General features: G+C 33.3%; 49 protein-coding genes (2 of these 49 running past the window's edge). 14 read left to right on the top strand and 35 right to left on the bottom strand.

The window, feature by feature from the left end; genetic code table 11:
- From rnhA to SB689_RS07165, 10 genes are all read right to left on the bottom strand, one after another.
- Positions 1-40 carry the 5' end (the start) of a ribonuclease HI gene (gene rnhA, locus SB689_RS07210; RefSeq protein WP_410691461.1) on the bottom strand. The gene continues 437 nt to the left of window position 1, outside the view, so the window shows 40 of its 477 coding nt (coding positions 1-40); the start codon lies at positions 38-40; its stop codon lies beyond the left edge, outside the window.
- 198 nt (positions 41-238) lie between these two features.
- Complete coding sequence (gene dnaB / locus SB689_RS07205) at positions 239-1,819, bottom strand: replicative DNA helicase (RefSeq protein WP_410691460.1); 1,581 nt, start codon at positions 1,817-1,819, stop codon at positions 239-241.
- Positions 1,820-1,972: 153 nt separating this feature from the next.
- A complete protein-coding gene (locus SB689_RS07200; protein WP_410691459.1) occupies positions 1,973-4,033 on the bottom strand; it encodes a T9SS type B sorting domain-containing protein in 2,061 nt (686 codons plus the stop codon).
- Between the two features lie 116 nt (positions 4,034-4,149).
- Positions 4,150-6,252, bottom strand: coding sequence for a gliding motility-associated C-terminal domain-containing protein (locus SB689_RS07195; RefSeq protein WP_410691458.1), 2,103 nt, complete (start codon positions 6,250-6,252; stop codon positions 4,150-4,152).
- Positions 6,253-6,342: 90 nt separating this feature from the next.
- Entirely contained in the window at positions 6,343-7,578 is a 1,236-nt protein-coding gene (locus SB689_RS07190; RefSeq protein ID WP_410691457.1) for an MFS transporter, read from the bottom strand.
- Positions 7,579-7,671: 93 nt separating this feature from the next.
- Complete coding sequence (locus tag SB689_RS07185; protein WP_410691456.1) at positions 7,672-8,034, bottom strand: hypothetical protein; 363 nt, start codon at positions 8,032-8,034, stop codon at positions 7,672-7,674.
- Between the two features lie 69 nt (positions 8,035-8,103).
- The gene (locus SB689_RS07180) at positions 8,104-9,603 is read right to left on the bottom strand and encodes a GH3 auxin-responsive promoter family protein (RefSeq protein ID WP_410691455.1); all 1,500 of its coding nucleotides are present in this window, start codon (positions 9,601-9,603) and stop codon (positions 8,104-8,106) included.
- Positions 9,604-9,730: 127 nt separating this feature from the next.
- A complete protein-coding gene (locus SB689_RS07175; RefSeq protein ID WP_410691454.1) occupies positions 9,731-10,021 on the bottom strand; it encodes a hypothetical protein in 291 nt (96 codons plus the stop codon).
- Positions 10,022-10,383: 362 nt separating this feature from the next.
- The gene (locus tag SB689_RS07170; protein ID WP_410691453.1) at positions 10,384-10,776 is read right to left on the bottom strand and encodes a hypothetical protein; all 393 of its coding nucleotides are present in this window, start codon (positions 10,774-10,776) and stop codon (positions 10,384-10,386) included.
- 334 nt (positions 10,777-11,110) lie between these two features.
- Positions 11,111-11,506, bottom strand: coding sequence for a hypothetical protein (locus SB689_RS07165; RefSeq protein WP_410691452.1), 396 nt, complete (start codon positions 11,504-11,506; stop codon positions 11,111-11,113).
- Positions 11,507-11,760: 254 nt separating this feature from the next.
- Here SB689_RS07165 and mfd point away from each other — a divergent pair, with 254 nt between their 5' ends.
- From mfd to pth, 7 genes are all read left to right on the top strand, one after another.
- A complete protein-coding gene (mfd, locus tag SB689_RS07160) occupies positions 11,761-15,132 on the top strand; it encodes a transcription-repair coupling factor (RefSeq protein ID WP_410691451.1) in 3,372 nt (1,123 codons plus the stop codon).
- Positions 15,133-15,720: 588 nt separating this feature from the next.
- On the top strand, positions 15,721-16,545 hold the full coding sequence (locus SB689_RS07155; protein ID WP_410691450.1) for a hypothetical protein: 825 nt from the start codon (positions 15,721-15,723) through the stop codon (positions 16,543-16,545).
- Positions 16,546-16,548: 3 nt separating this feature from the next.
- Positions 16,549-17,367: a hypothetical protein gene (locus tag SB689_RS07150; protein ID WP_410691449.1), complete on the top strand. Its 819-nt coding sequence runs from the start codon at positions 16,549-16,551 to the stop codon at positions 17,365-17,367.
- A 3-nt stretch (positions 17,368-17,370) separates the two neighbouring features.
- Positions 17,371-18,129, top strand: coding sequence for a hypothetical protein (locus SB689_RS07145; protein ID WP_410691448.1), 759 nt, complete (start codon positions 17,371-17,373; stop codon positions 18,127-18,129).
- Between the two features lie 148 nt (positions 18,130-18,277).
- Positions 18,278-19,159 carry a hypothetical protein gene (locus tag SB689_RS07140; protein ID WP_410691447.1) on the top strand — a complete coding sequence of 294 codons (882 nt, stop codon included), beginning with the start codon at positions 18,278-18,280 and terminating at the stop codon, positions 19,157-19,159.
- Positions 19,160-19,261: 102 nt separating this feature from the next.
- Positions 19,262-20,200: a hypothetical protein gene (locus SB689_RS07135; RefSeq protein ID WP_410691446.1), complete on the top strand. Its 939-nt coding sequence runs from the start codon at positions 19,262-19,264 to the stop codon at positions 20,198-20,200.
- Positions 20,201-20,290: 90 nt separating this feature from the next.
- The gene (gene pth / locus SB689_RS07130; protein WP_410691445.1) at positions 20,291-20,854 is read left to right on the top strand and encodes an aminoacyl-tRNA hydrolase; all 564 of its coding nucleotides are present in this window, start codon (positions 20,291-20,293) and stop codon (positions 20,852-20,854) included.
- A gap of 254 nt (positions 20,855-21,108) precedes the next feature.
- On the opposite strand, the gene SB689_RS07125 is transcribed toward pth, so the two are convergent.
- The 10 genes from SB689_RS07125 to SB689_RS07080 form a co-directional block, all read right to left on the bottom strand.
- Positions 21,109-21,744 (bottom strand): carbonic anhydrase, encoded by a 636-nt coding sequence (locus tag SB689_RS07125; RefSeq protein ID WP_410691444.1) that lies wholly within the window; start codon positions 21,742-21,744, stop codon positions 21,109-21,111.
- 59 nt (positions 21,745-21,803) lie between these two features.
- Entirely contained in the window at positions 21,804-23,396 is a 1,593-nt protein-coding gene (locus SB689_RS07120) for a SulP family inorganic anion transporter (RefSeq protein WP_410691443.1), read from the bottom strand.
- A 141-nt stretch (positions 23,397-23,537) separates the two neighbouring features.
- Positions 23,538-23,837 carry a hypothetical protein gene (locus tag SB689_RS07115; protein WP_410691442.1) on the bottom strand — a complete coding sequence of 100 codons (300 nt, stop codon included), beginning with the start codon at positions 23,835-23,837 and terminating at the stop codon, positions 23,538-23,540.
- Positions 23,838-23,856: 19 nt separating this feature from the next.
- Positions 23,857-24,525 carry a carbonic anhydrase gene (locus SB689_RS07110; protein ID WP_410691441.1) on the bottom strand — a complete coding sequence of 223 codons (669 nt, stop codon included), beginning with the start codon at positions 24,523-24,525 and terminating at the stop codon, positions 23,857-23,859.
- A 352-nt stretch (positions 24,526-24,877) separates the two neighbouring features.
- Positions 24,878-29,476, bottom strand: a complete 4,599-nt coding sequence (locus SB689_RS07105; protein ID WP_410691440.1) for a T9SS type A sorting domain-containing protein — start codon at positions 29,474-29,476, stop codon at positions 24,878-24,880.
- Positions 29,477-29,930: 454 nt separating this feature from the next.
- Positions 29,931-30,485, bottom strand: a complete 555-nt coding sequence (locus SB689_RS07100) for a serine O-acetyltransferase (RefSeq protein WP_410691439.1) — start codon at positions 30,483-30,485, stop codon at positions 29,931-29,933.
- Positions 30,486-30,495: 10 nt separating this feature from the next.
- A complete protein-coding gene (locus tag SB689_RS07095) occupies positions 30,496-31,647 on the bottom strand; it encodes a glycosyltransferase (protein WP_410691438.1) in 1,152 nt (383 codons plus the stop codon).
- Positions 31,648-32,211 (bottom strand): DapH/DapD/GlmU-related protein, encoded by a 564-nt coding sequence (locus SB689_RS07090; RefSeq protein WP_410691437.1) that lies wholly within the window; start codon positions 32,209-32,211, stop codon positions 31,648-31,650.
- Positions 32,208-33,362, bottom strand: coding sequence for a glycosyltransferase (locus SB689_RS07085; RefSeq protein WP_410691436.1), 1,155 nt, complete (start codon positions 33,360-33,362; stop codon positions 32,208-32,210). Before SB689_RS07085 ends, SB689_RS07090 begins: the two co-directional genes overlap by 4 nt.
- Positions 33,362-34,204, bottom strand: a complete 843-nt coding sequence (locus tag SB689_RS07080) for a glycosyltransferase family 2 protein (RefSeq protein WP_410691435.1) — start codon at positions 34,202-34,204, stop codon at positions 33,362-33,364. The genes SB689_RS07085 and SB689_RS07080 overlap by 1 nt, the downstream gene beginning before the upstream one ends.
- 367 nt (positions 34,205-34,571) lie before the next feature.
- Between SB689_RS07080 and SB689_RS07075 the strand changes: the two genes are divergently transcribed.
- The 7 genes from SB689_RS07075 to SB689_RS07045 all read left to right on the top strand — a co-directional run bounded on the left by SB689_RS07075 (position 34,572) and on the right by SB689_RS07045 (position 41,784).
- Positions 34,572-36,005 carry an MBOAT family O-acyltransferase gene (locus SB689_RS07075; protein ID WP_410691434.1) on the top strand — a complete coding sequence of 478 codons (1,434 nt, stop codon included), beginning with the start codon at positions 34,572-34,574 and terminating at the stop codon, positions 36,003-36,005.
- Positions 36,006-36,971 (top strand): hypothetical protein, encoded by a 966-nt coding sequence (locus SB689_RS07070; RefSeq protein ID WP_410691433.1) that lies wholly within the window; start codon positions 36,006-36,008, stop codon positions 36,969-36,971.
- 94 nt (positions 36,972-37,065) lie between these two features.
- Positions 37,066-38,790, top strand: a complete 1,725-nt coding sequence (locus SB689_RS07065; protein WP_410691432.1) for an HAD-IIIC family phosphatase — start codon at positions 37,066-37,068, stop codon at positions 38,788-38,790.
- A gap of 25 nt (positions 38,791-38,815) precedes the next feature.
- Positions 38,816-39,055 carry an acyl carrier protein gene (locus SB689_RS07060; RefSeq protein WP_410691431.1) on the top strand — a complete coding sequence of 80 codons (240 nt, stop codon included), beginning with the start codon at positions 38,816-38,818 and terminating at the stop codon, positions 39,053-39,055.
- A complete protein-coding gene (locus SB689_RS07055) occupies positions 39,055-39,435 on the top strand; it encodes a VOC family protein (RefSeq protein ID WP_410691430.1) in 381 nt (126 codons plus the stop codon). The genes SB689_RS07060 and SB689_RS07055 overlap by 1 nt, the downstream gene beginning before the upstream one ends.
- A complete protein-coding gene (locus SB689_RS07050; RefSeq protein WP_410691429.1) occupies positions 39,435-40,853 on the top strand; it encodes an MBOAT family O-acyltransferase in 1,419 nt (472 codons plus the stop codon). Before SB689_RS07055 ends, SB689_RS07050 begins: the two co-directional genes overlap by 1 nt.
- A 1-nt stretch (position 40,854) precedes the next feature.
- Positions 40,855-41,784, top strand: a complete 930-nt coding sequence (locus SB689_RS07045) for a hypothetical protein (protein ID WP_410691428.1) — start codon at positions 40,855-40,857, stop codon at positions 41,782-41,784.
- 2 nt (positions 41,785-41,786) lie between these two features.
- Here the strand turns inward: SB689_RS07045 and SB689_RS07040 are convergent, their stop codons facing one another.
- From SB689_RS07040 to SB689_RS06970, 15 genes are all read right to left on the bottom strand, one after another.
- Positions 41,787-42,725, bottom strand: coding sequence for a glycosyltransferase family 2 protein (locus SB689_RS07040; protein WP_410691427.1), 939 nt, complete (start codon positions 42,723-42,725; stop codon positions 41,787-41,789).
- Positions 42,726-42,740: 15 nt separating this feature from the next.
- A complete protein-coding gene (locus tag SB689_RS07035) occupies positions 42,741-43,679 on the bottom strand; it encodes a glycosyltransferase family 2 protein (RefSeq protein ID WP_410691426.1) in 939 nt (312 codons plus the stop codon).
- A 10-nt stretch (positions 43,680-43,689) separates the two neighbouring features.
- On the bottom strand, positions 43,690-44,688 hold the full coding sequence (locus tag SB689_RS07030; RefSeq protein WP_410691425.1) for an acyltransferase family protein: 999 nt from the start codon (positions 44,686-44,688) through the stop codon (positions 43,690-43,692).
- Entirely contained in the window at positions 44,678-45,619 is a 942-nt protein-coding gene (locus tag SB689_RS07025) for a glycosyltransferase family 2 protein (RefSeq protein ID WP_410691424.1), read from the bottom strand. Before SB689_RS07025 ends, SB689_RS07030 begins: the two co-directional genes overlap by 11 nt.
- Positions 45,616-46,764 (bottom strand): glycosyltransferase family 4 protein, encoded by a 1,149-nt coding sequence (locus SB689_RS07020; protein ID WP_410691423.1) that lies wholly within the window; start codon positions 46,762-46,764, stop codon positions 45,616-45,618. Before SB689_RS07020 ends, SB689_RS07025 begins: the two co-directional genes overlap by 4 nt.
- A 1-nt stretch (position 46,765) precedes the next feature.
- A complete protein-coding gene (gene asnB / locus SB689_RS07015) occupies positions 46,766-48,568 on the bottom strand; it encodes an asparagine synthase (glutamine-hydrolyzing) (RefSeq protein WP_410691422.1) in 1,803 nt (600 codons plus the stop codon).
- A gap of 6 nt (positions 48,569-48,574) precedes the next feature.
- A complete protein-coding gene (locus tag SB689_RS07010; RefSeq protein WP_410691421.1) occupies positions 48,575-50,152 on the bottom strand; it encodes a hypothetical protein in 1,578 nt (525 codons plus the stop codon).
- 6 nt (positions 50,153-50,158) lie between these two features.
- Positions 50,159-50,944: a class I SAM-dependent methyltransferase gene (locus SB689_RS07005; protein ID WP_410691420.1), complete on the bottom strand. Its 786-nt coding sequence runs from the start codon at positions 50,942-50,944 to the stop codon at positions 50,159-50,161.
- Positions 50,945-50,954: 10 nt separating this feature from the next.
- Positions 50,955-52,079, bottom strand: a complete 1,125-nt coding sequence (gene rffA, locus SB689_RS07000; protein WP_410691419.1) for a dTDP-4-amino-4,6-dideoxygalactose transaminase — start codon at positions 52,077-52,079, stop codon at positions 50,955-50,957.
- Complete coding sequence (locus tag SB689_RS06995; RefSeq protein WP_410691418.1) at positions 52,066-52,758, bottom strand: GNAT family N-acetyltransferase; 693 nt, start codon at positions 52,756-52,758, stop codon at positions 52,066-52,068. Before SB689_RS06995 ends, rffA begins: the two co-directional genes overlap by 14 nt.
- Positions 52,748-53,665: a glycosyltransferase family 2 protein gene (locus SB689_RS06990; protein ID WP_410691417.1), complete on the bottom strand. Its 918-nt coding sequence runs from the start codon at positions 53,663-53,665 to the stop codon at positions 52,748-52,750. The genes SB689_RS06995 and SB689_RS06990 overlap by 11 nt, the downstream gene beginning before the upstream one ends.
- Positions 53,666-53,719: 54 nt before the next feature.
- A complete protein-coding gene (locus tag SB689_RS06985) occupies positions 53,720-55,258 on the bottom strand; it encodes a hypothetical protein (RefSeq protein WP_410691416.1) in 1,539 nt (512 codons plus the stop codon).
- 8 nt (positions 55,259-55,266) lie between these two features.
- Positions 55,267-55,935 (bottom strand): NAD-dependent epimerase/dehydratase family protein, encoded by a 669-nt coding sequence (locus tag SB689_RS06980; RefSeq protein WP_410691415.1) that lies wholly within the window; start codon positions 55,933-55,935, stop codon positions 55,267-55,269.
- A gap of 84 nt (positions 55,936-56,019) precedes the next feature.
- A complete protein-coding gene (locus SB689_RS06975; protein ID WP_410691414.1) occupies positions 56,020-56,961 on the bottom strand; it encodes a glycosyltransferase family 2 protein in 942 nt (313 codons plus the stop codon).
- 2 nt (positions 56,962-56,963) lie between these two features.
- Positions 56,964-57,671: the 3' portion of a glycosyltransferase family 2 protein gene (locus SB689_RS06970; protein WP_410691413.1), read on the bottom strand. The gene runs 318 nt beyond the window's last position; the window shows 708 of its 1,026 coding nt (coding positions 319-1,026); its start codon lies beyond the right edge, outside the window; its stop codon occupies positions 56,964-56,966.

The raw sequence follows: 57,671 nt of genomic DNA, 5'->3' as shown, positions 1-57,671 counted from the left end.
TTCCACTGCAGGCACCGTCTGTATATATTTCTATTCTCAAAATTTTATTGAATTGTTTAAACTTAATATTAAACTTAGAAGTGATAAAAGATGTATTGATTTATATAATTGAGATCCTTCGACTTCGCTCAGGATGATATCTTTAATACTAACTGTCATTTTGTAGCGTTGTCATCCTGAGCGAAGTCGAAGGATCTGTTTATATTTAAATTTTATTATTTAAAATTATCCTTAAAAATTAAAAAGGAAAATCATCTTCATCATCAAAATCATTCATCGAAGAACCTGAAAGTTTAGAACTATCCGGTAAATCAAATGCTGCACCGGGTTGAATGGTCGTTTTAATTTTATCAAAACCACTTGGTTCAGGTGTACCGAAATCAGAAGGGAAACCTCCACCGGTTGCGTGTTCAATATCTCCAAATTTCGCAAAATGCTTTAAGAAAGATAATCTTACGTCTGCTGTAGCACCATTTCTGTGTTTTGCAATAATAAGCTCGGCCTGATTTTCTGTTGTCGTTTCCTGTCCTTCTTCATCATTATCCCAAACGGTAATTTTGTAATATTCCGGTCTAAAGATAAATGACACGATATCCGCATCCTGCTCAATCGCTCCGGATTCCCTTAGATCTGAAAGTTGAGGTCTTTTTCCGGGGCGTGTTTCCACACTTCTTGAAAGCTGTGAAAGTGCAATTACGGGAACATTCAATTCTTTTGCTATCGCTTTTAGTGAACGTGAGATCATGGAAATTTCCTGTTCACGGTTTCCGCCTCCTTTTCCGCCACCACCGGCTGTCATCAGCTGGAGATAATCGACCATGATTAGCTTTACATCATGCTGCATTACCAATCTTCGGCATTTTGCACGGAAATCGAATATCGAAAGGGAAGGCGTTTCATCGATAAAAAGTGGAGCATTTTCCAGCTCGGAAACGTTGGAGAAAAGTCTTTGCCATTCTTCGTCGTCCAGCGTTCCTTTTCTTAATTTTTCGGATGAAATTCTTGTTTCAGAGGCGATCATCCTGGTGATCAACTGTACAGATGCCATCTCCAGAGAGAAAAGTACCATCGGGATTTTGTGTCCAACAGCAATATTTCTCGCCATCGAAAGTAGAAATGCTGTTTTTCCCATCGCGGGACGGGCAGCAATAATTATAAGGTCGGAATTTTGCCAACCCCCAGTTTCTTTATCTATGTCTCTAAATCCTGAAGGTACTCCGGAGATTCCTTCTTTGTCTTTTAGGGATTTAATGGTTTCAATTGCTTGTTTTACTAATGAGTTTGCCGTGTCGAAACCTTTTTTGATGGTTCCGTTGGTGATCTCAAAGAACGACTGTTCTGCTTTATCTAAAAGTTCAAAAACGTCGGTAGATTCTTTGTATGACGAATCAATTACGTTGGCAGAAACATTAATTAAACTTCTTAAAATATATTTTTCAAGAATAACGCGAACGTGATATTCAATATGCGCAGAGGAGCTGACTCCCATCGTAAGGTCTACAATATAATGATCGCCACCCGCCAAAAGAAGTTTTTCTTCCTTTTTAAGTTCCTGAATAACTGTCATTAAGTCAACAGGATGGTTTCCTTCGTATAATTTTAGAACGGCCGTGAAAATCACCTGATGTCTCGGATCGTAAAATACATCAGGAGTAAGAAGGTCAATAGAATGGTCAAGCCCTTTTTTATCAATTAAAAAAGTACCGATAACCAATCTTTCAAAATCTACTGCATTAGGAGGCATTTTTCCATCAGCAATTGACAACTCTTTCGCGAAGTTTCCGTGGGTAAGAGATGATAATGTTTCTTTCTGCGCCATTGTGCAAAGATAGGTTATTTCAAAAATAATCTGAAAATAGTAACTAACATTTTCCGTCTGATTTGTTTTAAAATACCATCAATAAAAGGCGGGTTGTGTTAATAAAAAAATCACCCCAAAATTGAGGTGATTTTTAAATGTATAAGAATTAAATTATTCTCTGTTTTTTACAAGTACCCATCCACTGTATTTTGTCTGAGTATTGTTTTTGTCATTTTCGTTCCAAGAGATACTGTACCAGTAAGTTCCTGTAAGAATTTTCTTACCGCTTGCTGTACCGTCCCATCTATAATCTCTGGTTTTATCGGCTGTGTAAAGCTTGTTTCCGTATCTGTCGTAAACGATAAACTGTAGATTTTTCTTATAAGATAATGCAGAGTAATCTATGTAATCATTTTTGTTATCTCCGTTTGGCGTAATCGCGTTAAGAAGATTAGGAACAGTTACCTGTACATCGATAGGGTTACAGTCGTAGAAATCTTTTACATATACTTTTACTTCTCCTCTCGGAAGATCTGAAAATACGTTAGAATCCTGCCAAGTGATACCGTCTAAAGAGTATTTGAAAGGTGCAGTTCCACCGTTTGTGTTTACTGTTATTGTATTGTTTGTGATATCAATGCTTGAGATAACAGGCTGTTGAGTTGCATACACATGTACTACTTGTAATGTATAACATTTTCCTGTTTTCAGTTTTACCCAGTATTCACCAACTCCTACATTTGAAATTGATTGTGTAGTTGCTCCTGTGCTCCATTCGTATCCGTCAAATCCTCCACCTGCATCTAGTGTTGTTTTATCTTCAAGACAGATTGTTTTGTCTTTTAAAACAGTTGATTTTACAGGAGGTAAAACTTTAAGGTTGATTTTAGCAATTGAATAACATCCATCCGCACTGTAAACTCTTACATATACTGAGCCTGTTGTAGCAATGTAAATCGTTGGATTTCCTATTTCATTCGTTCCGCTTGTTGCATTAGCTAACGTTGGGTAGAATTTTTTAGGAGGATTTGTAAGCGTAGAAACGGTTGCAGTTGTTAAATTGAATACCGCTGTTGTGATAGCTGTTTCAATATAACAAGACTCAAGGCTTGCTTCAGTTACTATTACTAAAGGATAGAATTTTAATGTGATTTCAGCAGTATCAGAACATCCGTCTGTTGTCGTTACTTTTACAAATACTTTTTTCTCTGCTGAAGTATAGTTTGCAGGGTTTGTAATTTCGTTAGTCCCAGCATTCAGATCCGCCATCGTAGGGTAATATTTTTTTGTAACGTTACCTGAATAAACATCTGCTGTTGTTAGATTAAATAATCCTGTACCTACATTATTATTGTTACAGGCATATATTGTGGCATCCCGGGCGGTAATATTTCCCTGGACAAACTTGAAGGTTCCTGTTTGGAAGCATCCGTTAATAGGGTTCGTGGGGTTCGCGGGATCCGTATATTTTATTCGGTAATAATATATTATTCCTGCGTTTACCGTAATTGGAGCTGTGATCGGGTTGTCACCTGTTACAGCATCATTACCTGTAGTATGATAAGTGATTGTAAAGTTTTGATTACCGTTTAGAATAGCATTAGTTAAAGTACTAAAATCAAATGTAGTAGGTAGCGCACATCTCAAGATTTCGCGTGGAGCATCTGGAGTTGGTCCTGCTACACCTGGCGGTACAAAAGGATTTGGCGTTAATGCGGGGTCTGTAAATGCAGAAGTTAGAGTAGCAGTTCCTCCCCATGTTAAAGAGAATCCGTTTGTGCTACCATCCCAGTTATCTACTACAAGATAGTAAGTCTCGCCTGCAACTACGTTCATAAAACCGCTCAATCTACCTGTTACAGTAGGGTGTGTAATTGTTAAGCTTAATCCTGTAGGACCATCTGTACCATCGTAGTTACATCTGATAGGAGGGCTTAGTGCGCCACAAGTCTGATTCGGGCCATATACTCCAAAATCATAATCCGTTGCATAAACGTTTGGTGTGATCATGAAAGTTAGAGTTCCGGAAGTTGCAATAGTGAATGTGTACCAAACTGAGTGGTTCTCATCCGATGCAAGACATCCCATAAGATCTTCCGTAACGTCACCATGACCTAAAGAAGTATAGGATAGATCAGAATTTCCACATACCGGGATCGCTGAAATACAATCCGATTGTGAGAAATATAGCTGCGAAAAAAATAAGATTAAAAGAAGTAGGTATTTTTTCATTTTTAACTGACTTTTTATGAAACAAAAATAACGAAAATATTAACAAAATATGAATATAGTATTCGTGAAGTAAAAAAAACCGCTTGAAAAAGCGGTTTTTCTTAATATATTATTAATTATTCTCTGTTTTTAACCATTACCCATCCTGTGTATTTGAAAGGAGTACTTTTTTTATCATTCTCATTCCACGTCACAGAGTACCAGTAATTTCCTGTAGGAACTTTTTTACCACCATTGGTAGTACCGTCCCATTTATAACCATTAGTTTTGTCAGCCTGGAAGATTTTAGTTCCATATCTGTCAAAAATGTTGAATATAAGATTTTGCTTATTTGCTAATGCAGAATAATCTATCACATCATTTACACCATCTCCGTTTGGAGTGATTACGTTGATAAGATTTGGAACAACAATTTCAACATGAATAGGCTCACAATCGTAAGAATCTTTTACATATACCGTATTGTTACCTCTTGGTACATTAGCGAAAACGTTAGAATCCTGCCAGTTGATATTGTCCATTGAATATTTATATGGAGCAGTTCCAGCTACAACATATACTGTAACAGTAGTAGTTGAAATATCAATTGTAGAGATTACAGGTTGCTCAGAAGGATAAATTTTAACCGTTTGAATTGCTGTACAGTCTCCTGTTTTCAATTTCACCCAATAAGTTCCAACCCCTACATTGCTAATAGACTGAGTCGTCGCTCCCGTGCTCCATTCGTATGCATTGAATCCAGGACCTGCATCTAGCGTAGTCTTGTCTTCCATACAGATGATCTTATCTTTTAACACCGTAGAATAAACCGGAGGGATTACAATTAGAGTCACTTTAGCTACAGCATAACAGTTGTTTCCGTTGGTTACTTTAATATAAATTACACCATTTGGAGCGGTATATGCTGCTGCCGTTGTAGGGTTAATTTCGTTTGTACCGTTTATTGCATCTGTTAAAGATGGATAATATTTTTTAGTTATACCTCCTTGTGTTGTAACCGAAGCGTTGGTAAGGTTAAATAAACCTGTTGAAGGATTACCTTCAATAAAACAAGCTCTCAATGTTGCATCATTTACAACGACAACCGGGAAGAAGTTCAATGTGATCGTAGCTGTATCGGCACAACCCTGAGGAGTTGTTACTTTTACATAAACTACACCTGTTGAAGATGCATAGTTCGCAGGGTTTGTGATCTCATTAGTTCCTGCATTAAGATCTGCCATTGTAGGATAATACTTCTGAGTTGCAGTAGGATCATTCAATACGGCTAAAGCAGTAGAGGTTAGATCATATGTTGCAATACCTGAATTATTGTTGTTACAAGCATTCATTGTAACATCATTAGCGGTAATATTTCCGAGTTTAAATTTAAAAGTACCTATTTGCCTACAGGAGTTAATCGGGTTAGCCGGGTTTGTAGGATCCGTATAATGGATACTGTAATAGTACGTCGTGGTTGTGTTAACCGTAATTGGCGTTACAATTGGGCTCGCTCCAGACAATGCATCATTTTGAGATGTATGATAAGTTACTGTAAAGTTTGGATTGTTATTAACGATACCCGCTGATAAAGTACTGAAATCAAAAACTGCAGGACTTGTACAAACAATTACCTCATTTGGATTTGCTGGGTTTGCGTTAGGCGTTCCAGGCGCTATAAATGGGTTTGGAGTAAGCGCAGGATCATTAAATGGAGAAGCTAAAGTAGCTGTTCCACCCCAAGTTAAAGAAAATCCGTTAGTATTTGCCGAATAGTTATTTACCAAAAGATAATATGTCTGACCCGGTAAAACATCCATATATTTTACCCATTCGTCTCCGTTACCGGATGTTCCGGCGCCATCATATAAATCTGTTGAAGTCATATTAAGACCTGTAGCCCCACTTGTGTAGGGTGTCGAGCATCTAATAGTGTTTCCTTTAGTAGCACAATTCACATTTGGTCCCCAAACGTAAAAGTCATAATCTGTTGCTGCTGTTGTTAAAGGGGTAATTACAAAAGTTAAAGTTCCTGCTGTGGCAATTGTAAATTTATACCAAACAGAGTATTTTTCTACATAAATACCACAGTTCCCGTCTGGAAGCTCCTGTGTTCCGAATCCGGAAGGTGTGTAGGAAAACCCTGAGTTTCCACAAACAGCTAAAGCTGTAGCACAATCTTCTTGTGCATAAAATATCTGACATAAAGGTATCAGAAAAATGAGTAGAAATTTTTTCATAAAGGGGAAATTTTATAAGGCAAATATAAAAAATTATTAACGTTGAATTGAAGTTTTTATCATTTATTTAATAAATTGAAGCAAAAGGCTTTAATATTGCATTTTTCTTAACTTAGGATTCGTACTTGCTACTAAAATAGCTACAAGTACAGTCATTGTTCCTCCAAAGACTACGGAGCGCACTACTCCTAGTAATTTTGCCATAACTCCACTTTCAAACTGTCCCATTTCATTGCTCGACATGATGAAAATAGAATTCACGCTCAAAACACGTCCTCTGATGTGGTCTGGCGTTTTCAGCTGAACAATTGTTCCTCTTATCACGACTGAAATTCCGTCAAGCATTCCGCTTAATACCAAAAACATAAACGAAAGCCAGTAAATATGTGATAATCCGAAACCGATGATACACAATCCAAAACCTGTTACAACAGCAAGTAAAACCTTTCCTTGATTCTTCCTTAACGGAATAATTGATAGAATTGTTATAATACACATCGAACCAATATCAGAAGCAGCATTTAATAATCCGAAACCTTCGGCACCAACTTTCAGAATATCGGTTGCAAATACAGGAATCATAGCGACTGCACCTCCGAAAAGAACGGCAAACATATCAAGGCATAAAGCGCCTAATATTTCTTTAGTTTTAAATATATAAGAAATTCCTTCACGCATACTTTCAACAACATTTACATCTTCTTTTTTATGTTCAGAATATTGTTTTTTTAATTGCCAGAAAAACACTGAAGCGAAAATTATTAATGAAATAATAACAACCAATGTCCATTTTACACCAAAATAACCAATAAGAAATCCTCCGACTGCATGCCCGCAAACCGATGAGATCAGGAAAGTTGCCTGATTTAAAGTAACAGCATTGGGAAGATTCTCTTTTTTAACAATAGTCGGAATCATAGAAGGAACAATTGGTCCGATAAAAGCTCTTGCGATCCCCGTAAAGAAAATAACAACGTAAATAAAATAGGTGATCTGATGTCCTGTGAAATGCATTTGCACATTCAGGAAAGCTGGAATAAGTAATAATCCGATCAGAAAAACATAGGCGTAATTACAAATGAGTAGAAGCCTCTTTTTTTCATTCATATCAATAACATGACCGGCGTATAAAGCACAACTTACGGCCGGAATTACTTCCGAAAGACCGATCAAACCAATCGAAAACGGATCTTTTGTTAATTGATACACCCACCATCCAAGTAAAGTTGCGAGCATTCTAAAGGCTAAAACGATAAAAAATCTTCCAGTAAGAAGATTTCTGAATTCAACATTTTGCAATGTTTTCAGCGGGGTAAACGAAATCATTCACAAAAATAGCCCTAAATATTCATTTAAGACTAGTGATATTATGATTTTTTAAATGATAAATCAAATAGAAGCTGAAAGATAAAATCTATTTTAGTCAGCTCTTGAAGAACTTAAAACCAATGCCGCAACACCTGCTGCACCAATCACAACAGCTCCTGCAGTAATTCTTGCTTTTCTGCTGTCTCTTACTGAAGCTACGTTAGATTTTGGAATGATAACTTCTGCGCTGTCTTTTTTCCCAGCTGTACCAATAAGGTTGTCGCCATCTACGTTACGGAACAACATTTTTTGATTTTTAGAACCGTCTTTCATTTTAACCACATACATTTTTCCTGCTTCAAGGTTAGAATAATTATTCTTAGAAATGTCTTCCGTGTATTTTGTAGTTGCACAAGAAGAAATTACAAATAATGACGTTAACAAAGATGATTTTAAAAGTACAGATGCTTTCATTCTAATTTTTTAGTTTTCCAAATTTATAATTTTTTTCGAATATATGTTTCCGGAATCAAAAAAATGTGTTTAAAATTTATAGATTTCTAATAAATCTGCGATTTTTCTGTCATTTGCCAGTCTTGGAGTTTTGTTTTGACCTCCCAATTTCCCTTGAGATTTTGCATATTCGTGAAAAGCATTCTTTTTTAATCTGCTGATATGAAGTTTCTGGAGAATATTTCCTGAAATCAAATCATCATAATAAGTATTGCGTTTTCTGAGTTGTTCATCAAGTTCATTTTTAAATAAATCTAAATTTTCCGGCTCTTTTTCAAATTCTATAAACCATTCGTGATAAGGAAGTCCTTCCGCGGGATTCACTTGTGGAGCAAGATGGAACTCAGTAATCTGAGCAGGATATTTTTCTACGGTTGCTTTCATAGCTTCTTCAACTTCAAAAGCAATCACATGTTCTCCGAAAGCTGAGGTGAAATGTTTCGTTCTTCCGCTCACCAAAATTCGGTGCGGATTTTTATCGATAAATCTCACAACATCACCAATCGAATACGCCCACAAACCTGAATTTGTTGTTAAAATTAAAGCGTAATCTTTATTAAGTTCAATCTCTTTTAAGGTTAATCTTTTCGCATTAGATTTTCCATATTCTTCCAAAGGAATAAATTCATAGAAAATCCCATGATTGGTTAAAAGTAACAATCCTTCTTTCGTATAATCGTCCTGAAATGCAAAAAATCCCTCCGAAGCCGGAAATGTTTGAATAATATCAACTTTTCCGCCCAGTAATTCCTCCATTTTATCACGGTAAGGTTCATAATTAACTCCGCCTGTAACGATAAGTTGAAGGTTTGGGAAAAGTTGTTTGATCTTTTTGCCGTTTCTTTCAATTAATTTTTCAAAATACATGATCAACCAAGGTGGAATTCCTGAAATCAAAGTCATGTTTTCTTTTTCTGTTTCCTCAACAATTTTATCGACTTTAGTTTCCCAATCTTCAATCATATTGGTTTCTAAACTCGGTAAGCGGTTTTTTTGAAGATAATTTGGAATGTGATGAGCCACAATTCCTGAAAGTCGTCCTGTTTTTATTCCGAAAACTTCTTCCAATTCAGGGCTTCCCTGTAGAAAGATCATTTTTCCTTTTACAAAATCGGCGCTATTTTTCTGAGCAATATAATGGAATAAGGCACTTTGAGCTCCGGCAATTTGAAACGGCATTCCTTCTTTAGAAATCGGAATGTATTTTGAGCCTGAAGTGGTTCCCGAAGTTTTAGCAAAATATTCCGGAGTTTCTGTCCATAAAATATTGGCCTGTCCTTTTTTTACTCTTTCAATGTAAGGTTTAAGATCTTCATAATCTGCAACGGAAACTCTTTCCTGAAATTCTTGAATAGAATGGATATTTTCAAAATCATGCTCTCTTCCAAACAGCGTCTTTTTGGCTGTTTCTATTAAAGATAAAAGCAAATCTTCTTGGTTCTTTTCTGCATTTTTCTTGAATTCTCCAGCCTTTCGGACGTGCTTTTTTGCCCAAGACAGTGCTATATTTTTCTTTAGGAAGTTTAACATGGTTCAAATTTATAAATAACTAAATAATTTGATGCTATTTTAATGAAATATGAAATAAAAAAACCGATGAATGAGTATCATCGGTTCTTCGAAATTTGATTATGAAAATAACAACTATAAGTTGAGTTTATTTGTTTGCTTTATACCTTTTGTCTGGGGTACCATCTTTTTTCAGATGTTGATTGTCTTTATATCTCTTGTCAGGAGTTCCGTCTTTTTTCATTTTAACAGCTGTTGTTGAGGTAGCTGTAGGCTTTGCCATTTTAGTATCTGCTACTTTTGCGGCTTTTGTATCTACAGTTTTAGCAGTTTTTGTTACCTGATGAGTAGCTTTAGTAGCTGTTGCGGGAGCAGTTTGTTGAGCGGTAGCAAATCCTAGTCCTAATACTATTGACATTGCTGTGATTAATTTTTTCATAAGAATTTGTATTGTTTGTTTTTCTTGAATCAAAGTTATGCAAAAATCGTACTGAGAAACTCACTTTTAGAAACTTAACTAAAGTTTATTACAGCTTAAAAAAATATTAAAAGGATTTTTGGGAAACACAAATTCCACAATTTTTTTCACAAATAACCACAGAAAATATTGTTTCAAAAGATAACCGTTGCTGAGTCAAACGCCTTTGCGAACTTAAAAACACTGTTTCATTAAAAATCTTTGCAAACCTTGCGTTAAAAAAAATCTATTCAATTAATTTTCTTCAATAAAAAAATTTAGAAAAAACAAAACCTGCTTCCGTTTTCCGAAAGCAGGTCCTAACGTATGTATGAAAAGTTGGTTTAACGAGTACAGTTGGCTGTCCAGGTTTTACCATCCTTGATGTATAGGATTTTCAATTCATTATTATCAATTCTTATGTAAGAAGTTCCGTTTGATCCTATCATTACTAGAGTATGATCACCTTCCTGATTAAATTCGATCCCGTTAAGATCAGGAATACTGTTCGAAAACGCGAAGTTATACTTTGTTCCACTTGCGATTTTTGTTACAAATACACTACCGTTATCTGTATTAATGTCCGTACTTCCGTCTTTGTAAGAAACAGTTCCTTTATAAGTTCCTGCGAAGAAGTCGTTGTTAGTTGGATCGTCATCATCACTACAAGATGAGAATGACATTGCCGTGACAAGTACCAACATAAAGATACCTAAAATTTTAATTGCTTTTTTCATAATATTATTTCTTTAAGAGTTTTGTAAGGTAGATTAGCCAAATTCTGTGCCGTGTAGAAATAATAGAATTGTTTTAACTTTTAATTAGAATTTTTAGTAAAAAATTAAGATTTAATGATTTTTAGCTTATTTATTTTAAATTTTGAGTAATCCGCAAATTTTTTATTGTCGAAAAAAATATCCTTATATCTGTTTTTTATATTAAACGGTTACGGAAAACTTCCGAAATCGCTTTTATCTTTTCAGAGATTGGCTATTACTTAAATTATATATAAATAAAAAACCTGCTTTCATTTTCCGAAAGCAGGTTCAATTATGTATTTAACTAATTGGATTATCTTTTGCAATTGGCAGTCCATGTTTTGCCATCTTTTGTATATGCAATTTTTATCTCGTTATTTTCAACTCTTACGTAAGCTGTTGCATTTGAACCTACCATTACAAGAGTTTTATCTCCAGTTTTTTCAACATCAATTTCGTTAAGGGCAGGAATGTCATTAGAGAAGGCAAAGTTGTATTTTTTGTCACTTACTACTTTAGTTACAAAGATACTTCCTTCGGTGGTAGTAATGTCTTTATCTGCATCTTTATATGAGACACTTCCTTTGTAGATTCCGGCAAAAGCATCGTCTTTTATTAGATCTTCCTCGTCATTACTACAAGATGAAAAAGAGATTGCTGTAAAAATAACCAGCATAAAAATTCCTAAAGTCTTAATTGTTTTCTGCATCATATTTCTTTTAAATGTTAGGTGGGGTAAGCTCCAAACATTATGCCGTGGGTAGGGCTTTTTCGTGGTTTAACTTTTAATTAAAATGTTTTGGGAATTATTGTGATTTAAGGGTTTTTCATTGATTGTTTTTAAATTTTATGTAATTCATAACGTTGATTTTAAAGAAAAAAAATATCCTTATATTTGTTTTGTCTTAAACGGTTTCGGAAAACTCCCGAAATCGCTTTTGTCGTTTTACACCATTACTTTTTATGCAGTTAAAAACAATCAACGAAAAGTTTCTTCCGGATTTACTGAAAAAGGAATTTGGAAAAGAAATTTTTACTCAACTGGAAAATAATCAACACATTTCTGTAAGAGGAAGTGCAGGATCTTCAACTTCAATTTTTGTTGCAGAGCTTTTCTTAACACAAAAACATACTATTCTTTATATAGTTGATGATAAAGAAGACGCCCTGTATATCAATACAGAATTGGAAGATCTTTTGGGCAAAGAGAAGGTTTTGTATTTTCCTGCAACTCATCTTGAGCCTTATCAGGTTGAAAAAACGCAGAATGCCAATTTGGTTTTAAGAACTGAAGTTTTAAATAAAATAAATTCTGGCAAATCTCCGAAAGTAATTGTTGCCTATTCCGGAGCTTTATCGGAAAAGGTTTTAAAGAAAGAAGATTTTAAAGCCATTTCTCATCAGATCAAAGTGGGCGACCAGCTTGACTTCGATTTTGTGGATGAATTGCTTACGCATTACAATTTCCAACAAACAGATTTTGTTTCCGAACCGGGAGAATTTTCTGTGAGAGGAGGGATTGTAGATGTTTTTTCTTATTCCTACGAAAAACCTTATCGTGTAACTTTCTTCGGAAATGAGGTTGAAAGCATAAAAACATTTGATATTGAAACCCAGCTTTCCATCGAGAAGGTAAAAGAGCTTCAATTGGTTTCTAATATGAACTTTTCAGTTTCAGGAACCAGAGTTTCTTTGCTTCAATTATTGCCGAAAGAGAGTTTTGTTGTTTCTAAAAATGGAGTTGTAGGACTTCAGAGAATTAAATCATTCTACGAAAAGTCTCTGGAAAAATTTGAAACTTTAAGTAAAGATATAGCTCACAGGTCGCCACAGGAATTATTTATTTCTGATCAGGAATTTTTGTTTGATTATAAAAAATTTAAAACAATTGATTTCAGCAGTGTTTCAATTGAAGGATTAAAAGATATTTCTGAGGTTAAAATTGAGCAAACTTCACAACCAACTTTTCATAAAAACTTTGAATTATTAATTGAAGATTTAGAAGAAAAGCAAAGTGAAGGTTTTGAAACATGGATTTCTTTCTCCACAGAAAAGCAAAAAGAAAGACTAGAATCTATTTTTGAAGAATTGGAGCATGAAGTTCCTTTTAAAAGTTTTAAATCTGAACTTCATGAAGGTTTTGTAGATAATGATCATAAACTTTTGGTCTACACAGATCACCAGATATTCGACCGTTACCAAAGATATAAAGCGAAAAACAACTTCGCAAAATCTGAACAGCTTACCTTAAAAGATCTAATGTCTCTGAAAATTGGAGATTACATCGCTCACATCGACCACGGAATCGGAAAATTCATGGGATTGGTAAAAGTAAATAATGATGGTAAAATTCAGGAATGTTTTAAATTGACTTATAAAAATGGAGACTTATTATATGTAAGTATTCATTCACTTCATAAGATTTCAAAATTCAACGGGCCGGACGGAAAAGAAGTTGTTCTAAGTAAGTTGGGATCGCCAGCCTGGAAATCTTTAAAACAAAAAACAAAAGCCAAAGTAAAACAAATCGCTTTCGACCTTATCAGATTATATGCTGAAAGAAAAACGGCAAAAGGTTTCGCTTTTACGCCGGATTCTTACCTGCAAAATGAGTTGGAAGCAAGTTTTATTTATGAAGATACTCCCGATCAGGAAAAAGCAACCATTGATGTAAAAAAAGACATGGAAGCCGATACTGTAATGGACAGATTAGTCTGCGGAGACGTAGGTTTCGGTAAAACGGAAGTTGCTGTTCGTGCTGCTTTCAAAGCGGCGACAGATGGGAAACAGGTTGCTATTCTGGTTCCGACCACGATTTTAGCCTTTCAGCATTACAGAAGTTTTAAAGAAAGATTAAAAGATTTTCCGGTAAATGTAGATTATGTGAACCGTTTCAGGACAGCAAAACAAAAATCTGAAACATTGGACGCTTTAAAAAAGGGAAAAGTTGATATTATTATAGGAACGCATCAATTGGCAAGCGCAAGTGTTAAGTTTAAAGATCTAGGTTTATTAATTATTGATGAAGAACATAAATTCGGAGTTTCGGTAAAAGATAAATTAAAGACTTTAAAAAGCAATGTTGATACGTTGACCCTAACAGCAACCCCAATTCCGAGAACATTACAGTTTTCATTGATGGCAGCGAGAGATTTATCAGTAATTAAAACACCACCGCCAAACAGACAGCCTGTAGATACACAGCTTGTTGGTTTTAATGAAGAAATAATTCGTGATGCGGTTTCTTACGAGTTGCAAAGAGACGGGCAGGTTTATTTTATTAATAATAGAATTGAAAACCTTAAAGATATTGCAGGATTAATCCAAAGATTGGTTCCTGACGCAAGAGTAATTACCGGACATGGTCAAATGGAAGGAAAACAACTTGAAAAGAATGTTCTGGATTTCATGGAAGGTAAATATGACGTTCTTGTTTCCACAACAATTGTTGAAAGTGGAGTAGACGTTCCGAATGCGAATACCATTTTTATTAATGATGCTCAGCGATTCGGGATGGCAGATCTTCACCAGATGAGAGGTAGAGTAGGACGAAGCAACAGAAAGGCTTTTTGTTACTTAATTACTCCGCCTTATGACATGATGACGGCAGACGCTAGAAAACGTCTGGAAGCGATTGAGCAGTTTTCAGACCTAGGAAGTGGTTTCCAGATTGCGATGAAGGATTTGGAAATTCGTGGAGCAGGAGATTTGTTAGGAGCCGAACAAAGTGGATTTATAAATGAAATGGGCTTTGAAACCTATCAAAAATTAATGCAGGAAGCTCTGGAAGAACTTAAGGATGATAAAGATTTTGAAGATTTATTTGATAATGAAGAAGATCGAAATAAGCTCTTTAAATCTGTAAAAGACGTCAACATTGATACCGATCTGGAATTAATGCTTCCAGACTTTTATATCTCTAATACTGAAGAACGATTACTACTTTATCAGAAGCTTGCGGAAATTGGAAATGAGGCAGATTTACAAAAATTTGAAACAGAATTGATCGACCGTTTTGGAAATTTACCCAATGAAGCAGTTAATTTATTAAAGAGTGTTGCTCTAAAATGGCTTGCCTCAGACATCGGTTTTGAGAAGATTGTCATGAAAAATGGGGTGTTTTTAGGGTACTTCCCGGCTAACCCTCAAGACAAATTCTACCAGACTAGCAAGTTTAAAAACATTATTAGCTACCTGACTTCAAATCCTGCAGAAGCCCAACTGAAGGAGAAAGTAAGCAAAGATGGAAATCACCTTATGATGAGAAAAGATAACGTAATAAATGTCGATGAGGTGAATTATCTGTTAAGATCGATTTTAAAAAATGAAAATTAATTCAATTTAAAGGGAAAAATTACATTGTCTCAAATTGATTAAATTTAAGGCAAAGCCATATATTTCAACAGATTCGACATTTTCAATAGTGAAAATCGGTAGAATTTGTTGAAATATTTTTTTTATAGATGACATTCGTCAGGTATTCTCAAAATGAACAAAAATTTTTATTAAAATAATATTAAATTAACGTAAATATTTTTGTTCCTGATTTTTAAAAATTTACAAAAATAAAAGCTCTATTTTTCACTGTTTAAAGAGAAATTTTTAAGATTAATTTACTTTAAAAATTAGTTCAATCCTACTATTTTCGATTAATATAAAAATGCCACAGAAGTATATCTGATGGTGAATATCTGTATATAATAAAATCACCTTGTGTTGATAAAATATAAGACAATAAATATCTTTAAGGTGAATTACGGTATAAAATTGACACAGAAAAAAAGGAGTTAATTCAACTTAAAATGAAATAATTCCACTTTTTATAGATTAAAAATATCTTGTAAATCGCTTATTTCTATTGGTTTACGAAAGATAGGTGGACTTTTTAAGAATTTTTTTTTCTTTACCTTTGCAGTCCTTATTATGAAAAAAACTCTGTATTTATGCGTGGTTGGACTAGTGTCAGTCTATACTCATGCGCAGGTGGGCGTTGGGATTAGTACTCCCCAAGCTACTCTCGATGTCAACGGGAAAACCACCTTAAGAAAAGAACTTAGAATGGCCGGTACTTCAACCCAGGTCGGGAATGCCGGGGTAAATGGCCAAGTTTTGGTTTCCCAAGGAGATGGGATCTCTCCTCAATGGAAATCATTGAACAATGTCTCCTTTATGGAGGAAGGGCAATACAAATTAACCAATTCGTATTTGTCATCGGATCAAGCTGGTATTAATAGTTTTTCTAACGGAATCTTAGGCGACAGTGTTTACAAAAACAGTGTTGGTGATGATATAGGAGATTCAAGCAAAGGAAAATGGGTGAAAATTGCCGGCCTTGAGAATAACTTTACAATTAAAAACGGACTCAACAGACTTACATATCAATTCCAAACCGGGGTTGAAATGAAATCTACAGCATCAGATGCATCTCAGAATGTAAGCTTTACATGCGGGATTTTCAGAAACAGTAAGCTTGTAGCTGTACGTCCGGACAAAATTGCTTCAACCAATAATTCTGATAAAAACGGGATCCAGGATTATATTTTCACATTGAATTATACGGAACCAGACGTTCCGGTAGGTGTACACAAAGTTGAGGTTGCATGCAGAAAAATTAATGTATCCAACTCGAATGCTCAATTTGCTATTGGGCGTACTGTGGCAAGTAACAGTAATCTTTCTAATGCATTCACTTTAGAGTCTGCATTTAAGATAGACCTTATCGAATTTATAACCTACAAAGTAAACTAATCAATGAAAAATATATTATTTATCCTATTCTCAACAATAGGGTTATCTCTTTCTGCTCAAGTGGGAATCGCTACGCCTACGCCGAAAGCAATGTTAGACGTCAATGGAAACATTAACCTTAGAGGGAAATTAATCGTTCGAAATGCTGCAGATGGTAAGCTTCTAGAAGGTGGAGATGATCAACTTTTGGTTTCACAGGGTGCAGGACTTGCGCCTACATGGAAGTCTCTTCGTATTCCTGATTATGAAACGAATAAATTTTATTTAATTTATAATAACTCTTTTTCAGATAGAGTGGGAGTAACCTTCACTTCTTCAGAAGAGCCTACGATTGCATCAAGATCTGCTTCTTTTACGAAAAACAGCAACTTTAGTACTTTCAGTCAGTTCAAAAAGATTCCGGGATTATCTTCTCAGACATTCAATGTATATAGTACAGAAAGTAAAACATACTTCCAGTTTGAAACGGTAGTTCAAGCCAACTTTGCAAATGCAGGAACTACGGATACTTCGATTGATTATGCATGCGGAATTTTTGTTGATGATAAATTAGTAAATCTAAGACAAGGAAATCTGAAAGCAGTTAATTCAACAAATCCTTTCCTTACCCATAATCAGATCGGCCTTGCTCAAAACCTTACAAAAGGGGCACACACAGTGAGTGTGGCTTGTTCAAGATTAAAATCCTATAATGTACCTACAGGAATAACATTAAGTATAGGAACCAATGTTGCGGATAATATTGATTCTTTCATCTCTCAATCATCATTTAAAGTAGATGTTTATGAGGTTCCACAGGTATTTAATGCGATAACAAACTAAATCATGAAAAAACTATTATTAATAAACTTATTTTTCCTCGCAATATTGTCTAACGCTCAAGTTGGCATAAATACAGCAACACCTGTTAATACCTTGGATATAAACGGTGACCTGAATATAAGAAAGGAAATAAGAATTGGAGCTTCATCTGCTACAAAAGGAACTGCAGGAGCAAAAGGAACTATATTTCACAATAATGCAAGCTTAAACGTAAACGACTGGAAAAATGTAAAAGTAGCCGACGGAATGGGAAGTATGTCTCTTTTTTCTATGAGTAGCGTTTTTGATAAAGTTGGAGCAGGATTTACTGGAAACAACGGGGCAATAAGTCCTTATCCAGAAAATATGGATATCACAGCAAACTGGACGGTCTTAACAGGAACTGTAACCACTTTTTCAGTTACCAATACAACGAATAAAGTAACATTTGCATTCCAGACTACTGCTCAAAAAACAGTTAATGCGAATACAACCAACGCCAATGCATCGATGAGTTTTGGTTGCGGAATTTTTGTTGATAATAAACTGAAAGCAGTAAGAACAGATGTACTTTTGGGAGCAGATGGTACCAACAAAATTTTTAACCTTAATGCAACGCTTACAAATATGGAGATTAAAAATGGTTACAGCGTAAAGGTTGCCTGCACAAAAAGAAACTTAAATGGCGGAACGATAGGAATCGGAAGAGCTGTTAACACAGAATTTTTAAATTCAGATATGTCGCAATCAGTATTAACTACATCAGTATTGCAACCGTTTTAATTTTTCATAATAAATATTAATTGTAAATCTAAAGGCGCAAGTTTTTAGATTTTTTTTGGTTTAAATAGTAACTTTTATGAATATGTGATTTTTTCAGCCATTATTTTATGAAAATAAATTATATTTGGGCTCATTAAAATCATTAACCATGAGTAAAAACTTTCTATTTAAAGCTCTTCTAGGGCTTACTATCGGATTTCTGGTGTCTTGTGACAACACAACAGATGATCCCATCAATCAAAACAAAACAACCAACACAAACAATAACGGTGGAACGCCAACGATTACCGGACCAAGAATTTTAAGTAAAATCATCAGCGGAGGTAATACTCAGCAGGAATTTATTACAACAGCCGGAGTTCTTGAAAAAGGTATATTTACAGATGCAAGTGCTCCAAATTCTTTCTTTACAGGTACACCAACTTATACAGGAACAAAAATTTCTAAAGTGAAGTTTGTAGGTACTGCAAGTAATAGTTCAGGTTATGAATTTAATATTACCTATGACGTAAATGGAAGAATTTCCGGAACTACATCTAATATGTTAACAGGATCTACAATTATTGGAAATAGTGATTATTTCTACACTTATGATTCAGCAGGAAAGATCACAAAGATCATGGAGAAGAAGAAAATAGGAACGGTAACGCCAACTTATACTCATTTTACGGAAAATACATTATCATATTCTGGTGATAACATTACAAAAGTAGTTTCTGTGATGGGAGTAATGGACAGTAGCGGAAATCCACAGGCGGGTTCTTCATTGGCAACTACGTTTAATTTTACGAACTATGATTCGAAGATTAATCCTTATACAACGCTTCCTAAAACATTTTTCTTGATGTATAGTTTGATACATCCTGCTAATTTCTACAATTTATCTGCAAACAACGTTGGGAACCTGAATTTTGCATATCCGGCACCGGCACCGGCGATCTCTGTTAATTTAACGTATCAGTATGATACTCAGAATTATCCTGTTTCAGATCAGACTGGCTCAGCCAGTTATGTTTATAAAGCGTTATAAGAACAGTCTAAATTATTAGTTTTATTATAATGTAAGGAGATATATGCTTTTTATTCAAAAAAAAATTATATTTTTGGGAAAATAAATAATCCCCCTTAAGGAATGAAACGACTTTTCTATTTTGTTTTACTATTGGCAGGTTTTTCTGCAATACATTCTTGTAAAGACTTATTGGATGAAAATGGAGATCCATTAGTAGATATAAATAATAATAGCGGCTTAATAGGCCCAAGAGCATTGTACCGAGAAATTACAGATGCCGATACGATTGCAGAATATCATTATAACGGATTACTTTTATCAAAAGTAATTACAGATAGCGCATCTATTACAGATGTAATGTTCAGTGGTGATAAGGTAAGTACGATCAATTTCCGTGGTTTCCTTGATATGGATGGAAACGGAAAGCTTGAGAAAGACAGTATCTCATTTTCTCAACTGTTTACGTATGGTAATACGGGAAGATTAGAATCTATTTCAGAAAATCGTTCTATTTACAGAAGAGCGGCACCGATTCCTCCGGCGACTTTAGGAGTAAAAGCTCTTTTCAAAAAAACGAAAAGTATTTTTAATTTAAAATATAACGGATCTACAGCTAAGCTTGATTCTATCATTATGAGAAATGGTGATGATGTTTCAGGAACTCCTTTTGCTTACACGAAATATACAAAAGTAGGGTATGAATATGTAGGAGATAATATCTCTAAAGCCGTAAAATATTATGGTCCGATGATAGGAACAACAGGTAATGTATATGGAACGCCAGCTCAAAAATTGGGTTATGCATATTCAAACTATGATACTCAGATAAGCGCTTATACATTATTGCCTTTTGCATATAAAGTGTCTGCTCTTATATCAACAGATTATAAGGATATCAGAAGTTTAATGCTTTCTCCGAACAGTCCTAAAAGAATTTCGGTAACAGATCTTTCGTTGCCAATTCCGGCTCCAACGGTATTCTCTACAGACTACAACTACGATCCGCAGACTTATGTTAAGAAAGGATTTGGGATCAATTTTATTTATAAACCTTTATAAGAAATAATTTTTTTAATAATATTTAAACTCAATTCTTCACCGGATTGAGTTTTTTATTTTTTATCTCTTAATTTTGCAAAAAATTTCTCAATGAAATATTTAATCGTCGGTCTTGGAAATAAAGGCCCTGAATATGAAAATACACGTCACAATATAGGATTTAAAGTAGCCGAAAAAATAGCTGAAACTCTTGAAGTATCATTCAACACAACCAACTTCGGATGGATGGCAGAAGGTAAATACAAAGGAAGAAAAGTATTGGTTTTAAAGCCTGATACTTACATGAACCTTTCCGGAAACGCCGTGAAATTCTGGATGCAGAAAGAAAATATTCCTTTAGAAAATGTAATGATTGTTACCGATGATCTTGTGTTGCCTTTTGGAACGTTGAGAATGAAAATGAAAGGCTCAGACGCAGGTCATAACGGACTTAAAAACATTAATGAAGCCCTACAGACACAAAATTACGCAAGACTTCGTTTTGGCATCTCTGCTGAGTTTTCAGAAGGGAGACAGGTAGACTACGTTCTCGGAACATGGAATGAAGAAGAAGCCGAAAAGCTTCCCGAAAGAATAGAAAAATTCTCTAAAGCCTGTCTGTCATTTGTTTTTGCCGGAATTAATAATACGATGTCTGCTTTCAACGGGAAATAATTTTCTTGTATGACACTCAGTTTTCATCAATAGGAACGTGCTTTAGCCACTTTAAGAATATTATCTATCAAAATCGGCTTTAGCCAAAACATAAATACCCAATAAGCACAATCATCCGTATAAATCTGTGCAATCTGCGGGAATAAAATTAAGATATTTACTTAAAAAAATAAAAGACCACCGAAAAACATCGATGGTCTTTTTCAAAATATAATCTAAAAATTAACTAACTATATAATTGTGACTTAAATGTCCTACAACCAAGTTACAACTCCGGTTTCAACATCATAGTTGGCTCCAACTATTTTGATTTTACCTTCTTCCTCAAGTCTTGTAAGAGTTGAACTTTGCTTACGGATATCTTCAATCGCGCTTTTTACATTTTGCTGATTCAGTCTTTCTAAAAGGGCGCTGTTTTTTGATGAACGCTCTTCACCTTCTTCGATAATTTCATTGATGATTGGGTCAAAATGATTAATTAAATGATTCAAGTTATCCATTCCCAATCCTTCGATTTGTGCTGCATCCAGACCGCCTTTCAAAGCGCCACATTTTGTGTGACCTAAAACTACAACAAGCTTAGATCCTGCTACATTACAGCCAAATTCCATTGAACCTAAAATATCCTGATTCACAAAATTACCTGCAATTCTAATACTGAAAACATCTCCCAGTCCTTGATCGAAGATAAGTTCCGCAGAAGTACGGCTGTCGATACAGCTTAAAACCACTGCAAAAGGCCACTGTCCTTCACGGGTAGCATTTACCTGCTCCAAAAGATCTCTGTTTGCCTTCAGATTGTTTACAAATCTTTGGTTTCCTTCTTTTAGAAAATTTAACGCTTTTTCAGGAGTAATGGTTGACTGAGTTTCGGATGTATGTGCTTTCATATGATATGTTTATTTGAATTTTATTTTAAAGTTAAAAAAATATTTGTTTATAAATGAGCTTACATTGCTCTTCTGTGTGTAATTATGATATGAGAATCTTCATCGGTCTCATAATCTTTGTAAGAGGTTTTAAAGCCTAAAAGTTCTACATTAATATCTTCTTCTTTCGCCCTGATATTCGCGAAATCCTGAATCATTTCCAATACATCTGTCGCAATGTATGAAGTTCCTCGGGCATCGATGATCACGGTAGAATTAGGTTTAATATTTCTTAAAGTCTTTTTAATAGCTGCTTTATTTAAAAATGAAACTTCCTCAGCAAGTTTGATGTTAATTCCGTCTGCATCATTCAGTTTTTCTCGGCTTAAATAGTAAGCTCTCTTCATATTTCCCTGTAAAATATAGAAAACTGAGATCGCTAAACCAATTCCAACACCTTTTAATAGATCTGTTGCAACAACTGCAACAACAGTCGCAACAAAAGGAATAAACTGGAATTTTCCTAAATGCCAGAAATGCTTGAATGTTGCCGGTTTCGCTAATTTATAACCAACTAAAAGCAACACCGCAGCCAGCGTAGCCAATGGAATTAAATTCAAAATCATCGGAATTGTAAGTACACAAATTAATAAAAGAACCCCATGAATGATCGCTGAAAGTTTTGATGTCGCACCTGCATTTGCATTCGCAGAACTTCTTACCACAACTGAAGTCATCGGAAGCCCGCCAATGAATGAACTTATCAGATTTCCGATTCCCTGAGCTTTTAATTCAAGGTTGGTGTCTGTAATTCTTCTTTGTTGATCTAATCTGTCGGATGCTTCGATACAAAGTAAGGTTTCAATAGAAGCTACAATAGCAATCGTTGCACCTACGATCCATACTTTTGGATTGGTAAATCCGTTGAGATCAGGCGTAATAATCAAATTTTTAAAATCATCAAGAGACTGTGGAATCGGCAACACAACCAAATGTTGAGGCGCAATCACCAGTGAACTTCCTGTCATTTTGAAAAATTCGTTCAATAAAATACCTGCAACTACGGCAACCAAAGCTCCGGGAAGCATTTTCATTCTTTTCAATGTTGGAATTTTATCCCAAGCCAAAAGAATTCCGATAGAAACTAATGTTACAACAATAGCTCCCGGATGAATAGCTCCGAAAAGTTCTGTAAAGTAACCGAAGTTGAGTCCGTTATCAAAGATTGATTCGTGGCCTTCATAATCTTTATCAAATCCCAATGCATGCGGAATCTGTTTTAAAATAATGATGATCCCGATTGCGGCAAGCATACCTTCAATTACATTATTTGGAAAGTAATTCGAAATACTTCCTGCTCTTACGAATCCTAAAATCAACTGAATAAGTCCTGCAATCATTCCTGCGCAAAGAAAAAGTTCAAATGCGCCAAGATCGGTAATTGCCGTTAATACAATGGCTGTAAGACCTGCAGCAGGACCGGAAACCGAAATATTCGAGTTACTCATCGTTCCTACTACTAAACCACCTACAACACCTGCGATGATGCCGGATAAGGGTGGAGCTCCTGATGCTAATGCAATTCCTAAACATAATGGAAGTGCAACTAAAAATACAACGAGTCCTGAAGGGAAATTCTCCTTAATTCCTCCTATTAATGATGTGTTTTTCATGATATGAAAATGCTGTGATATAGCTGATCGGCTGTGAAATGATCAGTTATAAAGATTGGAAATTTAATTTTTAAAGCACGTGTCGATTCGATACCAAAAATTGATATGAATACTATTAAAAAAACTAGCTAAACTTAAAAATTAAGCTTCCGGAGGTGGAGAAAATATGGTAAGTAATGGTGACAGATGAAAATCGTCATCTACCAGTACAAAAGATCTTCCTGAAAGATCAGGTTCAAAAAACTTTACGTAATCGAATACATTTAAAGTCTTTGGAAGTGTTTTTTCGTAAACAGTAAAAGAGGTGGGATGAGAATGCGGTTCTTCTTCATTGATGATAATATTGGTTCTCTGTAATTCCCAACCGAAAACAGCAGCAATGCTTGGCAGCGCTGTAAAGTTCAGGAAAAACGTTAAAACAATAATACTCCAGAATTTCATTCTACTTTTTTTAGAAAGACTATTTGGTCTTTTTACTCATTACCCAATCAGAACTTGTAAGGTTGTAGATTTTTTGAATGTCCTTTAAGATTTTTTCAAAGTCGATCTCCAAATCAATGATCTTACCTGTTCTAAGGTCGAAAACCCAGCCGTGAACCACAGGAAACTCTTCTAAGATGTATCTTTCCTGCACACAGGCCATTTTAATCACGTTGATGCACTGCTCCTGAACATTAAGTTCTACCAGTCTGTCATAACGTTTACCCTCATCTGCAATAGAATCAAGCTCGGCTTGGTGTAATCTGTAAACATCACGAATATTTCTCAGCCAAGGATTCAATAATCCCAGATCCTGAGGAGTCATCGCAGCTTTTACACCGCCACAGTTGTAATGTCCGCAAACGATAATGTGTTTTACTTTCAAATGTTCTACAGCATATTGAATTACTGCTGTTGAGCTCATGTCTAAAGTATTCACCACATTAGCAATGTTTCTTGTTACGAAAACTTCGCCCGGTTGCGTTCCCATCAATTCTTCTGCCGTTACTCTGCTGTCTGAACATCCAATATAAAGGAAATCCGGATTTTGAGTTTTGGCTAATTCTTCGAAGAACGTTGGATCATTGGCAACTTTTGATTCTACCCATTTTCTATTGTTTTCGAAAATAACTTCGTACGATTGTGACATAAATTAAAATTTAAAAAAGGTTTAATTATTTATTTCGTTTAAATTATTTTCAAATTCAATAGATTAAATCAATAATCATGCAAAAATATAATTTTTGTTTTAATCGCAATTAGTTTTAACAAAGTTTAATATTAAAATATGCTTAAAATCATACGAAAACTTCGGAAAGAGCAGGTTTCACAGATTTTTATGTTAAAATATTATGTTTTTGATAATTTAAATCGGGTGAAATTTAGATATAAAAATACAAACAATTAGGATTAAAAAGAAATTTCAAAATGAATATATTCTTAATTCTCACAAAAAAACCGCCTCAAGACTGAGGCGGTTAAAAAAATCAGAATATCAATTATTATTCCTTAATAATTTTCACAATAGTTTCGGAGTTATTGATTCTTACGAGATAAGCTCCTTGTGTAAGAGAAGAAAGATCGGTCTGTTCATTCTCAAACTTACCTGATTTTACAAGTTGTCCGGACATGTTATAGATCTGATAATAGTAATCTTTAGCTTTATCATTTCCTTTGATGTACAGAATGCTCTTCACAGGATTCGGGAAGAACTCAAGTTTGTTTTGAGCTACTTTTTCCTCGATGATAGATTTTGGTAAAACAGTTTTAGCTTCTCCAGAGGTAGCATTTGTTACCTGCAATCTTGGAATTGGACCTAGCTCATTACCATTTTCGTCATATTTTACTTTCACACAACGACAGCTTTGAGCAAAATATGGATCAGAATTACTGCTAAACGTGGTAAGATAATCTCCATTATTCTGGATCTCTACTCTTAATGCTCTTCCTGTATAATTTGAGTTAAGACCTCCTAACCAAAAACCACCATACGTGTAATCAATCAAATTGAAATCTGGAGCAGCAGGAGATGCTTCTATTGTATTTCTGCCACCTCTAACTCCAGAATTTACAAAACTTCCGATATTATATGCAGGGTTGGCAAATAAGTAACCAATTGCAGCAGAACTATACGGCGTTCTGTTGATTCTTGTTCCTCCATAATTGTTAGGAATGCTGATTCCCGTTGTTGGCTTATAAAAAGGAGATGAACCTACACTTGTATTGGCCACACCTGTTAAGTCTGGGATTCTCCATCCTTCCGGACAAGGGTCAAAAGGTGATTTTTTTCCTCCTCTTCCCCATCTTTCCGGCGCTAAATTTGGTTCGTTTGCTAACCAGTCAGCTCCATTCGTATGATTAAGATCTGTTGCTTTGGTAGTCATTGTTGGAACCATGAAAGTCATCGGATTCTTCACAGAATATGATAAAACTTTGCTGATCTTATCTGAAGTTTTATCCGTAGCCAACACATTAGACTGAACCGAATAATCAGGATATTTTTTAAGATATGCATCTGAATAATACGTTGCAGAAGCTAGGGTAGTGTAAGTTACCGTACCATTTGCCTGCGCTGTTCCTAAATAAACAGGAGCTGAATTTCTATTCGCGTTCACAAAAACCGGCAGTGGATCTTTTCTTCCCCATTGGAAATGTAATCCTGCAGTTGAAGTAGTTTTATTAGCTTCAGCAATGGCTTGATTTGCGCCCAAATCTCTATCCATTATCTCAGTTTTTATTACTTCACCTGGTTTAATGTAATTGATATAATTAACAGCCGCTTGATTAGGCAATTCTGATGTGTAAACTACAGATGTGATCGGGGTGTTTGTTACCCAAATATGCCAGCTCCAATAAATTGGATTTGTGATACTTCCGTTGTGTAAAGTAACTACAGCGTTACCAGACTGGTTCGGAGCGATCTTAATAGTGATATTTGTATTTGAAATCGCTGATAATGAACCCGGAGCAGTATTTGAAAGTGAAATATTGCTGATTAAAGCTGTATTGGTAGACCACAATACATTAGCTTTCAGGTTATTGAAGTTTGTTGCGTTTAAAATATCAGGATTATTCAACAATTTACTCTGTGCAGAGAATGCTTTGCTGATTGGGATCTGAATTGTAGATTCAACCGTGTTTTTAACGATAGAATAGGAGTTTGGATTGTTTAATCCTTCTGCATATTCAACATCATCATTAAAGAACTCTGTAGGGAAATCATATTGATTTACAACATATAAAGGATCTTTGATACATCTACATCCATTCGCTCCCGATGTTGCGCCACCTCCTGCAGGATAATATTGATATCTTCCTGTGATTGCGGGTAAAGAAGAATCCGGAGTGTCCGGTTGATCTCTGTCCGGAATCATACGGAAACTTCTAGCCGAAACGGAAGGAGTTACGTCAAACCATTTTGCCATTGTTGCAGTCCATAAATACGTTTCATGCTGATCTGTATATTGACCTTCATGATATCCTTTTACAAGAACTCCTGTTCCCGGGAAGATTCCCATATTGTTTCCTCCAACATTGCTTAGATCTACCCCAACATTGTTGTAGATTTTAAAGCCTTTCATGTAACTTGGAGTGTTACTGTCATTAGGTTTAATGATGTGATATTTGTTGGTTTCAAAAACATTTTTGCTGATGTTATTTTTGATTCCAAATGGACTGAAATCTACTCTCAAATCATCAATATAACTGGAGTTTCCTAAGTTTGCGACAAGCATTGAAGGGATTCTCCATCCATTCGGACACGGGTCAAATGAAGATTTGTCTCTGTAAGGATTTGCGTTGTTGTCATCATTGTAATTGCTTACAGAATTAAGTATTCCTCTTGAATTATCAGACCATAAATTTAATTCTGATAATTTATCTGTAGTAAGTGATGATGAGTTTCCGAACCAGTTTACCTGTAAATTAGCATTGTTGTTGTACAGTGCCTGACCAGAATTATCATCTTTGTTTACATAAATTAAGCTTAAAGGATTTTTAACAGACAAACGGATATTGTTTGATACAGTTGCATTCGACAACAATACTGTTTTGATTAAATTATCAATTTTTGTCGCTCCATTAGCCATATTTCTAGACTGCTTATGTCTCACTCTTCCGACAGATCCAGAAGCTTCATAGAAATCATTTCCTTTGTAAACTAATGGTGGAATAGGGTCTTTTCTTCCCCATTGATACAGTAAACCTCCGTTTTTATTAAATTCGGTTCCGGTAATCGTGTTGCTTAAAGCTCCTAAGTTTCTGTCCATCCATCCCCAATCTGAACTTGGAATTGGTTCTACAGTTCCGTCGCTTTTTTGTCTTTTAACGCCGTCAAAACTTTTGTAAGTTGATCCGTTTCGAGGATTATCAGTTACCCAAACGTGCCAAGACCAGAAAACTTCCCCGTTTACTTTATAAGCAATTACGGCATTTCCTTCTTTGGTTTTGTTGATCGGAACTTTAATTTTAGCATCTTCGCCTGAACCTACAATTTCTAAGCTATAGTTGGTTCCTGATTTTATTAAACCTTGAATATCCTCCCAATAAACATCGGCAGTTATGGTACCTGTAGGAATCGGGCTTCCTCCCATGCGAGAATCGGAATTCCACATTTTGTAAGCTTTTTTCACAGGAATAAATAATCCGTCACTGTCCTGATTAGGCTCGAAAATATAACTGTTAGGCGCTTTTGCCCAATCTAATGCATTATTATCCGGAAGCGCTCCCGCATTGATGGCGAAACATTCTTTAGAACATTCGGAAGCATCATTATTATATGAAACTGTATTTCCGAAAACTCCGGTGTACTTGATGAATTTTGAAATTTCTCTTTCAATATCCTGTAATGACCTTTTGGTCTGATAAGAAGTTGAAACATCATTTCTCAATGCACCAACACCATACAATGTTAATTCTGAAGTGTCAGATATTGACAGGTTTTCAGATCCGGGACCTCGTCTTGCAACGTTGTTTGTGTACCCAAAGTAAGGAGCTCCGTAATTACTTGTACTGTTTGGTGTCAAGTCAATAAATGTACCGTCACTTTTATAAGCTCTTAAACCTGTTGCAATACTTGAAACAATAACTACAGGCTCTTGATCCGGAATAAAATCAGATAAATTTTTATAAATTCTATTATACAAATTAAAATATCTGCTTTCTAAATAAGCCGGATTTTTAAAATTATGATATCCCGGACCATCAGCATCTCCCGGCCACTGACTGAATTTCATGTAAAATCCATTAGCGGAAAACTTCCCTGCAAACATATATACTGGATCGTCATAGCTGTACAGATAAGGAATCGGGTGTCCCGCAGCTTCATTATAAATAAATTCCGGAGTTGTTCCTAACGTGTTAGTAATTGCTCCTGTATTTACCAATTTTACAGCTTTTGCACCATTTGCTTCCGTTATAACATCGGATGGATTGGTCGGAGCGAAAACTACATCGTCTTTTTTATTATTCATTAAGACGTTGCTGAGTTTATTCCAAGAATAAGCAGAGGTTACTCTGTCTTTTAAACCTGTAACTTTTCCGTTGGCATCTGTGATAAGAGTACCATCTTTTTTAGGTGTTAAAAGCATGGTGTACTCATTTTCATCCAGATCGCAATTTACGGCGGCATAATCTGCGGCTTTGTAATGCGTTACAGCTTTATTCCAGGCTACAGACGAAAAGTTGCTCGCCGAATCGGAACTTAACTCAACTTTTAAATTGTAAGTCGGGTTTACGGATGCGGGTAATTCAAAAGTAGCTTTCAGGGTTTCATTATACTGATTGTAGGAGTATAATGTTTTACACCAGCCTGTAATCCATTCTCCCTGAGCATTCTGATACTTAATGGAGAGTAGGATGTTGCTGGTTGTGAATGGTTTGTTGAGCATTCCGCTCATTACAACCAGTCCTTTTTCATTCACATTTTGTGAAATGACGATCAGAGGATCCAGATCAAAAGTACTCGGTGGAGTAGCTGTTTTAAATCTGAAGCCAATGGGTTTCTCATTTGGCTTGGGGACGGATGCCGTCCTCGAATAAGCATGAGAAGATGCAATACAAAGTACTGCAGCAAAAATCTTTAGTGTCGATTTTTTTTTCATACGTATAAAATTTAAAAGTGTTTTTTTCGAAATATTTAAAACAGATCGTTTAAGCAACTTTAGAATAAGCTCTTAATATAATTTGCGCAAGATTTTTCCATTCCCAAGTTGAGCTAATGGATGAACTTCTTTAATTATAATAAAGAATTACTTTTTTCGTTGATATAAGCTAAAGTTTTAAAAGTGTTTTCTGATGAAATTAAAATTTCAGAGAAAATGAAGAGTTGTGCAATATTGAAAATTGCCTCAAGTCTGAACGTAATTTTTTTTCCATAAAAATGATTATTTAGTTTTTTTTGCGTGTGTTTTTTTATTGTATGTAATTTAAAATGCGAATCAAATGGTTTACATTAAAATTAATATTCACAAAAATGAACAAAAAAATAACTCCTCGCAATAGAGAAGTAAATTTTTATTGAAAAAGTAACATAGATTTATAAATCTATAGAATTATTTATACTTTATTATTGATGTAACCTACTGTAGACTTTCTAGTTGAGTAAATTTTCCCAGGGTTTCCAACAACTACGGAATCTGCAGGAACATCAAAATTAACATACGCATTTGGAGCGATCAAAACATTCCTTCCTACCGTTACTCCGCCTACAATTACAGCGTTTGTGCCGATCCAGACTTCATCTTCAATGGTAGGGAAACCTACGAATCTTCCACGGTTTTGCTGTCCGATGGTTACGCCTTGTGCGATGTTGCAGTTCTTTCCGATTTTAGCTTTAGGATTAATCACCAGACTTCCCCAATGTCCGATGTAAAATCCTTCCCCAATTTCGGTTTCAGGGTAGATCTGATAACCGTATTTTATTTGATAATGTCTTAAAACTATTCTCCAGAAAATTCCCATGACAGCATTTTCTTTATGTTTTTGGGCTTTTCTTAAGATATAAATAAAGTGCAGATTGGGGTTGATGCATTTCGTTAAAATCTCAAATGTTGAAAGCCATTTTCCACTTTCGCGGTAAAAATCTTTTTGTATGATGGAATAATTCGGCATATTTTAATATTTATACTTCATCAATTATTTCTTGAAGTTTTTGTACAGATTTTTCCAAAACGAAAGGTAGATCTGTATCATTTATTTGTTTTTTGTATTCTTCGGCAAGGTCTTTATCGGTAAGGAATTTCTTCATTCCATCATAAATTCCATCTTCAGAATTTGAAGTAATTGTTCCTAATTTTCCGTCTTGCAATAAGTCTTTAATTCCCGAAATATCTGTTGCAGAAATCGGTTTATTAAGAATAAGTGCCTCTGCAATGATGGTAGGAAAACCTTCATGACGGGAAGACATGATATAAAAATCTGCCTTTTTCAAATAAGGATATGGATTGCTTTTAAAACCTAACATTTTTGCCGTTTTCTGCAATCCTAATTGCTCAAGTAAGGCTTGAATATTATTTAAATCATATCCGTCGCCAATAATTACAAGCTGATGGTTAAAACCTTCATCAAGCAATCTTTTATGAACCTGCAAGAGTCTGTCGTAGCCTTTTTGAGGGTAAACAGTTCCAACGCTTACAAAAGTAGGGATATTATTGTCAAAAGGGTAGTCATCGATAGCAGTATTTGCCTTTTTCAGCGTATCTTCCTTATCGATTGGGTTAAATATTTTTATTACAGATTGTTTTTCGGCTTCATTTTGAGCCAATTTGTGCATTTCTTCCTCCAGTTTGTTGGAAATGACTAATATTTTATCAAATTTAAAGAACTGTCTTATAACATCGGAAGTATATTCTTTTAAATTGAAAATATCATTCTGGACCCAAATTATTTTTTTTGAATCTTTCCGCGGACTAGATAAGATTTCCCTGTACATTCCATGAATAGCAGCCAACTCAACATCATATTGTTTATTTTTTAAAACAAATTTATAAAGCAGAGAAGGAAACCACAAAAACATCTTTTGGTAGAGAACCCGATATGCTTTTACTGGAATTTCCTGAGGCCTGTTGGTTGTGATCATTTCTCCTTTCAGCAAGTAAAAAACATTAACCCAAGATGGAACTTCTTTAATATAAATTCCTGAATATAAATTAATTAATAAATCTACTTCATACTTATCCGGAGAAATATTTTTTAAAAAAGTAACCAAGACTTTTTCTGCCCCGCCATGACGGAGAGAGCCTATACGAATGAGGATTTTCTTTTTTTTCAACATTTATTTTCTTACGGGTTTGTAGGTGTGAGGGAGGTTTTTGATGAGATATCCTTCCAGTTTTGGACGGTCTGCTTCTAGCTCTAGAGGGTATACTGTGGTGTTTGCCAGTAATTTATCGCCATATTGCTCGATCGTACAAATAAATTTAGCAGGTGCACCGGCGTAAATGCTATTATCGGGAACAGAACTGCTTACAACGCTGAGAGAACCAACGATACAGTTGCTGCCGATGGAAACTCCCGGCAAAAGAACAGCTCCTTTACCAATAAAAGTATTGTTGCCGATTTTTATTCTGCCAAATGTTCTTCCGTCTTTATATTTTTCAATTCTTTTTGTAACGCGTCCGTCTCCGCCATGATTGATGAAAGATACACCTTCAGCGATGGTTACATTGTCTCCCATCTCAATAAGAAAGGGCTCTGATCCAAAATTGGGAATACCTTGGACGTATAAATTGTCACCTACTTTTAATCCCTTATTAATTGCTACTTTTATAACAACATGTTTAATCATATCTTCATACAGGGAACGGATTTTCAATATGATTCTGTACAATAACATCATTTTTGTGTCAGTTTTAAGATTATATTTTCTACGGCATCAAATATTTTCTGATTATCAAACTTTTCTTCAATCGTTTCAAGATTCTTTTTAATGTTGGAAACAAGTTGAGGTTCAGTTAAAAACTTTTTCATTGCATCATACATTTCATCCTCTTCATAATTGATGAGGTAACCTGTTTTTTCATGATCAATCATTTCGGAAACTCCTCCTACATTGGTGGCAATGATGGCTTTTTGCAGTATCAGTGTATCAGCAATAATTAATGGCCAGCCTTCTGATTCTGAGGGTAGAATGTAGAAGTCGGCATTTTTAACATATGGATAAGGATTCATTAAAGAGCCTAAAAATTCGAAACTATTAGTAACTCCTAGTTTCTCAGCCTGTTTTTTTAAATTGTCTTTTTCTTCACCGTCTCCGACTACGACAATATGATGATCAAATCCATCTTTTAATAGCTTTGCGTGAGCTTCCATCAGTTTATGAAAGCCTTTTCTGGTGTGTAATCTTGCGACAGAAGCAAAAACTGGTTTGTTGGGAAATTCAGGAGTGAATTCTTTTGCTTTTTGCTTTAATTCATCAATCGGGATTGCATTCAGAATGACTTGATTTTCAGGTAATTTTAAATCAGGATATGTTTCCACCAAGATATCTTTGGTTTGTTGTGAACCGAAAATAAAATAATCAAACTGAGGGATCTGCTTTAAAACAGCAGGAATTAAAGGCTTAAACTTTGGTACCGTAATATCAGAGTGAAACCAGCCTATTTTTTTTGATTTTTTGTTGCTTGAATTCAAAACAGAAGAAAAATCAGCATACGTTGGAGCAATTTCTACATCATATTCTTCCTGTAGAATGTTGTCTGCTATTTTTGGATTTTTTTCGGCTTCGTTTAATTTTAATTTTCTTTTGGCTAGCTGAAGCTTTTGGATAATAGAATTTTTAGAAAATTCTTCTTTTCCTTCTGCCAGATATTCTTTTCTTACGTGTTTTGGGATCTCATTACGCAATTCTCCCTGATTCATATTCAGGCATATGGTCATCTCAAATTTATCTCTGTCAAGATAATTAAGCATACTTAGAATTACCTTTTCTACTCCGCCCATTTCCATAGAACGGTGTCTGAAAAGTACTTTTATTTTTTTATTCATCATCATTTACTAAGGACTTGTTGTACAAATATTTTTAGTTTTTTCTTAATTCTATATACAATAGAAGTCTGGTATTCCAGTAAACTATAAATTTCAGCAGAATTGGTGTATTCTTCCGGAACAGTTTTGCCATGTATTGTTTTAAGATTTCTTCGCTTCATTGCATTGAAAATCACTTTGGCAAAATATTCTCGGGATTTTGGTTTGTTCTCGTTTTGAGAAATTCCGCCGGAATGTGTTCTGTAAAAATAATTATTTTCGTTGATAAATTGTACTTTTCCTTTCTCATACATTTTTAAATACAAGTCCTGATCTTCTGCAATTTTCATTACAGTATTCATTTTTTCGGTTTGTAAATAAATATCTTTTCTAAAAGATACAAAATGTACAATATGAACCGGACAATTGAAAAAATAAGGATCATTATTGAGAACCTGCATTGCCATTTTAGGAACTTCTAAAGGTTTAAGGTTTTCATCACACTTTATAAATTTTGAATACGTGAGAACGGTGTTTTTATCTTTTTGGAAAATATTTATACTTGAAAGAAGGGCATCTGGCGAAATTCCGTCATCGGGATCTAAAAAACCGCAAATATCTCCATTTGCCAATTCAATAAGTTTAGATTTGGTAACTCCTACTCCGGAATTAATCTCATTTTCAAAGAGTTTGAATCTGCAGTCATTTTTTATCAATGCATTAATAAGCTCCAGAGAATTATCTGTAGAACAATCATCAAGAATTATGACTTCCCAATCAATATATTTCTGAGAAATGATAGAGTCATAACATTGTTTGAAAAATTTGCCGTTATTATAATTGGCTATGAGAATTGAGAATATCATCTTACTTAGTGCTTTTAACAATGCAAATATCTTAAATATTAAATAAAAAAACTGCAACTTAATGTAAGTTTGATTGTTATCTTTTGTTAAAAAGTTAAAAATAAAGAAAAAATTAACTCATAATTGCCAAATTATTTTAATATTTATTTAGAAAATCATTTTTAATGGAAAAAATTCTTTAAAAATTAATGAATATTAAAAATGTAAGATATTGAAGTTAAATAAAAATATTTACTTTTGCATCATAAAAACCCAACACAGTGAGCGAAATAACACAAGTTCCCAAGACAGACAAGATTATTAAGAAAGTAAACATATGAGAGTTTTTATAAAATAATTTTATATTTATTACATTAAAGAAAACTCTATGCTCTTTAATTCTATTGCCTTTCTTATTTTTCTGCCTATAATTTTTATTCTGTACTGGTGCGTATGTAATAAAAATTATAAATTTCAGAATATGCTATTATTGGCAGCCAGTTTTTATTTCTACGGCTGCTGGGATTGGCGTTTTCTGTTTCTTTTGGTGTTCTCCATCGGGCTAGATTATTTCTCAGGAATTCAAATTGAAAACAGTAAGACGAAAAAATGGGCAACCTTTTGGCTTGTCTTAAGTATTGCGATCAATTTAGGGTTCTTAGGATTCTTTAAATATTATAATTTCTTTATAGAAAACTTTGTAGAATTATTAAAATCATTCGGATTTGGAGTTAATATTTGGATCTTGAAGGTAATTTTGCCTGTCGGTATTTCATTCTATACCTTCCATGGATTGTCTTATGTTATAGATGTTTACAAGAAAAGAATTCCGGCTGAAAGAAACTATGTAGATTATGCCGTTTTCGTAAGTTATTTTCCGTTATTGGTTGCAGGACCAATTGAGAGAGCAACACATTTACTTCCACAAATCCAGCGAAATAGATCTTTTGATTATGAAAAAGCAAAAGACGGAATGGCGCAGATTCTTTGGGGATTTTTCAAAAAAATGGTGATTGCCGATAATTGTGCACCAATTGTGAATGAAATCTTCAATAATTATCATACAGAAAGCGCAAGTAACCTTGTTTTAGGAGCTGTTCTTTTTGCTTTTCAGATTTATGGTGATTTCTCAGGATATTCTGATATTGCATTGGGAACATCCAGATTATTTGGTATCGAATTATTAAAAAACTTCTCTTATCCTTATTTCTCACGAGATATTGCAGAATTCTGGAGAAGATGGCATATTTCACTTTCTTCATGGTTCAGAGATTACCTTTATATACCTTTAGGAGGAAGTAAAGGCGGATTATGGATGAAAATTAGAAATACTTTTATCATCTTTTTGGTAAGCGGCTTCTGGCATGGCGCGAATTGGACGTTCATTATCTGGGGCGGACTAAATGCCATATTTTTTCTTCCATTATTAATTGCTGAAAAAAACAGACATAATCTTGAAGTTGTAGCAATGGGTAAAATCATTCCTTCATTCAGAGAGATTTTTAGTATTATGATCACTTTTGCATTAACTTGTTTTGCCTGGATTTTCTTCCGTGCAGCAAGTGTTTCTGATGCAATTGGATATATTAAAGGAATTTTCAGTCAAAGTTTATTCTCATTTCCAACAGAATTTAGACCCCTTTTATTTGGATTAATTATTTTCATGATGGGGATGGAGTGGATGAACAGGACACATGATTATGGATTGAAAATTCATGAAAGGAAACCAATAGTTCAAGCTGTCATCTATATTGTAGTAGCTTATTTGATATTGAATTTTGCCAATTTCGGCAGTAATGAATTTATTTATTTTCAGTTTTAAATGAAAAGATTTCTTTCCATATTGTCTTTATTCGTGGCTGTAATGTTTATTATTGGCTTGATAAAACTTGCTGTAAGCCCGAACAGTAATTATTCTTATCCATTCTTAAATGCAAAACTGGAATATCTTAAAAAACATCCGGAATACAATCTCTATTTCATTGGTAGTTCGAAAATCAATGATCAGATCGACTGTAAATTAATTGATGAAAATATTCAAGGTTTAAAGTCATATAATTTAGGTGCAAATGCAGGTTTCAATTTAGAAAACTTCCAAACCTTGGAATATGTACTTGGAAATCCTTCTTTTAAGCCAAAATATATTGTTCTTGAACTACAGGATAAAATAAATATTACAAAACAAAATCTTAAAACCGAAAGAAGTTTTGGAGCTTTTAATTACGAAAACACTGTTTTTGCAAGCAAATTTCAAAAAGAAAACGGAAATTATAAACAAATAGCTTTGTCGTGGGCTTCATTTGTATTGAATGTTTTTCACTTCAATAAGCATTACGAAGAAAGGATAATTCAGGATGCACATAATCGGTTTGTTGATGAAACCCAAGGTTTTTCTGCATTGGATTACAGTATTGTTCCGAGAGCAAGTGAAAAGGAGCTGAAAAGTATTATTAAAGAAAGGTTGGAAAGTTATCACGCAGATAATGGAAAGCACATGCCTAATAAAGCTTTAGTTGAAAAAATAAATGAACTTGCTGAAAAATGTAAAAAAAGAAATATTCAATTAATAATGCTTATTCCCGGACCTGCGGAGCCTGATGCAAAGAAGTTACAGGTGTATCAAAATGCGTTGAGTGTACCGGTAATAAGTCTTGTAAATCCTGATGAATATCCTGAATTCTATCTTTATGAAAATAGATGGGATAACGGACATTTGAATGAAAAAGGCTCAAAAATTCTTTCCAAGAAAATAGTTCCTTTTCTAGAGAAATTTTTAGAAAAAAAATAAGGATAATTATTATCCTAAAATGTGCTTAAAGTAATATAGCGTTTTTGTAATTCATTGATATAAGTTGTATTTTGCGCTTTTAAACATTAAACTGATGATGAAAACATTTGGTGAATTAAAGAAGAATTTAAAGAAAAAACCGGAAGGTTTAAAGACAATAAAAGTTGCTTTATTGGGAGATACCGCAACGCAGTTTTTAAATGTGGCATTAAAGGGTTCCGCGATCGACGGAGGCTTTGACTTGGACATTTTTGAAGCCGATTTCGGACAAATTTCCCGTCAGATCTTAGATCCGACTTCAGAATATTATGATTTTAATGCTGATTATACTATAATTTTCGAGTCTTCGCATAAATTATTAAGTCAATATTATAAGGCGTATGATTCTCAACTTACTTTTGCTGAGAATAAAATCAGTTATGTAGAAGAGCTTTACAAAACGATTCAAAGCAGAACAAAAAGTAAAGTAATATATTGTAATTTTCCGGGAATTGATAATCAGGTTTTTGGAAATTTTGCGAATAAAGTAGAGTCTTCCTTTGTTTTTCAAGTAAATAAACTTAATTATTTGCTTTCATCGCAGATTGCATTAAATAACAGCAATTTCTTTATCGTAGATCTTGTATCACTTCAGAATAAATGGGGTAGAAACTTCATGTTTTCGCCTAGTATTTATGTAAACACAGAAATGGTTCTTTCTCTTGATGCATTGCCGATCGTAGCTCATCAGGTTTTAAGTATTATTTCTTCGATTGAAGGTAAATTTAAAAAATGTGTCATCCTGGATTTGGATAACACCACTTGGGGCGGAATTATTGGTGACGATGGTCTTGAGAAAATCCAAATTGGAAGTTTAGGAATTGGAAAGGCTTTTACTGAATTTCAATATTGGATAAAATCTTTGCAAAAAAGGGGAATTATCTTAGCGGTTTGTAGTAAAAATGATGAAGATAAAGCTAAGGAACCTTTCGAAAAGCATCCCGATATGGTCATTAAAATGGATGATATTGCCGTTTTTGTAGCCAATTGGGAAAATAAAGCAGATAATATAAGAAAGATCCAAAGCATTTTAAATATAGGTTTTGATTCTATGGTTTTCTTGGATGATAATCCTTTTGAAAGAAACTTGGTAAGAGAAAATTTACCTGACGTTTGTGTTCCTGAATTACCTGAAGATCCTGCAGAATATCTTGAATATTTATACAGTTTAAATCTTTTCGAAACAGCTAGTTTCTCTGAAAATGATGCTGAAAGGACTAAACAATATCAGGTTGAAGCCAAAAGAGCAATTGAGCTTGAAAGCTTTACCAACGTTGAAGATTTTTTGAAAAGTATGAACATGGTTTCTGATGTTCAGGCTTTCAATAACTTTTCAAAACCTAGGGTTTCTCAATTGACTCAAAGATCAAATCAATTTAATTTAAGAACGATAAGATATACAGAACAGGAAGTTGAAAATTTAATGACCTCCGATAATCATCACACCATTTCTTTCACGTTGGAAGATAAATATGGTGATAACGGATTAATCTGTGTTATTGTTTTAGAAAAGAAAGATCAGGAAACTCTTTTCATAGAATCTTGGCTGATGAGCTGCCGAGTTTTAAAGAGAGGAATGGAAGATTTTACATTAAATACCATTGTAGAAACAGCCAAAAGTAACGGTTACAAATATGTGGTAGGAGAATATATTCCTTCTGCAAAAAACCAGATGGTTGAAAAGCATTATGAGAGGTTAGGTTTTGAAAATCAATATGATAGATGGGTGCTGAACGTAGATGATTATCAAAGTAAACAAGTATATATCGTAAATAAGTAATTTAATTATAATAAAATAATACATTATGGATAGAAATGAAATTTTAGTAAAACTTACAGAAGTTTTTCGTGAAGAATTAGATAATGAAGAAATTGTATTAAATGCTGAGACTACAGCGGAAGATGTTGAAGAATGGGATTCTCTTTCTCATATTCAGTTAATTGTAGCAGTAGAAAAAGCTTTTAAAATACGTTTTACTTCTTCGGAAATCCAAAGCTGGAATAATGTAGGTGAAATGGCAGATTCTATAGCTTCAAAACTATAATGAAGTTTCATCACGTTGGGGTTGCCTGTAAAGACATACAGGCAGAACTCCAAAATATAAGAATGCTTCATAAGATTGTTGAAGAAACTCCGGTTATTTTTGATCCCAATCAGCAAGCCGAACTTTGTATGGTGACGGTAGAAGACGGATTAAATATTGAGTTTGTTTCCGGTAAGCCTGTTGAAAATCTATTGAAAAAAAGAATTTCTTACTATCATATCTGCTACGAAGTAGAAGATATTGATACTACAATAGAACATCTTACCCAAAACGGAGGAATGCTTATTTCTCCTCCCAAAGAAGCTATACTTTTTAATAACAGAAAGGTTGCTTTTTTAATGCTTTCTTATGGAATTGTTGAACTTTTAAATAGCAATTAATGCAATTTACATCATTAATATTTCTTCTTTTTTTCTCAGTTGTTTTTGCTGTATATTGGTGGGTTTTGGGTAAAAAACTTAAGGCTCAGAATATATTTTTATTATTAGCCAGCTATGTATTTTACGCCAATTGGGACTGGAGATTCTTAATATTATTGATTGTAAGTTCGGGGCTTATTTATTATTTGGGATTAAAAATTTCTGAAAGCGAAGATCCGAAAAGGAAAAAGTTATGGACTAATTTAGGACTTATTTTTTCGATCGGAACACTATTTTATTTCAAATATTTCAATTTTTTTATTGATTCTTTTGCAGATTTATTCAGCATTAAAAACAAACTTACTTTATCAATAATTTTACCTCTCGGAATCAGTTTTTATACTTTTCGAATGATAAGTTATCTGCTTGATATTAAGAATAATAAATTGAAAGCTGAGACAGATGCTTTGGCATTTTTTAATTTTATATCGTTCTTCCCAAGTATGACTTCGGGACCAATTGATAAAGCAGGATTACTACTTCCGCAATTGAAAAAAGAAAGAGTTTTCACAGTGGAAAATGGTTCTGATGCGGCCAGACAAATTCTTTTAGGTGCATTTAAAAAACTGGTTGTCGCCAATAGTATTACACCAATTACCCAAGATATATTTCAAAATTACGGTCACCTTTCAGGAAGTACCGTTGCTTTTGGAATGATTCTTTTCCTTTTTGAAATGTATGCAGATTTCTCCGGATATTCTGATATGGCTATTGGTTTTGCAAGACTTTTAGGATTTAAAATAACGAAAAACTTTGCATTTCCTCTTTTTGCACAAAATATTGCTGATTATTGGAGAAAGTGGCACATTTCGCTTACTTCATGGCTAACGGAATACGTTTTTACGCCTTTGGTTATTCAATTTCGAGATTACGATAAAAAAGGGTTGATTGCTGCGATTATTTTAAACTTTATTTTAATTGGAGCTTGGCATGGGCCGAGGTTTACGTTTGTACTTTTTGGCTTACTTCACGGGCTTTATTATGTTCCTTTAATTTTAAATGATAAATTAAACAAGAAGAAAAAGTTTTCTAAAAAGATTCCAACATTGAAGGAGTTTGGTAATATTTTATTAACGATGGGAATGGTTTGTTTTGCCTTAGTTCTTTTCGTTGCACCGAATCTTACCGACGCTTTTGGTATGTACGGCAGGATTTTCAGTCTTTCTCTTTTTGCTGTTCCTCAGTTTATAAATATTAAAATTTTAGGTTTAATAGCAATTTTAATCCTAATTGATTGGTTGAATAAAGATCAGGAACATGCACTGGCAATCAGTAGATATAAACCTTTGGTAAGAAGGGGAATTTATGTATTCTTTATTTTTATGATCATGTATTACGGAATTTTTGGTAATGGTAGTTTCATCTATGAACAGTTCTAATATGAAAAAGTTTTTAATTAAAATATCATTTTATATTGTTGGAGTTATTGCTGTTCTGTTGTTTCTGGGAACATATGCAGACGGTAATACAGATGATAATTACAGACACTTTACAGGCCCGAAACCTTCTAATCTGATTTTGGGAGATTCTCGCGGTTCACAGGCTTTGGTTCCGGATGTTTTAGATGGTAAATTTAAAGACAGAAAGTTTGATAATTTCTCTCTAAACCTTACAGAATCACCTTATGGGAAAGTATATTTTGAAGCTGTAAAGAAAAAACTTAATCCTGATACAAAGAATGGAATTTTTATTTTAACAGTTGACCCATGGAACGTATCTATTGGTAATGATGTAAAAAGCGCGAAAGATTATTCTGAGAATGTTTCGGCACTGGCAGATGTTCATTTTTATGATATGGCACCTAATTATGAGTATCTTTTAAAGCATTATCCCAGAAGTTGGTTTAATATTTTCAGAGAAAGAGAAGCTGTCGTAAGATCGAATACGTATTTGCATAAAAACGGCTGGATGGAAGTTACAGTTGATGTACATCCTGATACTTTAAAAGTAAGAGAAGCCAGTAAGATAAGACAATACGAAAATTTTGTAAAAACTCAAAAAGTATCTCAAGAAAGACTGAACGCATTTGAAGATATCATTAAATACCTTAAAAATAAGGGAACAGTTTATATCGTTAGAATTCCCGGTTTTAAAGGAATTATGGATATAGAAAATAGATATTCTCCAGATTTTAGTGATAGAATACAGGCTATTGCCAACAAAAATAATGTGAAATTCTTTGACTTCTCTTCACGATATGATAAATACATCTATACAGACGGAAATCACATGTATAAAGAGTCGAGTAAAGTTTTTACCGCTCAGATAGCAGATTCTATTCTTTTAAACAGAAATACATTAAAGAAGTAATTTTAAAATAAATTCTTCCTGAAATTAATATTAAATAAGCCAGAACGAATGCTTGGGTAATCCGTAATCAAGTATTTCGTGATCATTCCCCATTTTTTGAAATTTGGTGCAACAGCGATTTCAAAACTGCGATGCATTCTTTTAATGTGAGTTTTAACATCTTTGGGGATAGTTGCTTCATTTTCAGACCATTTATTTAGCTCTTTCCAAAGTAGAACCCTTGTTGTTGCAGGATTTATCTTGCCAGAATTCACTTTAGTAATTCTATTGTCTTCATGAACTCCTCTCATGGCTACGGCCTTGTCTATAAGACCAGGATATAGATTAAGATAGTAAGATAGTCTGAATAAAAATTCAGTGTCCTGATGAAGCCTTAAATGAGTTTTAAAGAAATGATTAATTTTCTGTAATGATTCTCGTCTTACACTAAGACCATCCAGACTAAACTGGCCAAAAGTTCCTTTCATGTGGATTTGGCCTAAAAAAACATCTTTTGGATGATGTTTCTTATAAACGGTCGTTAACCGATCACCAAACATACTATAATATTGCTCTTTTGCTTTTTCAGAATAATATTGTACTCCAATCGCACCATAAACACCTTCTACATTTGGATTCTTGAAAAGTTCTTTCTCAGCATCAAATCTATTGGGAAGATAATAATCATCGGCATCCAGGAATGCTATAATATCTCCTGTTGCTTTCTCCAGTCCAAGATTTCGGCTTGCCCCGGCTCCGTGATTTTCTTTATCTGGATGTTGATAAAGGTGAACTTGATCATATTTTTCAGCTAATTCAATACAGATCTTTAATGCGTTGTCGGGCGATTTATCTTCAATTAAAATAACTTCATATACTTCTTCGAACTGCAATGCGGATTCTACAGCCTGACAAATATATTTTTCGGCGTTATAAACTGGAGTAATTACGGATATTTTCATTTAAATATTGAGAATCTAAATTATTGTATATCTAAAATTGATATTATAAAGCCCGGATCTAATGCTTGGATAATCAGTAATAAGATATTTCGCGATCATTCCCCATTTTTTGAACGTTGGAGAATTGGCGATTTCAAAGCTACGAAGCATTCTGTTGATATGAATTTTTATATCGTCAGGCATATTTTTTTCATTTTCTGCCCATGTATTCAATTCTTTCCAAAGTAGGACTCTTGTTGTTGCAGGGTTTATTTTCCCTGAATCTACTTTTGTAATTCTATTATTTTCGTGCAGTCCTCTCAATGCTACAGCCTCATCAATTATTCCTGTATAAAGTTTCAGATAATAAGCCAGTCTTACAACAAATTCTGAATCCTGATGAAGGCGGAGAGAGGTTTCGAACATTTTACTCATTTTAGAAAGAGCAGACTTTCTTATTGTTAAAGCATCTAGATGAATTAATCCAAAAGTTCCACGCAAATTGATCAAACCTAAATAAACATCCTCGGGATTCGTTTTTTTATAGACGGTATCTAGTTTATCTTTATAAATAGAATAATATTGTTCTCTTGCTTTTTCAGAATAATATTGTACTCCATTTGCGCCATAAACACCATCTACGTCTGGGTTTTTGAAGAGCTCTTTTTCTGCATCAAATCTATTGGGCAGGTAATAATCGTCTGCATCTAAAAATGCAATAAAATCACCGGTTACTTTTTCTAAGCCTAAATTTCTAGAAGCTCCGGCACCATGATTTCCTTTGTCTGGATGTTGATAAAGTTTGATTCGATCATGTTTTTCTGCTAATTCCTGACAAACCTGTAAAGCATTATCCGGAGATTTATCTTCAATTAAAACAATTTCAAACACTTCTTCAAACTGAAGGGCTGATTCTACGGCTTGTGTAATATATTTTTCAGCATTATAAACGGGAATTATAACGGATATTTTCATTTTTTTCAAATTATGCTTTTAACTTTAATTTTAAATATTCTGTTACTTTTTTTTCTACAAAATAATATAGAAATGAAGCTATTGCAATCACCACCAATATTTTGAATATAAAATACGGAATATTCAAATAACCTTCTACTCTAAATTTTCTAAATAATATCTCCACAAAAGGATGCGAGAGATATAATGAATAAGAAATATCGCCGAGGAAAACTAATGCTTTATTTCCTTTAAAATGGAATGTATAATCAAAAAGTAAAAATGAAGAAACCAATAATGATGTTATTAATAACGATATTAGTTCATTTTCAACTTTTAAAATATCAAAATAAATTGCGATAAATAGTGGAATGGCTACCAATGAAACTAGTATCGCATACTTTTTTGGGATAGAAACTTTATTCAGAAAAAGTGAGAGTAAAATTCCTATGACAAAATTGAGATTTAATACACTTGTTGCCATTTGTAGATAGACGTTTTCAGGCTTAAATAAAAGACCTAAAATGTATGTTGAAATAAAGAAAATTATAATAAATAAATATCTTTTTTCTTTAAATATTAAAGATAATCTAAATATAAGATAAAAAAACATTTCATAATTTAGAGACCATCCCAGATAAAGTACAGGTGGACTGCCTGCCTGGGGAAGAAAGAAAATTGAATGAATAAATCTTGCAAAATATTCTCCCTGAAAATACAGAAAAAAGCTTCCTCCCAATATCATCCATGCAAATGTGAGGAGATAATATAACGGAACAATTCTTATGATTCTTCTTTTATAGAAAAGTAAAATACTTTTTGTTGCATTGCTTTTAAAATCCAACTTTCGTGTTGTAAAAGTCATAATAAATCCACTTATTACAAAAAAAATTGGAACTCCTATTCCTCCATTTTTAAATAATATTTCTCCCAGTTTAAAGTTTTCAAAATCGATATAACCACGAAAATGAAAACAGCAAACGGATAATGCTGATAAACCTCTAAGGATCTGTAGATTATTAAGCTTCATGATTTGTATACGTAAATCTATATCTTGTTTTGAGGATCCGCGGATTTCTCAATATTACGGAAATTAAATCAGTGATTTTTAAAAATCCTTTTTTTATTGCTAATTCAAAAGCTTTTTTTTGCAAAAATAAATGCTGAGTAACATCTGCATCAGTTTGTATGGTTTTAGACCATTGATATAAGGAATCCCAAAGTAAAAACTGACGTTGGTTATAATCTTTTGAATATTTTTTTATTTTCGTGATTCTGTTATTATCATGAACACCTCTTATGGCAATCGCTTTATCTATAATTCCGGATTTTAGATAACAGTGATAAGCCAGTTTCGTGATAAAGTCGGAATCCTGATGTACACGAAGATTTTCGTTGAAGCGAAGATTATTCTTTATTAATACCGATTTTCTGATGGTAAGGGCATTCAGATGAAAGAATGTTCCGAAAATTTTAGGTGTTAAACCTAATAAACCTCGAAAAACGTCTTTTCCTTCCGCAGGAAAATTTACGGTAGTTAAAGAGATGTTTTTAAACTTATCCTGAAATGCTTCTCTCCCTTTCTCAGTTAAATATTCTACACCAATGGCTCCGAAAATCCCTTCAACTTTTGTGTCTCTGAAAAGATCTTTTTCAGCATCAAAACGGTTGGAAAGATAGTAATCGTCTGCATCTAGGAAAGATATTAATTCACAATTTGCTTTTTCAAGTCCCAGATTTCTTGTTGCTCCGGCTCCGTGATTTCCTTTGTCAGGATGTTGAAATAATTTGATTCTTGAATCTTTTACAATCAATTTCTGACAGATTTCTAATGAATTATCGGTTGATTTATCTTCAACTAATACAATTTCTTGTACTTCATCAAATTGCAGTGCAGAATCTACAGCTTTCTCCAAAAACTCTGAAGCATTGTAAACGGGAATAATTACAGAGATATTCATGCTTTGCTGTATATTGTATTTAATTTTTCACTAAAAATAACCGGATCATGATTTTCTTTAATTCTTTTCAAAGAATTTCTTGATTTTTCCAAAAGTTGCTGAGGATTTGTAAAAATGTCTTCTAGAATTTTTTCAAGTTGTTCTTTCAATGTTCTTTTAAGCTCTTCTTTTTGTTCATTTGAATAATAAAGAGCCTGTTTTAAACGATTTTGAGGAAGATGAATAAGCCATCCACAGTTTTCATTATTAATTTCCGGCAATGCGCGTATATCTGTCGTAATGACGGGAACACCCGCCGCCTGCATTTCTAAAACTGAGAATCCATATGTATCCGACCAAGTCGGTAATAGGCCTACATGAGATTGCTTGATAAGTTCTAAAACTTTTTCATTAGGAATGTTCTCAAGAATATCAATCCATTCCTCTTTTTTTAACATTTCTTTTGTTTCCTGAGCTTCTTTTTCTGTAACCTTGGTTACATAATGATCGGTTTTAAAAGAGGATACAATTGTAAGTTTGAAATTATATTTTTGTCTTAATTTTTTTAAAACTTCCACCATCTCGACGCCACCTTTCAAATGAAATTGTGTTCCTACGAAAATGAAATTAAAGACCTCAATATTTTTGTAAACTTCCCCCGAATCTCTCGGAATAACTTCCTGAGACGGATGAATAACAGAAAGTTTATTTTTAATTATTTCCTGAAATTCAGGGTAATTTTTTAATAATTCTAACTGAATATTTGCAGAAGCCTGCGAAATTGAGATAATTCCTAAACAGTTTTTTCTGGAAATCTGTTTAAGAGCTTTTTCTGTTTTTGTATTATGAATGTGTTGAGGTTCTGTTTTTTGATGGTCATTTTTAGTTTCAATAAATCTTGGAACTAAGGTCTCAAAAGATGTAACCCATTTTTGAGAAGAATAATTAATATCATTATAAAGATGCAAAATATCGATCTTAGGTTTTTGATAAAAAAAATATTTCCCTTCGATATTGCTTTTTTTTCTAAATAATATTTTCTTTACAGTAGACAAAGAATGAAAAAGATTGTTGTTCTTTCTCAAAAAAACATATTCACAGCCAGAAACTTTATTTAAAATATTTCTTCTGATTGGATAGTCATTTTGTGTCAGGCCTATTTTCATATTACTGTAAATAATTTTTATTATTCTCGAACCAAAGTGCTAGAATCAACAGACTCCAATGTTGCATCTGTTTGTTAAGCTTTTTTTGTACTTCATTGAAGTCTAAAAACTTAAATATATAACTATTCTTATTTTCAAGAAGTTCTTTGCTTAGATCTTGTAGTTCGGGTTCTTTGAACCATTCATTCACAGAAGCGCCGAAGCCATTTTTCTTACGTTTTGCAATTTCTTCTGTCCAAGCCTGAGAATAGGCTTTTCTTAATATAATTTTATCTTCGGTTGAGTTTACTTTATACTGCCATGGAAGTTGAATACAAAACTCTGCAAAATCAATATCTAAAAACGGAATTCTTACCTCAATAGAATTGTACATAGAAGTTCTGTCGCCTTTCAAAAGCATATTTCCGGGTACATATTTTTCAAGATCAATTCGCATTAGATCATTGTAGTCTTCATTTTTAGGTGTAAAACTAAAATTCTGCCCAGGAATTTCATCGCTAATGCCTAGATTTTTAATTTCAGAGGCTGTAAAATGATTTCGAACTTTATTTTGATGATAATCTAGAGTGTCAGTGTATTCTGCTCTGTGGCGTCTTTCCGACCCGATTTCCTTAAACTTACCAGCCAAAAGAATCATTTTTGAAAGATAATCAGAATAAAATCCTTTTTGAGAAAGGTTTATATTATATCTGTAAAAACTGTATCCTCCAAAAAGCTCATCTCCAACGTCACCGGAAAGAATTACTTTTAGATCCTTCGCAGCTTCTTTAAAAATAAGATGAGTTGGAAGCAAAGAAGTATCCATCAAAGGTTCGTCCATGTAGGAATAAACTTCCTGTAAGGTTTCAGAAATTTTCTGTTTTTTATCTAAAATAATATGATGGTCGGTTTTATATTTATCTGCAATAGCTTGTGCATACGGCATTTCGTTTAAATCACCACTTTCGTAGCCATAAACCAACGTTTTAATGTTTTCTTTATACTTGGAAGCAACAGCAACAATTGTACTGGAATCCAGCCCTCCTGAAAGAAATGAGCCTACAGGAACATCGGCAACCAACTGTTTTTTTATAGCGTTATCAAAAAGATATTTGAATTTTTCAATACTGTCATCCAAAGTCAGTTTTGAAGTTTCAGTTGGGATCGTCCAATATGGTTTTGTTTCAATTTTTCCATCTTTAAGTTCCAGTGTATGTGCCGGTTTAAGGTTGGAAATGTTTTTATAAATAGTTTTATGTGGATGAATGTAGCCATTCTTTAAATAATAAGCAATCTGCGCTTTATCAATCTCTGGTTTTATTAATCCTGAAGCCAAAATTGCTTTAATTTCAGATGCAAAAATGAATTCACCATTCTCTCCGATAGCGTAATAAAATGGCTTTTCCCCGAAACGGTCTCTTGCGCAGAATAATTCCTGCTTTTCATCATCCCAAATGGCAAAAGCAAACATTCCGGGAAGATCATGAATCAGATTTTTTTGTTTTTTCTGATACATTGCAAGAATAACTTCTGTATCTGAACTTCCGTGGTAAGGATAATCCGAATACTGATCTTTTATATCTTGGTAACCATAAATTTCACCATTTAAAACAATACATTCTTTTTTTGTGCTGGAAAACATAGGTTGTTTCCCATTTTCAGAAAGATCGATAATTGAAAGTCTTCTGTGACCTAATGCAGCGTTTGCATAAAATTCAAAATGAGAAGAATCCGGACCGCGATAGACCATGGCATCTGTCATTTTTTTTATCCTGTCCTGATAATTCTCTGCATTGTTGGTGATGATTCCAGCTATTCCACACATTTGTTTTTACTTTTTTTGATAATCTGAGGGTAGATATAATGTAAATTTTCCTGTTTTTACTACTTTGTATTTTTCAGGATGGCTTACGAACTTTAAAGGTATAAATTCTTTCGGACTAAAAAGATAATCAGTACTTTCAAGATAAATGAAATCATCCGGTTTTTTACCTTCTTTTTCGATGATAAAACTAATGTAGGCTTTCAAAGTAAAGTAATAGTAAATAGGAGGTTTTGCATTTAAAATATACAGATATCCCATTAAATGATTACTTGAATAGATAACATTTTGTTGATTTTGTAAATAAGGGCGAAGTTCTTCTATCTCACTTTTCCTTTTTTTGTCTAAATATAAATCGTAGCCATTTATTTTTACTTTTTCAGTCTGTTCTGTATATACGAAATCCTTCCAGCCTTTATCATGAATAAAGCTAGGATACATAATTATATAGATAGAAAATGTTATAATGTAGATTAGATAACTCTTTAAAGGGTATAATTTTATGAGAATAATATTTAGTGCGAGGAAAAAATAGATTTGATACATTCCCCCTCTGATATGAAAGTAAAATCCAGAACCAAAGGCCAACCCAAACGGAACGAAGAATAGAACTAATAAAAATGTTTTGGCTTCTGAGCTAGAATCACCAAGAAAAAATCGATACACTAAAAGCCCTAGGAATACGTAATGTATGTGAAGGTTCTGATAATAAAAAGAGGTTAAAGCTATCAGAATACCAGCTCCTAAAAGTATATAATCTAATATGTTTGTTTTCTTGGTTTTAACTAAATATTTATTTATTAAATAAAGAAATAATGTCAAAGGAATTACAATGAAACCAATAACTTGCGCCGCCCAATAGAAATAGAAACGGATAGGATGTTGTTTTCTATGGAAACGTTTATAAATTTCTATATACTCCAGTTGCTTTACAAACGTTGAAAAGCTTTCAATAAAAGAGAAATAAAACAAAATTCCCAGTAGAATTCCGCCTCCAAAAAGGAATATTACTTTTTTATCTTTTTTCCAAAAATTATAAAGGAGATATGCCGTAATAGGAATTATTGTAATGGTATGTGGTACTCCATCAAAAAGAAATATTCCTAGTATAAACCCACTGATAAGAATAAACAATGATTTTCTGTACAGTAAGAATAACATCATACATGACAAAGAAATATTGATCAGTATTGTATTTCCATGATATTGATTTAAAGCGACTATTGTTGCTGGCCATGTCAGAAAATTCATGCAAAGCCCCAATACCCCGAATAAAAAAGGAGATATTTTTAACTTATAATATTTACCTACTAAAAAAAATAGGAGGTAAGACGAAACGTTCAGAAGAGCATAAGTAATGAGTCTGAAATGATAAATATTATCGGTATAAAAAACTTGAAAGATTCTAAAATAATTGGTAGCATCTACAGTAATTATTTTATTGAAATCTCGGAAATGAACCAGATAATAAGCTTCATCATTCATTATAAAGCCTTTGTTAAGATTGGAATAAACAAAATATCCCATAAACAAGGCACCTAATAAAAAGATAAATCCTACTGCATTCCAATATAATTTTTTTTCCATCTGTTTTTATTTTTTAATGCATTCTATACTGAATCCTGAAGCTACATTTTTACTCATCGGGTAAAACTGAAAAATAACATCCAGAAATTTAATTGGGAAAGTAAGAATCATAAAAAGCAAGTAAAGAAATGTATGAAGTGGTTTTATACCGAAAGAGAAAACCAATGCAAACCATTCCTGAACTACCCAAAGCATCCCGGAAGTTGGGCCAACGGGTTTTAAATTTAAAATCTCAAATTCTTTGAATTGATGTTTCATTCCCTCATATGTAAATCTTTGGAAATCATAAGGCGAAGCGTGAAAAGGCTGCATAAAGGGAATAAAGCAATATATTTTTCCTCCAGGTTTCATTACTCGATGTATTTCTGCAATTACTTTTTGAGGGTTAGGAACGTGTTCTAATACTGCAATATTTATAATATAGTCTACGCTATTATCCTTAAAAGGTAATTTCTCAATATCACAAATAACATCTACATTATCATAGGGTAGAAGATCAACGTTTAAAAGATCATCACCAAAATCTGAATTTCCGCTTCCCAGATTTAAGGCAACTACATCTTTTCCTTTTATTTCTTTACGGATAATACGTTTTGCATCAAAAAAAGGTTGGGGATAAACGGGACTGATAATTTCTATCAGTGCGCTGTAAACCTTGTTAAATTTCTTTATCTTATACTTGAATTTATCAAGGAAATCTGTTACTATTTCTTCGTGAACAGGTATAAAAATATACTTTCCATTTTTTACTTGATATTCTTCTTTAAATATTTCAGAATCAATTTTTTTCATGAAAAGTTATTTAAAATTCGTTGATGATATTGATAACATTTTGTTGCTGAGCTTCAGTCAGTTCATAAAATAAAGGAAGTCTTAGCAGGCAGTTTTCAAAATGATCAGAATTAGGAAGGTCTCTATCATCATGTTTTTGAGCGTAAAAATCGCTTTTATGCAATGATAAATAGTGAAAAACAGCTAAAATATCACTTTCTTTTAGTTTTTTAATAAGCCCTGTTCTGAAATCAAGATCTTTACACGTAATGTAAAACATATGTGCATTATTGGTGGCATATTTCGGCATTAGAGGTAAAGCAATATTTGTATTGTCTTTTAATCCCTCGTAATATCTGTTCCAAATTTCAAGTCTTTTTTCTTGAATTGGTTTAATGTTTTCTAATTGCGCCCAAAGAAATGCAGAAATAATTTCACTAGGTAAAAAAGAAGAACCGGTATCCACCCAACCATATTTATTGATTTCGCCACGGAAAAACATAGAACGATTTGTGCCTTTCTCCCAAATAATTTCAGCTCTGTTGATGAAACGTTCATCATTTATCGTAAGCATTCCGCCTTCTCCGGAGATAATATTTTTAGTTTCATGAAAAGAGAATGCTCCTAAATGACCAATACTTCCCAAAGCTTTTTGGGTGCCATCTTTGAAGATATAATAGCTGTCGATTGCCTGAGCTGCATCTTCGATAACGATTAGATTATGCTTTTCTGCGATCTCAAGAATTTTTTCCATATCGCAGGCAATACCTGCATAATGTACGATAACGATTGCTTTAGTTTTGTCGGTAATTAAACTTTCAATTTTATCAGCATCAATATTGGGATTATCAGAGTAAGAATCTGCAAAAATGATTTTCGCATTTTGTCTTACAAAAGGTAATGCAGAAGATACAAAGGTATAGCTGGGAACTATAACTTCATCTCCGGCATTGATATCTGCTAGAATTGCACACATTTCCAGTGCATCGGTGCATGATGTGGTAAGAAGTGCTTTTTTGAAATCATAGGTGTCTTCAAAAAACTTTTGGCATTTTTGAGTAAAAATACCATTTCCAGAAATTTTTCCTGTAGCAACAGCTTCTTCTATGTATTTAGTTTCTTTTCCTGTAAGATAAGGTTTGTTAAAGGGAGTCATTTTTCCAGTAGTGTTTTATAATTATTTCATCTTTTATTGTATAGCCTTGCTTTTCATAAAATGCACAGGCCTGAGTATTTTCTTTTTGTGTTGGAATTTCCAAATGAGTAATTCCGTTTTTAATGCAGAAATCTTCTGCCGTTTTTAATAGTTTTTTTCCAAATCCTTTTCCTTGAAAATCCGGATGAGTGGCAATTAATCCTATTTTCCCGAGTGTATCATATTTTTGAACAGTTACAAAACCAATAGCTTCATTTGCTTCCTCAATAAAGAAGGTTTTCACTGCAAATTTTTTATTGAGGCTATTGATGATCCACATATCATACAGTTCTTTAAATTTCGCTTCGCCAAAAGCCGGATCTAATAAAAAACGGCTCATTTTTCCGCTTTCATATGCTAATCCTTTAAAGAAATCTACTGATTTTTCATTATGATCAGTATCTTGAATAATGTCATAAACTGAATCATTAACATCATCCAAAGTTTTTATAAAATTGACTTTAGTTTCTTGAAATATAAGATTGTATCCTTCGAGGTCAACATCAAAATCAGATGACTGTTTTACAACGATGAGGTCATATTCATCATTAAAATTAATATTTTCTTTTTTATTTAAAGAGATTTCACCGATCTTTTTCTTGAAAAAATCACTGTCCCACTGTAGAAAGTTAATGTTCATTATTTTCATCGATTATAAAAACAGGTCTGTTTTTGGTTTGATTAAATGTTTTTCCTAAATAGATTCCTACAATTCCGATACAGCTTATGATAACGCCTGATAAGAACCATATGGAAAGAATAAGTGAGCTGAATCCGGGCTCGGTAATTGATCCGTCAAAATAACTTACCATAAAGTAAGCTCCTACAAGTACTGCCAATAAGGATATGACGCTACCAAACCCTACAAATATTTTTAATGGTTTGTCTGAAAATGAGATGATTACATCAAATGCCAGAGAAATAAGTCTGGACATGCTGTACGAAGATTTTCCTTCTTCTCTGGAACTGTGTTCTACAGATACACTAATGGTTTTATAACCTACCCAATTTATAAATAAAGGGAAGAATTTTATAGAATCATTAATATTTAAAACAGAATTTACAACCTTCCTTTTATATATTCCAAAATTAGCGATCTCATTATTAATCTCTATTCCTGCAAGATAATTAAAAACTTTATAGAAAATTTTAGAGCTCAATCTTTTGAAGAAAGAATCTATACGTAATTCTCTTCTTGCTAATACTACATCATATCCTTCAAGGGCTTTTGAATATAGTTTTTCTATTTCTTTGGGTTGATCCTGCATGTCGCAATCCATTACAACAACCCAATCGCCGCTTGCTTTTGTAAGTCCTGCTATAATAGTTGGATGCTGTCCGAAATTACGACTCAACCGAAATACTTTTAAATTTGAGTTATTGGCAGCAAGGGACTGCATAACTTCCCAAGAGTTATCGGGGCTTCTGTCATCTACAAGGATGATTTCGTATTTTTCTCCTATTTTGGTCATCACAGAATCTATTTCTGAAACCAATGTTGGCAAAATTTTCTCTGCACGATAAACGGGACTTATAATACTTATCATTTGTGGAATAAATTTTTGTAAATATACTAATTTTGGGAACTTTGCGGATAATATTTATTGCGTTTTGACTGTAGGAACAACAATATTTTTCTCCTGAATCGTATATATTGTTTTATTAAAAATAAAAGATTTTAATTTGTTATAATTCATGTTTGAAATGATGAGAGGATGTTCTGCCATTCGATATAAATTAGAATTATAATCAGGATACGTTTTTTTATTTGTAGGGAAATTGGTAAGCCAGCCAAAGAAGACGAATTTTCTTTCCGGATTTTCAAAAGCGCTTCTTCCGATTAGAAAATAATTGGATGTTGGATCTACCAAATAAGCTTTATTCTTAGGAAGCTGCATTTCAATTTCGCGAATGTTATTTTGCGCTCTTATATTAAAAAACGTATTCTTCTTAATATCTCTAACTTGGATCAAGACAAATATTGATAGTGAAGCCGTTAAAAAAACAGATAAAGACTTTGATTCATCCGTTTTTAAAGATTGTAAATATAGAAACAGTAAACAGAAAAGGGTAGGATAAAGAATTCTGTATTGTACCATATTGGAAAATCTCACCGTTATTAAAATCATTATTATATGTAAGAGTATTGCAATGGCGACTGTAAATCTGCGTGTAATTAGACTTACAAGTAAAAATGCAATAATTACAATAGAATAAGCTGTTACATAAGAATAGATAGAGACCACAGATTTCTCAATAGATACATGGCTTTCTTTTGAATAAGAAGCTAACTTTTTTAGTTTTTCTGTAGTTAAATTTTCTGTAAAAATATAGTTACTCAAAAGAAAACGATCTTCATCATTCAACTTTAAAGTTTGAATTAAATTCTTATCGTCCAGGTTTAAATTTAAATTATTTGTAACAGTACCACGCGCTTTATTATAGTCTTGATAGTTTTTCCAATCCGGATTATTTTTATAGCTGAATTGATTAATTAAAAATGCTCCTATAATTAATACTCCACCAATCACTGCAACCTTTACACTCAGCACCTTTTTAATCTTAAATAAGAAAGTAATAAAGAGAATTGGATATGTAAAGAAAAACATTTCAAATCTGATGAGTGATGACAAAAGCATTAAAACTACCGAGAATGCCAATAGTTTTTTATTGTCATTAGTAAGCCCATAAAACTGTGAAATTACTGCAGAAATCGCCAAAAAACCAGACACATAGCTGAATTGTAATCGGGATAGAAAATATATTAAGCTAAGATTTATCAATGTTAAAATAAGTCTCTTAGCATTAGTTTCATACTTTATAATACAATATAAATTTGAAAAAAAGACTGTTATAATAAGTCCTATCTGCATTACTGCATACCATTCTATTCTAGGAATATAAGTGTATAAAAACTTTAAAATAGAACCAGCGATAATATTTATAAATACTAAGTGAGACTCTGCTTGGCCGGTAAAGTATCCGTTAGCAATAAGCTTCATAATTACATCATCATTTTGCTCAAAGACTACAGGATAAAAAATAAAGTTAGATAGTAAGAAGACAATACTTACTATAAGACATGCTGCCCGGGAAGACATTGTCTGAATACTATTATTAATTAAATTATTTATAGACATGATGATAATTATAAATAGGTGGTATATAATTTTTTCAGATATTCTTCAGGAGAAATTCCGTTGAAGAACGATTTTGTGCCTTCTTCAAAATCGATGTCGTAAAAAGCACCTTCGTCAACAATATCGTACAATGCTTTTTTATTCAAATGCTTTTCTAGAGGTGTAATAACTTCCTCTAAAGAAAATTGATAAGGATATACAAGATTGTAGATTTTATTTTCTATAATTTCAATATTTTGATTGATAAAAAGTGCAACATCGTTCACGCCAATGAAAACTCTTTTTGCTTTGCTGTGAACTTGAATTTTTTTATCTGTTTCTATAGAATGCTTAAGGAAATTAATTAACGTATTGGTATTTCCGCCTTTTCCTACGGCATTTCCTACTCTGAAAATTGAATATTTACTGCATTTTTCAGAAATTATTTTTTCAACATTAAGCTTATGAAGAACATAAAGGCTGTCTGATTTTGAAGAATCATAGATACTGCAGGTAGAAAAATAAATTAGTTTTTTTTCTGGATGCTCTTCGATCGTTGAATTCAGAAGATTTATTTCTCTTTCAAATTCAGATGTTCTGTTTTCTAGTGAATTAGAAACACCTGATGCGAAAAAAATTACATTTTCTATATCAAAATCTTTTATTGCGTTTGCTAAAACACCATTTCCTATAATCATTTGTTAGTCGTTTTTCAAAAGTTGGATATTTTATCTTTCAGAGGGAATTTATTTTGAGAAAGATCTAATATAATAAATTAAGTTTTAAAGATAATTTTTCAGTGCAAAATATCGGTATCTAGTCTTAAGAAGCTTAGGATTTGCTACAGAGTATAAAGCATATGAAATATATTTATTAATTCCTGATTTTGTAGAGATTTTGGCGCATAAATGCTTTAATTTAAATAATTCTAAAGCTTCCTCAGGCATTTTTTCCTGTGTTCTTGCCCATTTAAATAATGACTCATACAATTTTTCCTGATTTTGATAATAGGCTTTCGATTTATTTTGGACGGATGAAAATGTGTTGTTTTCATGACCTGTTCTTATTGCTACAGCCTCATCAATAAATCCGGATTTAAGATGACAGTGATAAGAAAGTTTTACAATAAAATCTTTATCCTCATGCATTCTCATGCTTTCGTTAAGCCTTAATTTAGGGTTTTCAATTGCTTTTTTTCTTAAAGTCGTGGCAATAAGAGAAAAGAAAGTTCCAAAAGTAAGATCAATTTGTGATAATCCGTAGAAAACTTCTATACCTTCGGCTGCATGGTGTACAGTTGTAAGTCCGGTATCATTAATTACAGAAAGATATTTTTGTTTACCGGCTTCTGTTACAAATTCTACTCCTATTGCTCCAAAAACACCATCAATTTCAGGATTTTTGAAATATTCTCTCTCTGCATCAAAGCGGTTAGGTAAGTAAAAATCATCTGCATCTAAAAAAGTAATGAATTCCTGAGAAGCCAGATCCATTCCTAGATTACGGGTTGCAGAAACACCATGGTTTTTTTTATCAGGATGCTGAATAAACTTCACAAAATCATACTTCTCTGCAAGTTTTTCACAGATTTCTATAGATCCGTCAGTAGATCCGTCGTCTAATAATAAGATTTCTCTTACTTCAGAAAATTGTAATGCAGATTCTGCCGCTTTTTCTATAAAATCAGCAGCATTATATACAGGAATAATTACCGATATATGCATATTTAAAATGTTAAAAATTTATTTAAAAAATTCATATATACACCTGAACCTTTAAAAGTATATGTCTTTTTTTTCTCTTTAATCAAAAAATGATTAAAAATCGAAGGATATCTAAATTTTTGTTCAATATTATTTAAACAAGATACTTTATAGATACTACTTACTTCGTTGTACTTTGCCATCCACAGCTTTGGCTGAGATATAATGACATTGTTATTAAGGAAAGATCTTGATAGCTTTACAATATGTTTTATGAGTTTATTCTTATCAATATTTTCAAATAAAACCTTTTCAGTACAGATTTTATTAATAATTGTCTTAATGATATAAATAATAGAATCTATATTTTTTTGAGTATAATTAGCTGTTATAGAGTGCTCATTTCCTTTGAAGTAACTGTATGTAATTTCATTAAAAGTAACTGCTTTTCTTGCTTTTGAAAAAACCTCAAAAGACCATAGCTCGTCTTCATGCAATAAATTATCTTGAAATGAAATATTGTTTTTCTTTATAAAAGATGAAAGGAAAAGCTTATTACAGGCTGGTGAGGAAATATCATTATCTAGAAATGCATTAAAGACTTCATTATTTTCATATACAAAGCTTTTATCCTTGTATCTGTTAAGTGCTGTAGCTCTTTCTTTTCTGCCGTCTGTAAAGAAATATTCCAGATCTCCGCATACAACATCCATTTCTTCATTCTTAAGATG

The sequence above is a fragment of the Chryseobacterium sp. SIMBA_038 genome, assembly GCF_046535115.1.
Taxonomy (GTDB): domain Bacteria; phylum Bacteroidota; class Bacteroidia; order Flavobacteriales; family Weeksellaceae; genus Chryseobacterium.
This window is presented reverse-complemented; position numbering and strand designations above follow the sequence as displayed.

Excerpts from the sequence above, each read along its gene's own strand:
- dnaB (WP_410691460.1), bottom strand. The coding sequence starts at position 1,819 with ATGGCGCAGAAAGAAACATTATCATCTCTTACCCACGGAAACTTCGCG.
- SB689_RS07200 (WP_410691459.1), bottom strand. The coding sequence starts at position 4,033 with ATGAAAAAATACCTACTTCTTTTAATCTTATTTTTTTCGCAGCTATAT.
- SB689_RS07195 (WP_410691458.1), bottom strand. The coding sequence starts at position 6,252 with ATGAAAAAATTTCTACTCATTTTTCTGATACCTTTATGTCAGATATTT.
- SB689_RS07190 (WP_410691457.1), bottom strand. The coding sequence starts at position 7,578 with ATGATTTCGTTTACCCCGCTGAAAACATTGCAAAATGTTGAATTCAGA.
- SB689_RS07185 (WP_410691456.1), bottom strand. The coding sequence starts at position 8,034 with ATGAAAGCATCTGTACTTTTAAAATCATCTTTGTTAACGTCATTATTT.
- SB689_RS07180 (WP_410691455.1), bottom strand. The coding sequence starts at position 9,603 with ATGTTAAACTTCCTAAAGAAAAATATAGCACTGTCTTGGGCAAAAAAG.
- SB689_RS07175 (WP_410691454.1), bottom strand. The coding sequence starts at position 10,021 with ATGAAAAAATTAATCACAGCAATGTCAATAGTATTAGGACTAGGATTT.
- SB689_RS07170 (WP_410691453.1), bottom strand. The coding sequence starts at position 10,776 with ATGAAAAAAGCAATTAAAATTTTAGGTATCTTTATGTTGGTACTTGTC.
- SB689_RS07165 (WP_410691452.1), bottom strand. The coding sequence starts at position 11,506 with ATGCAGAAAACAATTAAGACTTTAGGAATTTTTATGCTGGTTATTTTT.
- mfd (WP_410691451.1), top strand. The coding sequence starts at position 11,761 with ATGCAGTTAAAAACAATCAACGAAAAGTTTCTTCCGGATTTACTGAAA.
- SB689_RS07155 (WP_410691450.1), top strand. The coding sequence starts at position 15,721 with ATGAAAAAAACTCTGTATTTATGCGTGGTTGGACTAGTGTCAGTCTAT.
- SB689_RS07150 (WP_410691449.1), top strand. The coding sequence starts at position 16,549 with ATGAAAAATATATTATTTATCCTATTCTCAACAATAGGGTTATCTCTT.
- SB689_RS07145 (WP_410691448.1), top strand. The coding sequence starts at position 17,371 with ATGAAAAAACTATTATTAATAAACTTATTTTTCCTCGCAATATTGTCT.
- SB689_RS07140 (WP_410691447.1), top strand. The coding sequence starts at position 18,278 with ATGAGTAAAAACTTTCTATTTAAAGCTCTTCTAGGGCTTACTATCGGA.
- SB689_RS07135 (WP_410691446.1), top strand. The coding sequence starts at position 19,262 with ATGAAACGACTTTTCTATTTTGTTTTACTATTGGCAGGTTTTTCTGCA.
- pth (WP_410691445.1), top strand. The coding sequence starts at position 20,291 with ATGAAATATTTAATCGTCGGTCTTGGAAATAAAGGCCCTGAATATGAA.
- SB689_RS07125 (WP_410691444.1), bottom strand. The coding sequence starts at position 21,744 with ATGAAAGCACATACATCCGAAACTCAGTCAACCATTACTCCTGAAAAA.
- SB689_RS07120 (WP_410691443.1), bottom strand. The coding sequence starts at position 23,396 with ATGAAAAACACATCATTAATAGGAGGAATTAAGGAGAATTTCCCTTCA.
- SB689_RS07115 (WP_410691442.1), bottom strand. The coding sequence starts at position 23,837 with ATGAAATTCTGGAGTATTATTGTTTTAACGTTTTTCCTGAACTTTACA.
- SB689_RS07110 (WP_410691441.1), bottom strand. The coding sequence starts at position 24,525 with ATGTCACAATCGTACGAAGTTATTTTCGAAAACAATAGAAAATGGGTA.
- SB689_RS07105 (WP_410691440.1), bottom strand. The coding sequence starts at position 29,476 with ATGAAAAAAAAATCGACACTAAAGATTTTTGCTGCAGTACTTTGTATT.
- SB689_RS07100 (WP_410691439.1), bottom strand. The coding sequence starts at position 30,485 with ATGCCGAATTATTCCATCATACAAAAAGATTTTTACCGCGAAAGTGGA.
- SB689_RS07095 (WP_410691438.1), bottom strand. The coding sequence starts at position 31,647 with ATGTTGAAAAAAAAGAAAATCCTCATTCGTATAGGCTCTCTCCGTCAT.
- SB689_RS07090 (WP_410691437.1), bottom strand. The coding sequence starts at position 32,211 with ATGATGTTATTGTACAGAATCATATTGAAAATCCGTTCCCTGTATGAA.
- SB689_RS07085 (WP_410691436.1), bottom strand. The coding sequence starts at position 33,362 with ATGATGAATAAAAAAATAAAAGTACTTTTCAGACACCGTTCTATGGAA.
- SB689_RS07080 (WP_410691435.1), bottom strand. The coding sequence starts at position 34,204 with ATGATATTCTCAATTCTCATAGCCAATTATAATAACGGCAAATTTTTC.
- SB689_RS07075 (WP_410691434.1), top strand. The coding sequence starts at position 34,572 with ATGCTCTTTAATTCTATTGCCTTTCTTATTTTTCTGCCTATAATTTTT.
- SB689_RS07070 (WP_410691433.1), top strand. The coding sequence starts at position 36,006 with ATGAAAAGATTTCTTTCCATATTGTCTTTATTCGTGGCTGTAATGTTT.
- SB689_RS07065 (WP_410691432.1), top strand. The coding sequence starts at position 37,066 with ATGATGAAAACATTTGGTGAATTAAAGAAGAATTTAAAGAAAAAACCG.
- SB689_RS07060 (WP_410691431.1), top strand. The coding sequence starts at position 38,816 with ATGGATAGAAATGAAATTTTAGTAAAACTTACAGAAGTTTTTCGTGAA.
- SB689_RS07055 (WP_410691430.1), top strand. The coding sequence starts at position 39,055 with ATGAAGTTTCATCACGTTGGGGTTGCCTGTAAAGACATACAGGCAGAA.
- SB689_RS07050 (WP_410691429.1), top strand. The coding sequence starts at position 39,435 with ATGCAATTTACATCATTAATATTTCTTCTTTTTTTCTCAGTTGTTTTT.
- SB689_RS07045 (WP_410691428.1), top strand. The coding sequence starts at position 40,855 with ATGAAAAAGTTTTTAATTAAAATATCATTTTATATTGTTGGAGTTATT.
- SB689_RS07040 (WP_410691427.1), bottom strand. The coding sequence starts at position 42,725 with ATGAAAATATCCGTAATTACTCCAGTTTATAACGCCGAAAAATATATT.
- SB689_RS07035 (WP_410691426.1), bottom strand. The coding sequence starts at position 43,679 with ATGAAAATATCCGTTATAATTCCCGTTTATAATGCTGAAAAATATATT.
- SB689_RS07030 (WP_410691425.1), bottom strand. The coding sequence starts at position 44,688 with ATGAAGCTTAATAATCTACAGATCCTTAGAGGTTTATCAGCATTATCC.
- SB689_RS07025 (WP_410691424.1), bottom strand. The coding sequence starts at position 45,619 with ATGAATATCTCTGTAATTATTCCCGTTTACAATGCTTCAGAGTTTTTG.
- SB689_RS07020 (WP_410691423.1), bottom strand. The coding sequence starts at position 46,764 with ATGAAAATAGGCCTGACACAAAATGACTATCCAATCAGAAGAAATATT.
- asnB (WP_410691422.1), bottom strand. The coding sequence starts at position 48,568 with ATGTGTGGAATAGCTGGAATCATCACCAACAATGCAGAGAATTATCAG.
- SB689_RS07010 (WP_410691421.1), bottom strand. The coding sequence starts at position 50,152 with ATGGAAAAAAAATTATATTGGAATGCAGTAGGATTTATCTTTTTATTA.
- SB689_RS07005 (WP_410691420.1), bottom strand. The coding sequence starts at position 50,944 with ATGAAAAAAATTGATTCTGAAATATTTAAAGAAGAATATCAAGTAAAA.
- rffA (WP_410691419.1), bottom strand. The coding sequence starts at position 52,079 with ATGACTCCCTTTAACAAACCTTATCTTACAGGAAAAGAAACTAAATAC.
- SB689_RS06995 (WP_410691418.1), bottom strand. The coding sequence starts at position 52,758 with ATGAACATTAACTTTCTACAGTGGGACAGTGATTTTTTCAAGAAAAAG.
- SB689_RS06990 (WP_410691417.1), bottom strand. The coding sequence starts at position 53,665 with ATGATAAGTATTATAAGTCCCGTTTATCGTGCAGAGAAAATTTTGCCA.
- SB689_RS06985 (WP_410691416.1), bottom strand. The coding sequence starts at position 55,258 with ATGTCTATAAATAATTTAATTAATAATAGTATTCAGACAATGTCTTCC.
- SB689_RS06980 (WP_410691415.1), bottom strand. The coding sequence starts at position 55,935 with ATGATTATAGGAAATGGTGTTTTAGCAAACGCAATAAAAGATTTTGAT.
- SB689_RS06975 (WP_410691414.1), bottom strand. The coding sequence starts at position 56,961 with ATGCATATATCGGTAATTATTCCTGTATATAATGCTGCTGATTTTATA.